Raw genomic sequence first — 57,671 nt, 5'->3', positions numbered from 1 at the left:
TCGCCGGCAGCAACAACACGACCATGAAGGGCGCCAAGTCCTTCGGCCCGACGTCGATCTCGACGGACGACTGGGACGCCGAGCCCTACGGTCGCACCTTGCACTTCGGCATCCGCGAGCACGCGATGGGCGCAATCCTGTCCGGCATCGTGATGCACGGACCCACCCGCGCGTACGGCGGAACGTTCATGCAGTTCAGCGACTACATGCGCGGCGCGGTTCGTCTCGCGTCGTTGATGGACATCGATCCCATCTACGTCTGGACCCACGATTCGGTCGGTCTGGGCGAGGACGGCCCGACGCACCAGCCGGTCGAGCACCTCACCGCGCTGCGCGCCATCCCGAACCTGTCCGTGGTCCGGCCCGCCGACGCCAACGAGACGGCGCACGCATGGCAGGCCGTGCTGGAGCGCTCGTCGAGCAGCGGCCCGGTCGGCCTGGCCTTGACGCGTCAGGGTGTTCCCATCCTCGAGGGGACGTCGTACGAGGGCGTCTCCAAGGGCGGATACATCCTCTCCGACGCCGAGAACGGCGCCCCGGACGTCGTGCTGATCGGCACCGGCTCCGAGGTGCAGTACGCCGTCGACGCGGCGAAGTTGCTGAAGGAACAGGGCATCGCCGCCCGCGTCGTCTCGATGCCGTGCGTCGAATGGTTCGAGAGCCAGGACCAGAGCTACCGGGACCAGATCATTCCGCCCACGGTCAAGGCGCGTGTGTCGGTGGAAGCCGGCATCGCGATGTCGTGGCACAAGCTCGTCGGCGACGCCGGCGAGACCGTCTCCTTGGAGCACTTCGGCGAATCCGCGGACGCCGCAACGCTGTTCAAGGAGTACGGATTCACCGCCGAGGCCGTGGCCGCCGCCGCGCAGCGCTCCATCACCACAGTGAAGGGATAGCACAATGACTCAGAACGAGAACCTCGTCGCACTGTCCGAAGCCGGCGTATCCGTCTGGCTGGACGACCTGTCCCGCGAGCGCATCAAGTCGGGAAACCTGAAGCAGCTCATCGACACGAAGAGCGTCGTCGGAGTGACGACCAACCCGTCGATCTTCCAGGCGGCCCTGAGCAAGGGCGAGGCCTACGACGAGCAGGTCACCAAGCTCGCCGGTGAGGGCGCCGACGTCGAAGCGACCATCCGCACGGTCACCACCGACGACGTACGCGATGCCTGCGACATCTTCGCCCCGGTCTACGAGTCGACTGCAGGCGTCGACGGCCGCGTGTCGATCGAGGTCGATCCCCGACTCGCCCACGACACCGACAAGACGGTGGCTCAGGCGATCGAACTCTGGAAGATCGTCGACCGCCCGAACCTGCTCATCAAGATCCCCGCCACCGAGGCCGGCATTCCGGCCATCGCCAAGGTGATCGGTGAGGGCATCAGCGTCAACGTCACGCTGATCTTCTCGGTCGAGCGGTACGAGCTGGTCATGGGTGCGTACCTTGAGGGCCTGGAGAAGGCCCGCGCGGCCGGTCACGACGTGTCGAACATCCACTCGGTGGCGTCGTTCTTCGTCTCGCGCGTCGACACCGAGATCGACAAGCGTCTCGACGCGATCGGCACGCCCGAGGCCGTCGAGCTCAAAGGCAAAGCCGCACTGGCGAATGCACGTCTCGCGTACGTCGCGTACCAGCAGGTGTTCGAGGTCGGCCCTCGGTTCCACGAACTGGCCGGCAGCGGCGCTCGCCCGCAGCGTCCGCTCTGGGCGTCGACCGGTGTGAAGGATCCGAACCTGCCCGACACGCTCTACGTCACCGAGCTGGTCTCGCCCAACACCGTGAACACGATGCCCGAGAAGACGATGGACGCGGTCGCGGACCACGGCGAGATCACCGGCGACACCGTCACCGGCAAGGGCCCCGAGTCGCAGGAGATCTTCGACAAGATCTCGGCGCTCGGTATCGACCTGACCGACGTGTTCCTCGTCCTCGAGAACGAGGGTGTCGAGAAGTTCGAGGCAGCGTGGAACGAGCTCCTCGAGGCGACCGATGAGCAGCTCAAAGCGTCGAGCAAGAGCTGACCGATGACCACGACGGGTGACGCCACCTGGGTCAATCCGCTTCGTGACAACCGAGACAAACGTCTCCCGAGGATCGCCGGGCCCTGCAGCCTGGTGATCTTCGGTGTCACCGGCGACCTGGCCCGCAAGAAGCTGATGCCGGCCGTGTACGACCTCGCGAATCGCGGCTTGCTTCCACCCGGGTTCGCCCTCATCGGGTTCGCCCGTCGTGACTGGACCGATCAGGATTTCGCGACCGTCGTGCACGACGCCGTGCGCCAGCACGCACGAACACCGTTCAGCGAAAGCGTCTGGGACCGCCTCGCCGAGGGAATTCGCTTCGTACGCGGCACCTTCGACGACGCGGAGGCGTTCGACACGCTCGCCACGACCCTGGCGAGTCTCGACGTCGAACGCGGCACCGGCGGCAATCACGCGTTCTACCTGTCGATTCCGCCCAGTGCGTTTCCCGTTGTGCTGGAACAGTTGTCGACCTCGGGTCTCGCCAGCGGAGACAGCGACGACCAGTGGCGACGAGTGGTCATCGAGAAGCCGTTCGGGCACGACCTGCAGAGCGCCAAGGAGCTCAACGAGGTCGTGAACCGAGTTTTCCCCGAGGACAGGGTCTTTCGTATCGACCACTACCTCGGCAAGGAGACGGTGCAGAACCTGCTGGCGTTGCGATTCGCGAACCAGCTGTTCGACCCGATCTGGAACGCGCACTACGTCGACCACGTTCAGATCACCATGGCCGAAGACATCGGCCTGGCCGGGCGCGCCGGGTATTACGACGGCATCGGCGCCGCGCGTGACGTGATCCAGAACCATCTGCTGCAGCTCCTTGCCATAACGGCGATGGAGGAGCCGGTGAGCTTCAGCCCGTCGGAGCTGCAGACGGAGAAGATCAAGGTCCTCTCCGCCACCAAGCTGGCCGAGCCCTTTGCCGAAACCGCCGCCCGCGGGCAGTACACCTCGGGATGGCAGGGCAGCCAGAAGGTGACGGGGCTCAAGGAGGAGGAGGGGTTCGACACCGCGTCGAACACCGAGACCTACGCCGCCATCACCCTCGAGGTCGACACCCGAAGGTGGGGCGGGGTTCCGTTCTACCTGCGGACCGGAAAGTCGTTGGGGCGCCGCGTGACCGAGATCGCCGTGATCTTCAAGCGGGCACCGCATCTGCCGTTCGACGCCACGATGACCGAAGAACTCGGACAGAACGCACTCGTCATCCGCGTGCAGCCCGACGAGGGCGTCACGCTGCGCTTCGGATCCAAGGTTCCCGGGTCGTCGATGCAGGTGCGCGACGTGTCGATGGACTTCAGCTACGGGCAGGCCTTCACCGAGTCCTCCCCCGAGGCCTACGAACGCCTCATCCTCGACGTTCTGCTGGGCGAGCCCTCGCTGTTCCCCGTCAACGCCGAGGTGGAGTTGTCGTGGAAGATTCTCGATCCGATTCTCGAGTACTGGGCGTCGGGCGGTGAGGCGGACCCGTACGAGGCCGGCTCGTGGGGCCCGGACTCGGCGAACGAGATGATGGAACGCACCGGCCGTGAATGGAGAAGACCGTGATCGTCGATCTGCCGTCCACCACCACCGGCGCCGTGTCGAAGAAGCTCATGGAGCTTCGTGAGACGGGCGGTGCGGTCACCCTCGGGCGCGTATTGACCCTCGTGGTGATGACGCGTGACTCCGCGGGCGCCGAGAGGGCGATCCAGGCCGCGAACGAGGCCAGCCGCGAGCACCCGTGCCGGGTGATCGTGCTGGCGCTGGACAGCCGGGACTCCGAACCAAAGCTCGACGCCCAGATCCGCGTCGGCGGGGACGCCGGCGCGTCGGAGGTCGTGGTTCTGCGCATGTACGGCGAAATGGCCGAGCACGAGGAGAGCGTCCTGATGCCCTTCTTGCTGCCGGACACACCCGTCGTCGCGTGGTGGCCCGACAACGCTCCCCCGGTCCCCTCGAAGGATCCGGTGGGCCGTCTCGCCATCCGGCGCATCACCGACGCCACGAACGCGGCCGATCCGAAGGCAGCGATCGCCAGCCGCCTCGATTCGTACTCCGAGGGCGACAGCGATCTGGCTTGGAGCCGCATCACGTACTGGCGGGCGCTGCTGACCAGCGCTCTCGATCAGCACGCGTTCGATCCTGTCGTGTCCGTCGTCGTGTCGGGCCTGCGCGAGGAGCCGGCACTGGACATTCTGGCCGGGTGGCTCGCCGCGCGATTGAACGTGCCGGTGGTGCGCAAGGTCGGTGACCTGTTCGTCGAGATGACGATGGAGAACAGTTCGGTCTCCATCGCACGACCGCAGACCGGAACGACGGCCACCCTGGTGCGCACCGGTCAGCCCGACAGCCGAGTGACATTGGGACGCCGCGAGACTCGCGACTGCCTGGCGGAGGAACTGCGTCGTCTCGACCGTGACGAAATCTACGAGGAAGCCCTCGCGGGCTTGGCAAAGGTGACATATGAGTGAGCCGACCATCCACCGCTTCCCGGATGCGGCGGCACTGTCGTCCGCGGCGGCGGCGGCGTTCGTCGACGTCGTCGTGGCGGCGCAGAAGGAACGTGGAACCGCATCGGTGGTGCTGACCGGAGGCGGCACGGGCATCGCCACCCTGAAGGCCCTGAAGGCCGACAGCGGTGACATCGACTGGTCGGCGGTTCACGTGTTCTTCGGCGACGAGCGGTTCCTGCCCGAAGGTGACGGTGAACGCAACTACGTGCAGGCGCGTGACGCGCTCCTCGACCACGTGCCGGTCGACGCGGACAACGTGCACGTGATGGCACCGTCCGACGGTCCGCTGGGAGACGACATCGACCTCGCGGCCGCGACCTACCTGCAGACCATCGCGGCGTTCGCGCAGCCGAGCGGCGAACCCACCTTCGACATCCACCTGCTGGGGATGGGCGGGGAGGGACACATCAATTCGCTGTTCCCCCACACCGACGCCGTACGCGAAAGCGAACGACTCGTCATCGCCGTCACCGACTCCCCCAAGCCCCCGCCGCGCCGAATCACGCTGACGTTGCCCGCAGTTCGCCGGGCACGCCAGGTGTGGTTCCTCGTGGCAGGTGAGGAGAAGGCGGAAGCGGCGGCCGCCGCGATCAACGGTGCCTCGGCCGAGGACTACCCGTCGGCCGGCGCGAAGGGCATCGACGAGACCGTGTGGTTCCTGGACGAGAAGGCAGCGGCAGGCCTCGACGCGTCCTGACGGACTCTATGATCGGCGTCCGTCGTCGGGCGGGCCGTCCGTTCGCGTTCCGTGGTCGCCGGCGCGGTGCCTGCATCCAGGCGGACGACTACGCAGGACGGCCCCGCGGTGAGTCCTGGGGACGCCGGATCGCCACGCCGTGCCGGTGTCGTCACATCGCTTCATACCCACTATGACGCACCTGTGTGGCCGGCGGTTCCGTAAGTCGATTACAGCTGGAGTGTGAGCAGCGCTCCGCGCTCGGTTCCCACCGTCAGCCGATCGGTGTCGGGGACGACGGCCACCGACGTGATCGGCTCACCCGAGAACACCGAGCACGTCGCGCCCGTCAGCGGGTCGAGGCGGACGAGCCGACCGAGCGTCGTGCTCACGTACACTTCCGACGCGGTCACGACGGCGAGATCGTCGGGGATCAACGGTACGGCCGTGCCCGCCCACTGCATTCGTCCCACGACGGACGAACGTCCAGGGTCGGCCATGAGCACCCTGAGTACCGTGCCCGACAGGCTTTCGGCGACGGTCACCAACAGCGAATCGCCGTCCACCGCAATGCCGTTCATGCCGAAACCATCCACGCCTCGACCGACGTCGAACGGGTGCGGAGCCGCCTGCGTCCAGGCGTCGTCACGTCCACCGTTCGAGTCCAGCCGGACCAGCCCGAGTCGTGAATCGGCCACGTAGACCGATCCGTCCAGACCGATTGCAATTCCGTTCGGCATGCCCAACCCCTCGGCGAACAGGCGAGGAGTCGGCTCGGGGGCGGCCGGGTCGAATGCGACCACGTACCCCGTGAGCCGAGGTGAGACGAGATTGACCGCGGACGCCCCCGACACCGCGTACATCGTCCCGTCCGGACCCTGACGGACCGATCCCGGCGACGGCAACGAGAAAGCCCCTGTGAGGCGCCCAGCGCTGTCGTAGCGCTCGATCGCACCGGCCAACGTGCGCGACACCCACAGGTTCCCCGCGGTGTCGTACGTCGCGTTCTCCGCCCAGTCGCGCACGGGCACAGCCGGTTCCACCGTGTCCACCACTCGCGCCTGCACGCAACCGGGCACGTCGGCCTGCGCGGAACTCACTCCCACCGAAGTCAGCAGGAGTGATACCGCGGCGGTCGCGAACAGCCGGCGGCCCACTACCCGCTGTTCCTCAGCGCTGTCGCCAGGCCGTTCATTGTCAGCAGAATTCCCCGCTTGACCTGTTCGCGATCGTCACCGGCACGCAACTGCCGAAGTAGTTCCACCTGAAGGTGATTGAGCGGCTCGAGGTACGGGAAGCGGTTGAACACCGACCGCGCCAGAGCCGGGTTGTCGTCGAGCAGACCGTCGTACCCGGTGATCGCGAGGTACATCTTGACCGTCTTCGCGTGCTCGGTGCTGATCATCCCGAACACGTGCTCGCGCAGCGTCTGATCCGGGACGAGTTCGGCGTACCGGGCCGCGAGCCCCAGATCGGACTTCGCCATGACCTGAGCCATGTTGGACAGCACGGTGCGGAAGAACGGCCACTTCTCGTTCAGTTCGGACAGCTTGGCCAACTTGTCCGCGTCGCCGCCGACCCACTCCTCGAATGCGGTTCCGACGCCGTACCACCCCGGCAGCATGACCCGCGACTGACTCCACGACATCACCCACGGGATGGCGCGCAGGTCGTACACCGAATTTGTCGGCTTGCGCGACGCCGGTCGGCTACCGATGTTCAGCTCACCGATTTCCGCCACCGGGGTGGACATGCGGAAGTAGTCGACGAAGCCCGGGGTCTCGTGAACCAGTGCACTGTAGGCGTCGCGGGCGCGAGCGGCGAGATCGTCGAGAATCTCGTATGCGGGCTCGGCGTCGTCTCCGAGGCCCTCGACGTCGAGCAGGGTGCTCTCGATGGTCGCGGCCAACAGGGTTTCGAGGTTGCGTCGAGCCAGGCGCGGTTCCGCATATTTGGCCGCGATGACCTCGCCCTGCTCGGTGATGCGGAGTGATCCGGTGACAGCACCGGTCGGTTGCGCCAGGATGGCGTCGTAGCTCGGGCCGCCGCCGCGACCGACGGTGCCGCCGCGACCGTGGAAGAGCCGCAAGCGAATTCCGGCTTCGCGGGCAGCGTCGATCAGGTCCAGCTCGGCCCGGTAGAGCGCCCAGTTGGCCGCGAGGTAACCGCCGTCCTTGTTGGAGTCGGAGTACCCGAGCATGACCTCCTGGTTCATGCCGCGTGAGCTCACCAGCGCGCGGTAGACGGGCACCTTCATGGTCGCGAGCAGAGTGGACGCGCCGTTCTTCAGGTCGTCGATCGTCTCGAACAGCGGCACCACGCCGACCTCGGACGTGGGTCCGTCGCCGGACCCGGGATCGAGGATGCCTGCTTCCTTGAGCAGCACCGCGGCTTCGAGCATGTCGCTGACCGAGGTGCACATGCTGATGATGTAGTTCGGAATCGCGCCGCCGCCGAAGGTGCGCACCACGTCCGCGGCCGACGTGACGATCGCCAGCTCCTTGGTGGTGAGTTCGCTGAACTCGGCGCGGGCGCTGATCAGCGGTCGGCGCGTCTCCAGCTCGGCGGCCAGAATGGCAACCCGCTCGTCCTCGGGCAGGGACGCGTAGTCCGGATGCACCCCGGCCCACGCCAGAAGCTCGGCGACGACCTGCTCGTGCACCTCGGAGTTCTGACGCAGATCCAGCCCGGACAGGTGGAACCCGAACGTCTCGATGGAGTACCGCAGTGTCGCCAACCGGTCGTCCGCCAACACGTCGTCGGTGATCGCCCGCAGTGAGGCGTCGATCAGATCGAGATCGCTGAGGACTTCCTGGGGCGAGGAGTACGGCTCGAGTGTCGAGTCGAGCCCGTGGTCGGGCACGACGTCGAGCACCTTCTGCGCCGTGGCGGTCAACCGGCCGCGAATGCCGCGCAGCGCCTGCCGATAGGGCTCGTCCGCACGGAAGACGGAGTCGTCGCCGGCGGCGGCCGCAAGGTCGGCGAGCTCGGGGCTCACCGTCACCAGTCGTGCGGACATCGAGAGCTCGTTCTCGAGGTGCACCAGCTGCTCGAGGTAGTGCGCGAACGCGACCTGTGCGGCGCGGTTGCTGGCCTGATGCACCACTTCGCCGGTGACGAACGGGTTGCCGTCGCGGTCGCCGCCGATCCAGGATCCGGGCCGCAGCATCGGCTTCGGCAGCAGGTTCGCACCGGGCCAGCGGCTGCGCAGAGCGTCCCGCAGCTCGGTGTTGACCTTGGGAATGACGTCGAAGAGCGACATCTGGTAGTACCGCAGGCCCACTTCGATCTCGTCCTGAATGCGCAGGCGCGACAGGCGAATCAGGGCGGTCTGCCAGAGCGTCAGGATCTGGCGGTGGATCTTCTTGTCCGTCTCGGCGAGCTCGTCCGGATCGAGTTCGGTCCGCTCGCGGAAACGCATCAGATCGGTGATGCGAGTCTGTGTTTCGAAGATGGTGCGCCGACGGGTCTCGGTGGGGTGGGCCGTGATGACGGGTGAGACGAGGGCGTCACGAAGAAGGTCTTCGACGACGGCTGGATCGAGTTGCGCCGCATCGAGTTTGGCGTAGGTGGACGCCAGCGAGCTGTCCTGCGGCGGCTCGCCCGCCTTGACGTGCACGGCGCGGCGACGCTCGCGGTGAATGTCTTCGGCGAGGTTGGCGAGCAAGGAGAAGTGACTGAAGGCTCTGATGACGGGAATCGCGGTGGCGATGTCGATGCCGTCGAACATCTTGGACAGCTCGGCGCGGTCGATTTCGCTGCGGCGTACGCGGAAGGATTCGACGCGAGCCTTCTCCACCAGAGCGAAGACGTCCTCGCCCTCGTGATCGCGGACGATTTCGCCGAGGATGCCCCCCAGCAGTCGAATGTCTTCACGCAATGGCTCGGTTGCCGGCAAGCCGGGATCAACTGCTGTCATGCGCTCAGTATCGCCGCCCCGGGCGGGCAGCGCAGCCCGAGTAATCTACGGGGTCAAGCGAACTTGATCTCGAGGCCGATTCCGAGGATGGCGATGAGCCAGACGATGGCCGTGAAGACGGTGACACGATCGAGGTTCTTCTCGACGACACTCGATCCGGAGAGGCTGGACTGGACGCCACCGCCGAAGAGGCTGGACAGGCCGCCGCCCTTACCGCGGTGCAGCAGCACGAAGACGAGCAGCGCGACGCTGGTGACGATCAGCAGGATGTCCAGAAATGTATCCACGAGCGTAAATCCTACAGGTACGCCCCGCGCGCAGATCACTCTGCACACGGGGCGTCCTGTGGAACAGACGGGTCAGGGAAGAGGCCCACCGGCGGCGATGGCCGACAGCGTGGCGAACTCGTCCGCCTTCAGCGACGCGCCGCCCACGAGGGCGCCGTCCACGTCGGTCTGACCTACGATCTCGCCGACGTTCTTGGCACTGACCGATCCGCCGTAGAGAACGCGCACCGCGGCGGCCACGTCCACGTTGGACAGCGACACAAGCTCCTGGCGGATGGCGCCACAGACCTCCTGCGCGTCCGATGCACTGGCCACGCGGCCCGTTCCGATGGCCCACACCGGTTCGTAGGCGACGACGACCTTGCCGATGTCCTCCGCCGACAGCCCGGCCAGGGAACCGCGCAGCTGCTCGACGTTGTAGTCGACGTGCGTTCCGGCCTCGCGGATGTCGAGGCCCTCACCGATGCAGACGATCGGAGTCAGCCCGTGTTTCAGCGCAGCCTTCGTCTTCGCCAAGACGGTCTCGTTGTCCTCGCCGTGATTCGTGCGCCGCTCCGAGTGGCCGACGATCACGTAGGTGCACCCCAGCTTGGCGAGAAACGCACCGCTGATCTCACCGGTGTAGGCACCCGAATCATGGACCGACAGATCCTGGCCACCGTAGGTGAGCAGCAGCTTGTCGCCCTCGATCAGAGTCTGGACGCTACGAATGTCGGTGAACGGTGGGATGACGGCGACGTCGACCTTCTCGAAGTACTTCGCCGGCAACGAGAATGCGATCTTCTGCACCAGAGCGATGGCCTCGAGGTGCGTGAGGTTCATCTTCCAGTTGCCCGCGATGAGCGGTTTGCGTGCCACGCGTCAGTCCTCCAATACCGAAAGTCCGGGGAGCTCTTTGCCTTCGAGGTATTCGAGTGAGGCACCGCCGCCGGTCGAGATGTGCGAGAAGCCGTCGTCCGGCAACCCGAGAGCACGCACCGCCGCCGCGGAGTCACCGCCACCGACGACGCTGAACGCGCCTTTGGCCGTGGCGCCCACGATGGCCTCGGCGAGGCCCTTCGTGCCCGCCGCGAACTTCTCGAACTCGAACACGCCCGCCGGGCCGTTCCAGAACACGGTCTTGGCGTTGCCCAGGACGGCGGCGAAACGCTCCACCGACTTCGGGCCGATGTCCAACCCCATCCAGTCGTCCGGGATCTCGGACGCCGGAACGACCTTGGACTCGGCATCGGGGGCGAACTTGTCCGCGATGACGACGTCCACCGGGAGATGGATGACGTCGGCGTACTTGTCCAGCAGTCCCTTGGTGACCTCGATCTGGTCTTCCTGCAGCAAGGACGTGCCGACCGAATAGCCTTGTGCGGCAAGGAACGTGTACGCCATGCCGCCGCCGATCACCAGGGTGTCGACCTTCGGTGCGAGCGCCTCGATGACGCCGATCTTGTCGGAGACCTTCGAGCCGCCCAGCACCACGGCATACGGACGCTTCGGATCCTCGGTCAGCGTGGCCAGCACGTCGACCTCGGTGGCGACCAGCGTGCCCGCGTAGTGCGGGAGCAGCGCGGCGACGTCGTAGACCGACGCCTGCTTGCGATGGACCACACCGAAACCGTCGGAGACGAAGGCCGCGTCCTCGCCCGCGAGGGCGACGAGTTCACGGGCGAGGGCGGCGCGCTCGGCGTCGTCCTTGCTCGTCTCTCGCGGATCGAACCGAATGTTCTCCAGAAGGAGCACGTCGCCGTCGGTCAGGCCTTCGGCTCGCGCCTCGGCGTCCTGACCGACCACATCGCCCGCCAACTGCACGTGACGACCGAGCAACTCACCGAGCTTCGCCGCGACCGGCGCCAGCGAGTACTGCGGATCCGGTGCGCCCTTCGGGCGACCGAGGTGCGCGGTGATGATGACCTTGGCACCGGCGCCCACCAGCGCACTCAGGGTGGGCAAGGACGCCTCGATACGGCCGGGGTCGGTGATCTTGCCGTCTTCGAGCGGAACGTTGAAGTCGGACCGAACGAGGACACCTCGGCCGGAGACTCCTGCGTCGAGAAGCTCTTGAAGGTTCTTCACGCCAGCGCCCTAGAGCGACTTGCCGACGAGATCGATGAGGTCGGCGAGGCGGTTGGAGTAGCCCCACTCGTTGTCGTACCAGGAGACGACCTTGACCTGATCCTCGATGACCTTGGTGAGCGGCGCGTCGAAGATGGACGAGTGCGGGTCGGTGACGATGTCCGAGGACACGATGGGGTCGGTGCTGTACTTCAGGATGCCCTTCAGGGGTCCTTCCGCAGCGGCCTTCATCGCGGCGTTGATCTCGTCCACGGAGCCGGACTTGCGAACGTTGACCGTGAGGTCGGTGACCGAGCCGGTGGGGATCGGCACGCGCAGTGCGTATCCGTCGAGCTTCCCGAGCAGCTGCGGGAGCACCAGGCCGATGGCCTTGGCGGCGCCCGTGCCGGTGGGCACCACGTTCAGAGCGGCGGCGCGGGCGCGACGCAGATCCGAGTGCGGGCCATCCTGCAGGTTCTGGTCCTGGGTGTAGGCGTGGACGGTCGTCATGAGGCCCTTGACGATGCCGAACTCGTCGTCGAGCACCTTGGCGATGGGGCCGAGGCAGTTGGTGGTGCACGAGGCGTTGGAGATGATGTTCTGGCTGCCGTCGTACTTGTCGTCGTTGACGCCCATCACGATCGTGATGTCCTCGCCCTTGGCCGGGGCGGAGATGATGACCTTCTTGGCGCCGGCATCGATGTGCCCCTGCGCCTTTGCCGCGTCGGTGAAGATGCCGGTGGACTCGACAACGACGTCGACACCCAGGTCGCCCCAGGGAAGCGCCGACGGTCCCTCACGGAGCGAGAGTGCCTTGATCTTGGAGTCACCGACGACGATGGTGTCGTCACCCTCGAGGCTGACGTCGTACGGGAGCCTGCCGAGGATGGAGTCGTACTTGAGGAGATGCGCGAGCGTCGCGTTGTCCGTCAGGTCGTTGACCGCGACGATCTCGATGTCGGTGGTTCCGAGCGCCTTCTGCGCATCGACTGCTCTGAAGAAATTGCGCCCGATACGACCGAAGCCGTTCACGCCTACCCGAACCGTCACTGTTCGCTCCCTATGTATGTGGCTGATCTTCTTGCTTTTGCGTGACTCACCCTAGTGCTCCGCGCGTTCCGTCGTGCAGTTGCAGACCGTGGGCGTCACGCCTCGTCCAACAACTCGGCGGTCACGGCGGACTCTGTGTCGGGGATTCCGGTGTCCTTCGCCTTGCGGTCGGCCATCGACAGCAACCGCCGGATACGGCCTGCCACTGCATCTTTGGTCATCGGCGGGTCGGCCAGCTGACCGAGCTCCTCGAGCGAGGCCTGCCGATGCTCGACGCGAAGATGACCTGCGGCCGCGAGATGGTCGGGCACGTCCTCCCCCAGAATCTGCAACGCGCGTTCCACCCGCGCAGCAGCCGCGACGGCGGCACGCGCGGAGCGTCGGAGATTTGCGTCGTCGAAGTTGGCGAGGCGGTTGGCCGTCGCGCGCACTTCGCGGCGCATGCGACGCTCTTCCCAGGTGAGCCGGGTGTCCTGGGCGCCCATCTTCGTCAGCAGAGCGCCGATGGCCTCACCGTCGCGGACGACGACCCGGTCCGCCCCGCGGACCTCGCGGGCCTTGGCGGTGACTCCCAGCCGACGCGCTGCGCCGACGAGGGCGAGCGCGGCTTCCGGACCGGGGCAGCTGATCTCGAGTGCCGACGACCGGCCCGGTTCGGTCAACGATCCGTGCGCGAGGAACGCACCGCGCCACGCGGCTTCGGCGTCGGCGACGGTGCCGCCGACGACCTGGGCCGGTAATCCGCGTACCGGTCGACCACGCACGTCGAGCAGACCGGTCTGGCGTGCCAGGGCTTCACCGTCCTTGGCCACCCGCACCAGGTACCTCGACGTCTTGCGCAGTCCGCCGGCACTGAGCACGTGCACCTCGGCGTTGTAACCGAACAACTCGAAGATCTCCCGTCGCAGTCGACGGGCGATGGACCCCTGATCCACCTCGGCCTCGACGACCACGCGGCCGGCGACGATGTGCAGACCTCCGGCGAAGCGCAGAAGCGCCGACACCTCGGCCTTGCGACAGCTGACCTGAGTGATCGTCAACCGGCTCAATTCGTCCTTGACATCGGCTGTCATGGCCACGAAGAGCGTTCCTTCCTACTGATGTCCATCAAGTGGTCGTCTCGGCTGGGTCGACCCTCGCCGCACAAGCGGCTCAGGACGCGGCCCAGCTTGTCCACGTCGTGAACGTTGGCTCGCGCGCTCGCGACGTCGTCGTACACCACGGCCCCGCCGAACAGGGCGGCCGCACGTGCGACGTGCTCGCGCTCGCTCCCCTCCGGCACCGACGCCGAGTCCACGAGAACGTCGTCGACCTCGAAAGCAGGTGCGTGTTGGGACAGTACGTGCAGATGTCGTTCCGCGGAGAATCCGGTGGTCTCCCCCACCTCCGGCGCCAGGTTGAGCACCAGCACCTTCCGCGCCGCGGTGGTCCGCAACGCATGGAGCAACTCCGGAACCAGGACGTGTGGCAGCACGCTGGAAAACCACGACCCCGGTCCCAGGACCACCATGTCGGCTCGCTCGATCGCGGCGATGGCCTCGGGCCGGGCCGGCGGATCGGCGGGCAGCAGGCGCACCCGGCGCACCTTGCCGGGGGTGGTGGCGACCGCGACCTGCCCACGAATGACCCGGCTCACGCGCGGGTCGGACTCGAGCCCCACAACGTCGGCTTCGATGTCCAGAGCGATGGGCGACATCGGGAGCACGCGGCCCTCGAGCCGCAGCAGATGCGCCACCTCGTCGAGCGCGGACACGGTGTCGCCCAGTACCTCGGTGACACCGGCGAGGAGCAGATTCCCCACCGAATGTCCCGCCAGTGCTCCGTTGCCACCGAAACGGTGTTGGAGCACCTCGGCCCACATCTGGCTGCGCTCGTCCGGTCCGGCCAACGCGGCGAGGGCCATCCTCAGGTCACCGGGAGGGATCATGCCGAGTTCGGTGCGCAGGCGGCCGGAGGAACCACCGTCGTCGGCGACCGTGACCACCGCGGTGACCGAGGAGGTGAACGTCCGGAGCGCACTCAATGTGGCGTAGAGCCCATGACCACCACCCAGCGCTACGACATCCGGGGCTACTACGTTCGGGGCCGCCACGACATCTGCAGGGGTCATTCCCGACCCAGATCTCGGTGCACGACGCGTACCGACACCCCGCTGTCCGCCCCGAGGCGTGCGGCCAGCTCCTCGGTGGTCGCGACACTGCGATGCTTGCCGCCGGTGCATCCGACGGCAATGGTCATGTAGCGCTTGCCCTCCCGCCGATAGCCGGACAGCGTCAGCTGGACGAGCTGGTAGTACAGATCGAGATACTCCTGCGCGCCGGGCTGGGAGAGCACGTAGTCACGCACCGGAGCATCCTGTCCCGTCGACGCGCGCAGTTCCGGTATCCAATGCGGGTTGGGCAGAAAGCGCATGTCGCACACCGCATCCGCGTCGAGCGGAAGTCCGTACTTGAACCCGAACGATTCGACGGTGATGGCGATGGTCTCGGACCGCTCGTTCGCGAAGGCGCTCTCGATCTTGTCGCGCAAACCGTGCACCGACAGGGTGCTCGTGTCGATGACCAGATCTGCTGCCGCCTTGACCGACGACAGCTGCGACCTTTCGTCGGCGATGCCTTCGGTGAGGGTGCCGTCCACTCCGTAGTTCTGGAGCGGGTGACTGCGCCGAACCGATTCGAAGCGCCGAACCAACACGTCGTCGGAGGCGTCGAGGAACAACACGCGTGGGCGGACCCCCGCCCCGGCCAGGTCCTTCAGCAGGGTCGCGACGTCGCCGTTGAAGAGCCGACTGCGGACGTCGACGACCAGCGCGAGCCGATCGATGCCGGGCGTGCTGGTGCGGCCGATCTCGATCATGCGGGTGATCAGTTCCGGCGGCATGTTGTCGGCGACGTACCACCCCAGATCCTCGAGGACCTTGCCCGCGGTCCCGAGCCCGGCACCGGACAGACCGGTGACCAGTGCAACCTCGATCTCGGTGTTCTCGGCGGGGTTCTCGCCGACTCGTTCCTGCTGGTCGTTCACTCGGCCGGTTGTCCTGTTCGTGGAGACGTACTCGCGGTCGGTGGAAGTGCTGACCCATCATCCCCCACACGCGCCGTCGATGCGTCGGCATCGTCCGGTTCGGGCGAATCGGGCTGCTCGACCCCCAGTGCGCTCAGCACCGATCGCGCCGTGGTCTCGCCGATCCCGGGCACTTCGACGATCTCGCCGACCGTCGCCTGCTTCAGTTTGGCCACGGACCCGAAGTGAGCCACCAGCGCGGCTCGACGCGCCTCACCGAGGCCCTTGACGGAGTCCAGCGCCGACGCCGTCATGCGCTTGCTGCGCTTGCTGCGGTGGAACGTGATGGCGAAACGGTGCGCCTCGTCGCGGACCCTCTGCAGCAGAAACAGCGACTCGCTGGTGCGCGGGAGGATCACGGGGTCGGACTCCCCCGGAACCCATACCTCCTCGAGACGTTTGGCGAGTCCGACGACGGCCACGTCCGTGACACCGAGCTCGTCGAGCACCTCCGCGGCGGCGGCAACCTGCGGCGCTCCGCCGTCGACCACGAACAGGTTCGGCGGGTACGCGAACCGCCGCGGTCGCCCGGTCTGCGGATCGAGAGAGGCCTCGGGCGAGAGATCGCCGCCGGAGTCCTTGCCGTGGCGCAGGAAGCGGCGCCGGGTGACCTCCGCGATGCTGGCGACGTCGTCGGAGTGACCGTCGCCCGCTGCCTCCTTGATGGCGTAGTGCCGGTAATCGCTCTTGCGCGGCAAGCCGTCCTCGAACACGACGAGGGATGCCACCACATCGGTGCCCTGGACGTGCGAGATATCGATGCACTCGATACGCAAGGGCGCGGTATCCAGGTCCAGCGCTTCCTGAATGCCTTGCAGCGCAGCCGATCTGGACGTGAAGTCACCGGCGCGCTTGAGCTTGTGCTGCTGCAGCGATTCCATGGCGTTGCGCTGCACGGTTTCCGCGAGGGCACGCTTGTCCCCTCGCTGCGGCACGCGGAGTGCAACCGACGATCCGCGCAGGGTGCTGAGCCACGTCTGCACCTGATCGGCGTTGGGCGGCAGCACCGGCACCAGCACCTCACGCGGAACTGCGTTGGTGGCACCCTCGGCGGTCTGCGCCGACAGCGACGCCTGCTCACCGTAGAACTGAGTCAGGAACTGTTCGACCAGCGCAGGCAGGTCCGACTTGTCGTCGGTTGTCTGGGCGTCGACTGTCTGGGCGTCGACTGTCTGTGCATCGACCACGTCACCGGCCTTCTCGATGACCCATCCTCGTTGCCCGCGCACCCGGCCACCTCGCACGTGGAACACCTGAACAGCGGCTTCGAGCTCGTCGGTCGCGAACGCCACGAGATCGGCGTCGGTACCGTCGCCCAGAACCACGGCCTGCTTCTCCAGCGCCCGCTTGAGCGCGCCGACGTCGTCGCGCATGCGTGCGGCCATCTCGAAGTCGAGGTCCTCCGACGCCTTCTGCATCCGGCTTTCGAGCTGACGGACCAGCTTGTCCGTCTTGCCGGACAGGAAGTCGCAGAAGTCCTCGACGGTCTGCCGGTGTTCCTGCGCGGTGACCCGGCCCACACACGGTGCGGAGCATTTGTCGATGTAGCCCAGAAGGCAGGGACGCCCGATCTGGTTGTGGCGCTTGAACACTCCGGCCGAGCAGGTTCGAGCGGGGAACACGCGCAGCAACAGATCGAGGGTCTCGCGGATCGCCCAGGCGTGCGCGTACGGACCGAAGTAGCGCACACCTTTGCGCCTCGGCCCGCGGTAGACGAACAGCCGCGGGAACTCCTCGTTCATGGTGACCGCGAGCATGGGGTAGCTCTTGTCGTCGCGATACCGGACGTTGAACCGCGGATCGAACTCCTTGATCCAGTTGTACTCGAGCTGAAGAGCCTCGACTTCGGTGGTGACGACGGTCCACTCCACCGAGGCCGCGGTGGTGACCATCTGCCGGGTACGTGGGTGCAGAGACGAGATGTCCGCGAAGTACGAATTGAGCCGACTGCGCAGGCTTTTGGCCTTGCCGACGTAGATCACGCGTCCGTGCGGGTCACGAAATTTGTACACCCCCGGCTCCACCGGAATGCTTCCGGTGGCGGGGCGATACGAGGAAGGATCGGACACCCACCCAGGCTAGTCGTCCGGTGTGACAGCGACGCCGGGTGCCGGTTCGGTGCGGTATCGCCGCAGCTCGCGGCTCTGCCCGAGATGAACGGTTTCGAGCCCCGGATCCGCGGGCGCTCGGTAGCGTTCGCAGTGTGAAACGGACCCTCACCTACGCCGGAGTCGTCCTTCTCCTCGCCGGCTCCGCGGCCTGCTCGTCGAACGAGGTGGACACTTCGAACACTTGCGTCCCCGGCGGCGGCGGGACACCGGTGACCCAGTCGAGCGCACCCGGCGCGGCCGGCGGCGACATCTCCACGAACCCCGAGATCGCCACCGGCTATCGCACCGGCATGACCGCGGTGTCCACCTCGACGTATGCGGTGTCGACCGCCAACCCCGTGTCCACGCAGGCGGCGTGCGAGGTGTTGCGCGACGGCGGAACCGCGGCCGACGCGTTGGTGGCGGCCCAGATGGTGCTCGGTCTCGTCGAACCACAGTCGTCGGGCATCGGCGGCGGCGCCTTCCTGCTCTACTACGACGCGAAGAGCCGCGATGTCCAGGCCTACGACGGGCGCGAGACGGCGCCCGCATCGGCCACCGAGAACTATCTCCGGTACATCGACGACGCGAACCGCACCGCTCCCCTGCCCGCTGCTCGCGCGAGCGGACGATCGATCGGGGTGCCCGGCGTACTGCGCCTGCTCGAAGCAGCCCAGGGCGAGCACGGCAACAAGAAGTGGGACAGCCTCTTCGCGCCCGCTGTCGAACTCGCCGACAACGGGTTCGCGATCAGTCCTCGGATGGCGCAGTCCATTTCGGACTCCGCGGCGGATCTGGCGAAGGATCCGGAGGCGAGCGCCTACTTCCTCGAACCCGACGGCTCCCCCAGAACCGCCGGCACCCAGCTCACCAATCCGGCGATGGCGAAGACCCTCGGCACGATCGCGAGCGACGGCGCCGACGCCTTCTACACCGGCGACATCGCCCGCTCGATCGTCGACGCCACCGCGGACACCACCGGTGGCCGCACGCCCGGACAGATCACGATGGACGACTTGGCGAACTACCAAGCCAAGACGCGCACCGCCGTCTGCACTCCGTACCGTGATCACGACATCTGCGGGATGCCCGGTCCGTCGTCCGGCGGCATCGCCGTCGCGTCCACGATGGGCATACTCTCCAATTTCGACCTCGGGCAATACGCGCCCACCGATCTCGACGCGGACGGCGGGCGCCCCACCGCCGAGGGTGTGCACCTGATCTCCGAGGCCGAACGCCTCGCCTACGCGGACCGCGACAAGTACGTCGCCGACCCCGATTTCGTTCCGCTGCCCGGCGACTCACCCGACCGGCTGCTGGACCCGCAGTACCTGACCGAGCGATCGAAGCTGATCGATCCCGGACGCTCCATGGGAACCGCGCAGCCCGGCGACTTCGGCCCCGTCCCGCTCGGCAGTTACGACGGCCCCGAGCACGGAACGTCGCACATGACGGTGGCCGACAGCTACGGCAACGTCGCCTCGATGACCACGACGGTCGAGTCGGCGTTCGGGTCGTTCCACATGACCGACGGGTTCGTCCTCAACAACCAGCTGACCGACTTCGCGACCGAGCCGGCCGACAAGGACGGAATTCCCGTCGCCAACCGGGTCGCGCCGGGCAAGCGGCCGCGCAGTTCGATGGCCCCCACCTTGGTCTTCGACCGACAGGCCGACGGCTCGCTCGGCGATCTGCGGCTGGCGACCGGCTCGCCCGGCGGGTCGGTGATCATCCAGTTCGTGGTGAAAAACCTCGTGGGCGTGCTCGACTGGGGCCTCGATCCGCAGCAGGCGGTGTCGATGGTGGATTTCGGCGCCGCGAACACGCCCGCGACCAACGTGGGCGGCGAGCACCCGAACATCGACGCCGCCGACGACGGGGCGGCCGATCCCTTGGTCACCGCGCTGCGCGCGATGGGCCACCAGGTGTCCGTCGCCGATCAGTCGAGCGGTTCGTCGATGCTGCTGCGCACGGACACCGGCTGGATCGGCGGCGCCGATCCGCGCCGCGAGGGTGTGGTGATGGGCGACGCCCGCTAGTCGGACGCCGGCTCGTTACTCGGCGACGCTGGATCCGTATTTGCGTTCCAGCGCCCGGAACTTACGGGCGGCTGCCACCGCGTACTCGCGGTCGTTGGCCTGGATCGCCATCACCGGAATGTATTCGTCGTCGGGAATCTCGATACGCGCCCACGAGGCCCCGGGCGGGAACGACAGGCTGTTGACCAGATCCCACTCCACGAACTTCTCGCTCACCAGATTGCGAACGAGGACGCCCTTCGCGCCCACGCGCACTCTCGGCCGGGTCAGCAGCAGCACGCCGCCGCCCAGACCGCAGCCGATGAGGAAGATGGCGAACTGATCGACACGCTGGAAATACACGCCGGTCGAGCCCGTGCGCAACGCGATGCCGAGCGACAGGTGGACCAGGATCAGCAGCGCCGCAACGGCTATCGCGTATCTCGACGACTTACGAGGACGGGCTTCGAGCTCCCACTCGGGTACGTCGGTGGCGTTCTCGGTCATCTGAACGACCCTTCCGTCCACGGCTCGCGCAGGTGCTTGAGTGTGAGTGCGGTGTCGATGGCGGCCGCGCACGCCTGCGCGCCCTTGTCCTCCGTCGACCCCGGCAGACCGGACCGGTCGAGCGCCTGCTGTTCGTCGTTCACGGTCAGCACGCCGTTGGTGACGGGCGTGGACTCGTCGAGGGACACCCGCGTCAGACCTGCGGTGACCGCGTCGCACACGTACTCGAAATGCGGTGTGCCGCCGCGGATCACGACTCCGAGCGCCACGACGGCGTCGTGTGTGCGCGCGAGTTGCTGTGCCACGACCGGCAATTCGATGGCTCCCGCCACCCGCACGACGGTGAGGTCCGTGATGCCGGCTTCGGCCGCCTTGCGCTTGGCGCCCTCGAGGAGTGCGGTGCTGACCTTCTCGTGCCATTGCCCCGCGACGATGGCCAGCGTGAGGTCGGTGGCTCCGGCGAGTTGGAGCTGCGGTTCTCCGGCGCCGCTCATCGCGGCCCACCGGCGTCGAGGGTGGACCCGAACTCGTCGAGACCGACCAGGTCGTGGCCCATGCGATCACGCTTCGTGCGCAGGTACGTCAGGTTTTCCGCGTTGGCGCGCAGCGGCATCGGTACCCGGTCGGTGATGTGTAGGCCGTACCCGTCGAGGCCGACGCGCTTGGCCGGGTTGTTGGTGAGCAGCCGCATCGACGAGATACCCAGGTCCACCAGAATCTGCGCACCGATGCCGTAGTCGCGAGCGTCGGCGGGGAGGCCGAGCTGCAGGTTGGCGTCCACGGTGTCGGATCCGGCGTCCTGCAGCTGGTACGCCTGCAGCTTGTGCAGAAGGCCGATGCCGCGACCTTCGTGACCGCGCATGTAGAGCACCACGCCGCGGTCTTCGCGGGCCACCATGTCCAGCGCCGCGTCGAGCTGCGGTCCGCAGTCGCACCGCAGGGAGCCGAAGACGTCACCGGTCAGGCACTCCGAGTGGACGCGAACGAGGACGTCGCTACCGTCGCCGTCCGGTCCGGGAATGTCGCCGCGCACCAGCGCCACGTGCTCGACCTCGTCGTAAATGCTCTGGTAGCCGACCGCGCGGAAGACGCCGTGCGCGGTGGGGATGCGCGCCTCCGCGATCCGGACGACGTGCTTCTCGTGCTTGCGGCGCCACGCGATCAGGTCGGCGATCGAGACGAGCGCCAGATCGTGCTCGTCGGCGAACACGCGCAGCTCGTCCGCGTGCGCCATCTCGCCTTCGTCCTTCTGGCTGACGATCTCGCAGATCACGCCGGCAGGGCGCAGGTCCGCCATTCGCGCGAGGTCCACCGCCGCTTCGGTGTGACCCGGCCGACGCAGGACGCCGCCTTCCTTGGCGCGGAGCGGGACGACATGGCCGGGCCGGGTGAAGTCGTTGGCCCCGGTGTTCGGGTCGGCGAGCAGACGCATCGTCGCAGCGCGATCCGACGCCGAGATGCCGGTGCCGATTCCGACGCGAGCGTCGACGGTGACCGTGTAGGCGGTGCCGTGCTTGTCCTGGTTCGTGGCGTACATCGGCGGCAGACCGAGGCGATCGCAGTCCTCGCCGGCCAACGGGACACAAAGGTAGCCCGAGGTGTAGCGCACCATGAAGGCGACCAGCTCCGGTGTGGCCTTCTCGGCGGCGAAGATCAGATCGCCCTCGTTCTCGCGATCCTCGTCGTCCACCACGACAACCGCCTTACCGGCGGCGATGTCGGCGATGGCGCGTTCGATCGTGTCCAATCTGGTCACGCGTTGCGCTCCCCACGTTCGCTACTCGCAGAGCCGAGTAGATCGTTTCCTCCAGCGTACGACCTCACGGGCGGGCGTTCTGCAACCGCTCGACGTACTTGGCGATGATGTCGACCTCGAGATTGACCGGCGTCCCGGGCTCGGCGCCGCCCAGAGTCGTGAGGTCGAGAGTCGTCGGGATCAGCGAAATCTCGAAGAATTCGTCACCCGTGGTGCCGCCGAGCGCGGAGACGGTGAGGGACACCCCGTCCACCGTGATCGAGCCCTTCTCCACCACATAGCGAGAGATGCTGTCGGGCAGCGAGATTCGCACGACAGTCCAGTGCTCGGACGGTGTTCGGGAGATCACGTGACCCGTACCGTCCACGTGTCCCTGCACGATGTGCCCGCCGAGTCGGCTGTTGACCGCCGCGGCGCGTTCGAGGTTGACCGCGCTTCCCACCGCAAGGTTCTGCAGGCTCGAGCGGTTCAGCGTTTCCTGCATCACATCTGCCGTGAACGATCCGTCGACCACGTCGACGACGGTCAGGCACACCCCGTTCACCGCGATCGAGTCCCCGTGCGACGCGTCGGACGTCACCAGCGGGCCCTGCACGGTGAACCGTGCGGCGTCGCCCAGCTCTTCCTTGGCCACCACGTGACCGAGTTCTTCGACTATTCCGGTGAACACACTCAGCTCCTCGTCAGCGGTCGGGCGTCAGGCTGATCAGCGTATCCGGACCGAACGTACGCACCGATTCTCGGCGGAACCGCAACGCATCGGCGATCGTTCCCACCCCGGCCTCCGCCGAGACCACAGGGCCAGCGCCGAGAATCACGGGTGCGATGTACGCGGTCACGCGGTCGACGAGGCCGGCGGCCAGAAACGACCCCACCACCGTCGGCCCGCCCTCGAGCACCACGTCGCCGAGATCGCTCAGCGCATCGAGCACCGCGTGCGGGTCGTGGGAGCGGACCATCCTCGTCTCGGCCGACCCGTCGAGAATGCGGGCGGTGGGCGCGATCGCGCGATGCCCGACGACGACGCGGACCGGTTGGCGCGGGGCGAGCGAGCCGTCGGGCAGTCGGGCGGTGAGCCACGGGTCGTCGGCGAAAACCGTGCCGGTTCCCACGATCACGGCGTCGATCTTGGCGCGCTCGGCGTGCACGTGCGCGCGGGCCTCCGGGCCGGTGATCCACCGACTGGTTCCGTCCGCGGCCGCGATCCGTCCGTCCAGCGACGCCGCGTACTTCCAGGTGACATGGGGTCGCCCGGTGCGCTGCCGGTGGAGCCAGGCGCGCAGCGGACCGGCCGACACGAGGTCGGTGTCGACGCCCGCGGTGACCGTGATCCCGGCTGATTCGAGCGCCTGCGCCCCGCCGGACGCGACGGGGTTCGGGTCGGTGACGGCGAACACCACGGAGGACACGCCGGCCTCGATCAGCGCTCGCGTGCAGGGGCCGGTGCGGCCCGTGTGATTGCACGGCTCCAACGTGACCACGGCCGTGCCGCCGCGTGCGAAGTCTCCCGCCGCGCGCAGCGCGTTGACCTCGGCGTGCGGGCCCCCGGCCGGTGACGTGTGCCCGACGCCGACGACGTCTCCGACCGCGTTCAGAATCACCGCTCCCACGGGTGGGTTGGGTGTGGAACTGCCGCGTGCGTTCTCCGACGCCTCGACGGCCAGCCGCATCGCTGCCGCGACATCGAGCGCCATGTGGGCTCAGGCCAGGGTGAGGTGCGGGGAGGCCGCGGCGGCCGCGGCACGCAGCGACGCCACCGCGGCGGCCGGGTCCTCGGTGTTGTAGACGGCCGACCCGGCTACGAAACAGTCGACGCCGGCCTCGGCTGCGGCGGTGATCGTGTCGGCGTTGATGCCGCCGTCGATCTCGACGAGCAGGTTCAGCTCACCCGAGTCCACCAACCGACGGACCGCACGCGCCTTGCTCAGCACGGCCTCGATGAAGCTCTGCCCGCCGAAGCCCGGCTCGACGCTCATCACCAGAAGAGTGTCGAAGTTCTTCAGAATCTCGAGATATGGCTCGATCGGGGTGTCCGGCTTGATGGACAGTCCCGCGCGAGCCCCGGCCGCACGAATGTCCTTCGCCACGGCGACGGGATCGTCGGTGGCCTCGGCGTGGAACGTGACGTTGTGGGCGCCCGCTTCGGCGTACGGCGGGGCCCAGCGGCCCGGATCGTCGATCATCAGATGGCAGTCGAGCGGGATGTCCGTCGCGGTCAGAAGCGACTGCACGACGGGCAGCCCCAGGGTCAGATTGGGAACGAAGTGCGCGTCCATGACGTCGACGTGCAGCCATTCGGACCCGTGCACGGCCGCCGCTTCGTCGGCGAGGCGGGAGAAGTCAGCGGACAGTATCGAGGGGGCGATCATCGGTTGGGCCACGAGCGGTCAGCCTAGTAGGTCCTGGTCCACCCCTCCGAGAGCGTCCGAGATGTCGTCGGCGAGTTGGGCCTGTCCGAGGTCGGTGGGGTGGTCGCCGTCCTCCTGGATCAGCGCCGGGTCTGCGAGCCAGTGCAGCGGCAGAGGGTCGACGTAGCTCAGCTTCGCCGCCTCCGCAGCGGATTTCACCGCGTCGCCCACCGCGGTGAGTTCGGGCGGCGGGTCGCCGACGCTCCAGATGGGGCCGATGACCACCACGCGCGCGGACGGAGCTTCGAGCTCGAGCCGGCGGTAGAGATCCGACGCGGCGACGCCCACATCGCCGGGGTCCGCGTCGACGTCGTTCTCGCTTCCGACGACGAGCACGACGTCCACGGGGTGCGCGACCACTGCGTCCACCTGGTCGGCGAAAGTTCCCAGGATGCCCTCACCGGCGACGTAGCCGGCTCCGCCCTGGCTGGCGTTCTCGAGATCCCATCCGTAACGATCGGCCAGCACCTCGGGCCAGATCACGTCGTTGTCGGAGCCGGAGGAGAACGAGTCCCCGATGACCGCGACCGCGGTCTGAGCGGGCGGCGACACCACGTTCACCGGAGCGGTGGACGGCGGCGGGTCAGTGGAACAGGCGGACAAAGTGACGACGAGGAGGCAGCACGCCGCCGCCCGCCTGATGTCCATCAGTCAGTTGTACCTGCCGTCGCCGGCACTCGCAGCGCCGCCATGAACATGGCGTCGGTGCCCTGGCGGTGCGGCCACAGCTGTACGTGCGGGCCCGGACCGAGATCGGGAACGCCCGGCACCAGCTCTCGGGTGTCGAGTGGTTCGACGCCGTGGCGGCGAACGGCGTCGGCCACCACCCCCACGGTCTCGGACAGGTGCGGCGAGCACGTCGAATACAGGACCACACCACCCGGGCGCACCAGACTCACTGCGGCAGCGAGCAATTCGCGCTGCAGCTTCACGAGCGCAGCCACGTCCGACGGCTGTCTGCGCCACCGCGCTTCGGGTCGCCGGCGCAGCGCTCCCAGGCCGGTGCATGGAGCGTCGATCAGAATTCGGTCGTAGCCGGGCGTGAGGCCCGACTCGCGGCCGTCGACGACGTGGACGTCCACGGGCAGATCGCGTGCGGTTTTGCGGACCAGTTCCGCTCGATGCTCGGCAGGTTCCACCGCGTCCACTCGGAAGCCGTCGATGGCCGCCAGCGCTCCGAGCAGGGCGGCTTTCCCGCCGGGTCCGGCGCAGAGGTCGAGCCACCGCCCACCGTCCGGGCCGTCGAGAGGAGCCGCCGTCAGCGCGCGCGCCACCAGTTGGCTGCCCTCGTCCTGCACGGCGGCGAGACCGTCGCGGACGGCGTCCAGACGGCCGGGATCGCCTCCGTCGAGGTACACCGCGTAGGGCGAGAACCGGCCCACCTCTCCCCCGGTGACCAGAGCCAGTTCTTCCGCCGAGATCTCTCCCGGCCGCGCCACCAGATGGACGGCGGGCCGGGCGTCGTCGGCGATCAGCGCGTCCTCGAGTTCGGCGGCGTGCGCACCGAGGGAATCGGAGAACGCCTGAGCGATCCACGCCGGATGTGCGTGCGCGAACGCCAGGTGCCCCACCGGGTCCTTCTCGGCGGGTGGGGCGAGCATGGCGGTCCACTCGTCGGCACTGCGTTCGGAGACGCGCCGAAGCACCGCGTTGACGAAACCCGCCTGACCCGGCCCGAATTCACTGCGCACCAGATCGACGGAGGTGGCGACGGCGGCGTGCGGGGCGACCCTGGTTCGGAGCAACTGGTAGGCCCCGAGACGCAACACGTCCAGCAGCGGTCCGTCGATCTCGGACGTGTCGCGGCCGGCGGCATGGGCGATCACCGGGTCGAGCACACCGCGTGCGCGTGAGGTCCCGTAGGCGAGCTCGGTGGCCAACGCGCTGTCGCGGGCGTCGAGTCGACGCTCCCGCAGCAGGCCCGGCAGGACCAGGTTCGCGTACGCCTCTCGCTCGCGCACCGCCCGCAGGACGTCCCGCGCGGCCAGTCGCGCCGGATCCAGAGCCGCCTCGGACGGATTGGGCCGCGACGGCTGCTTCGGGCGAGTGTTGCCGCGCGTGTTCGGGCGGCCCCCGCCTCGACGTCCGGGCGAACTGCCCGCCTTCTTCTCGCTCATCGCGCCACCACCGATCCTTCGAGCCGTGCACCGCGGGCCCAGTCGTTTGCCGCCATCGGCTTCTTTCCGGGAGGTTGGACCGTACCGAGTTCGACTGCGCTGCTTGCCGTTCCGATCAGAACGGACTTGCGACGAACCTCGACCGCCCCCGCGGGGAGAACCTCGTCCGTGACCGTCACCGGACCGAGTTTGATGCGGACGTCACCGATCTCCGTCCACGCGCCAGGTGCCGGGGTGACGGAGCGAATCAGCCGGTCGATGGCGACGGCGGGAGCCGACCAGTCCACGTGTGCCGACTCGGTGGTGACCTTCGGCGCCATCGACACGCCGTCGGTGCTCTGCGGAACTGCGGTGACCGTTCCGTCCTCGATGGCGTCGAGAGTCGATACGAGAAGCCTCGCTCCCCCCTCGGCGAGGCGGCCGAGCAGCGAACCGGCGGTGTCGTCGGACCGCACTCGCTCCGTCATCACGCCGAACACAGGACCGGTGTCCATCCCGTCGTCGAGCAGGAAGGTCGACGCGCCGGTCACCTCGTCTCCCGCGGCGATCGCCGCCTGCACGGGCGCGGCCCCGCGCCACGCCGGCAACAACGAGAAGTGCAGATTGACCCACCCGAACCGGGGAACGTCGAGAACCGATCGGCGCAGCAGCGAGCCGTACGCCACGACCGGGCAGCAGTCGGGCGCCAGATCGGTGAGCTCGGTCAGGAATGCGGGGTCCGACGCCTTGGCGGGCGCCAGAACCGGAATCGCGTGTTCGTCCGCCAGCTCGGCCACGGGCGAGCGGGTCGCCTTGCGGCCACGGCCGGATACGGTGTCGGGCCGGCTCACCACGGCGACCACGTCGTGCCGCGGTGATGCGATCAACGCGGCGAGAGACGGCAGAGCGGGTTCCGGCGTGCCGGCGAACACGATGCGCACGAAAGCAAATCCTCCGATGGGGTCGGGAGCGGACGGTTCAGCCTATGCGGACAGGGTCGATCTGCACGCGCAGCGCTGCGGTGGACTTCTTGGCACCGAGGAGCGCACGCGCTTCGGCGAGCGCGCGTGCCAGGGCCCCACCCGACATCCGCGGAACCCGCACCAGCATGCGTTCCACGGGTCCGGTGTCCGCGCCGGGCATGGACTCCCCGTCCGGCAGGTCCACCGGGCCCAGCACCTCCGCCGAGTCCGGCAGGTCGGCTTGCTCGAGCAGCTGCGCGAGCGCCTCGGACGACCCGTCGATCGCGGCCAGATGCACGGCCGGGGGAAGCAGCACTTCGGCGCGTTCGGCAAGTTCGGCCTGCGCGCGGCCCACCGGGTCCCACCGAACCAAACCCTGCACCGTGGGAAGCGACGAATCGGCCACCACCACCACTTCGCCGCCGTCGGCGTGTGATGTGACCAGAGTCGCGGCGTTCATCCACCGGCGCAACGTCTCCTCCGTTGCTCGCAGGTCGGCTCGTCCGAGCAGTGCCCATCCGTCGAGCAGCAGCGCGGCCCCGTACCCACCGGGCATCACCGGTTCCGCGCCGACGGTGGCGACGACGAGGGCAGGCCCCGCGGGCACCTCGTCGAGGACCGACGCACCGCCGGACATGCGGACGGTGACGCCGGCGAACGCCCGCCCGAGTTCTTCGGCCGTTCTGCCCGCTCCGACCACGACGGCGCGCAGTGCGCGCGAGCCGCACGTGGGGCAGCGGAACATCGAGTCCGCGATGCCGCACCACTTGCAGGTCGGAGTTCCCGAACCTTCCGGTCCCACCGCGGACGGCAGCGCGAGGGGCCCGTGGCACCGTCGGCATCGTGCGGGCGTGCGGCACTTGCCGCACGCCAGGGAGGGAACGTACCCGCCGCGCGGAACCTGCACGAGGACACCGCGTCCCGCGGCGAGAGCAGACCTCGCGGCCGCGAACGCGATGCCGGGCAGCCGGGCCGCGCGGGCTCCGGGGTCGCGCGCGAGCGCGTGGTCGCTGTCGGCCAGTGCCGTGATCTTCGGCGCGTGGCGGCGAACGGTGTCCCGCGTCGCCACGAGGTCGTGAGCCCAGCCGGTGTCGGCCAGTGCCTGCGCTTCGGCGGTGCGGGCGAACGCACCGACCACCGCGGCGCATCCGGTGCCGTGGGCTCGCAGCAGCGCCACTTCACGTGCATGCGGATAGGGCGCGCGCGGTTCGGAATGACTGTCGTCGCCGTCGTCCCAGATTGCGACGAGGCCGAGGTCGGCGAGCGGTGCGAAGACGGCACTGCGCGTGCCGACGACGATGCGCGCAGTCCCGCGCAGTACGGCGAGCCACCGACGGTATCGCGCCGCCGGTCCCAGTCCCGCCGCGAGCGCTACCACGGACTCGGCGCCCGCCAACTCCACACAGTGCGCCGCGACGCGGTCGAGATCGCGCTGGTCCGGCACGACGATCAGCGACGTCCTCCCGGTGGCCGCCGTGACGGCCGCGAGTTCGGCGAGCCGCCGAGCCCAGTCCTCACCGGGGTGGGCCTGCCACACCGCGCGGGGCCCGCGACCGTCGCGCACCGCGGCGACGAACTCGGCGCCGTGGTCGTAGTCGCTCCACGCGTCCGCGTCGATCACCGGATCGGTGACGACGGGCGGCTGGGCGGGGGTCTCCGCCTCCACGCGCGCGTGGCGCGGCGGGATGGCGAGTCGAAGAACATCCGAGCGGGTCCCGGCGTAGCGGGCCGCGACCACGCCTACCAGGGCCGCGATGTCCGGGGTCAAGACTCGCTCGGGCGAGACGACCTTCTCGACCTTGCCGAGTTTGCCGGGGTGATCGCTCGCCGCGATCCGGTCGAGGACGAACCCGTCGACCAGGCGGCCGGCGAAGCGCACCCGCACGCGAACCCCCGGCTGTGCCTGCTCGTCGAGTTCGGCCGGAACCAGATAGTCGAACTCGCGATCCAGATGCGCCAGGGAGAGCATGGGCAACACCCTGGCGATCGGCAGTGCCGACCCGTCTGTCTCGGGCAAGCGGCTCTAGGCGCCCACGGCCGCGCGCAATTTGTCTGCGCGGTCTGTGTTCTCCCACGGAAGGTCGATGTCGGTGCGGCCGAAGTGGCCGTACGCGGCGGTCGGCGCGTAGATCGGACGAAGTAGGTCCAGGTCGCGAATGATCGCGCCCGGTCGCAGGTCGAACACTTCGGTGATGGCCTTCTGGATCCGCGCCGGATCGGCCGTCTCGGTACCGAAGGTCTCGACGAACAGCCCGACGGGAGCCGCCTTGCCGATGGCGTAGGCAACCTGCACCTCGACGCGTTCCGCGAGGTCGGCAGCCACGACGTTCTTGGCAACCCAGCGCATGGCGTACGCGGCACTGCGGTCGACCTTCGACGGGTCCTTGCCCGAGAAGGCTCCGCCGCCGTGCCGAGCCCAGCCGCCGTAGGTGTCGACGATGATCTTGCGTCCGGTCAGTCCCGCGTCGCCCATCGGACCACCGAGAACGAACTTGCCCGTCGGGTTCACCAGAAGGCGCACATCGGAGGTGTCGAGCGAGTCGTGGCCGAGCTCGGCGAGTACGGCGTCGACGACGTGCTGACGGATGTCGGGGGTGAGCATCTTCTCGAGATCGATGTCCGCGGCGTGCTGCGTGGACACCACGACCGTGTCGAGGCGCACCGCCTTGTTGCCCTCGTATTCGATGGTGACCTGGGTCTTGCCGTCGGGCCGCAGGTACGGAAGCACCTCGGTCTTGCGCACCTCGGTCAGACGACGGGCGAGCCGGTGTGCCAACGCGATCGGAAGCGGCATCAGCTCGGGCGTGTCCTTGATGGCGTAACCGAACATCAGTCCCTGGTCGCCGGCGCCCTGACGATCGATCTCGTCGTCGGTGAGACCCTCGACCCGCGACTCGTAGGCGTTGTCGACGCCCTGCGCGATCTCGGGCGACTGTGCGCCGATGGCCACGTTGACGCCGCACGAGTTGCCGTCGAAGCCCTTGGCCGACGAGTCGTACCCTATCTCGAGCACCTTCTCGCGCACGATGTGCGGGATGTCGGCGTACGCGGTGGTGTTGACCTCACCGGCGACGTGAACCTGGCCGGTGGTCACCAGCGTCTCCACGGCGACACGCGCCCGCGGGTCCTCGGTGAGCAGGGCGTCCAGGATGGAGTCACTGATCGCGTCACAGATCTTGTCCGGGTGACCCTCGGTCACGGACTCGCTGGTGAATAGTCGACTGCCGGCCTTGCTCAACGGAACTCCCTATCGCTGCTGATGGCTGGAACTGGTCTGGCTGATACTGATCTGGAACGTGTGCGGCACAAACCCTCGAGAAACCCTAGACGTGACCACTGACAGTCGACAGACCCGGGATCACGCTGCACATATCTCTGCTACCCCGTCCGGGATTCGAGCAACCCACCCACGGCGTCGAGAACCCGCGAGGACAGCAGGGCCTTCGACCCGTGTTCGAGTGCGGACTCCGACCCGTCGGCGGAGAGCATCCACCCGTCGTTGTCCTCCATCTCGAACGCTTTGCCCTCGCCGACGGCGTTCACCACGAGCAGGTCGCATCCCTTGCGCGCGAGCTTGGCCCGCGCGTGCGTCAGGACGTCGCCGTGCTGATCGCCGGTCTCGGCGGCGAAACCGACGATGACGAGTTCGGCGGGCAACGTTCCGTCGGCGCGCGAGGTGACCAGTCCGGCGAGGATGTCGTCGTTGCGCGTCAGCGGGATGGTGTCGGGCTCGTCCGCACCCTTCTTGATCTTGCTGGCCGCCACGGTGCTCGGACGGAAGTCCGCGACCGCGGCTGCCATGATCACGGCGTCGGCGCCGGCTGCACAGCTGTCGACCGCGGCACGCATGTCCGCTGCGGTACGCACGTGCACGACGTCGACGGCTGCGGGCGGCTCGAGGTCCGCGGTGAAGCCGGACACCAGAGTGACGTCCGCTCCGCGCTGCGCGGCGACGCGGGCGAGCGCGTAACCCTGCTTGCCGGAGCTCCGGTTGCCGAGGAACCGGACGGGGTCGAGGGGTTCACGTGTGCCGCCGGCCGACACCACGATCTTGCGGCCGACGAGGTCGCGAGTCAGTGCGTCGCGCCGCTCGACGATCAATCGCGCGATCGCGACGATCTCGTCGGTGTCGGGCAGCCGGCCCGCGCCGGTGTCGCTGCCGGTCAAGCGACCGGAGGCAGGCTCGATGACGACAGCGCCGCGGCTGCGCAGCGTCTCGACGTTCGCGGCCGTGGCGGGGTGCTCCCACATCTCGGTGTGCATGGCGGGCGCGAAGACCACCGGGCACCGTGCGGTGAGCAAGGTCGCCGTCAACAGGTCGTCGGCACGGCCCGTCGCCGCGCGAGAAAGCAGGTCGGCCGTCGCGGGCGCGATCACCACAAGGTCGGCCTCCTGCCCGAGACGGACGTGAGGCACCTCGGGCACGTCGGCGAAAACGCCGGTGTGCACCGGGTTGCCCGACAGGGCCTCGAACGTGGCGCGACCGACGAAGTTCAGTGCCGACTCGGTCGGGATGACCCGGACGCTGTCACCGGCTTCGCTGAACGCGCGGATCAGAGAGCACGCCTTGTAGGCCGCGATGCCTCCCCCGACACCGACGACGACGTGACGCCTACCGGCGTTCACGGAGTGAGAGCTCACTCGCCTTCGACGTGCTCGAGAAGATCGGCGTGGATCTCGCGCAGCGCGATGGACAGCGGCTTCTCCTGCAGACCCGGCTCGACGAGCGGGCCGACGTACTCGAGGATGCCGTCACCGAGCTGGTTGTAGTAGTCGTTGATCTGGCGTGCGCGCTTGGCCGCGTAGATCACCAAGGCGTACTTCGACGACGTGCGATCGAGGAGCTCGTCGATCGGCGGATTGGTGATACCGAGCGGGGTGTCGTACGCCGGCACCTCGGAACGGGACACCGAATCGGACACGTTCGCTACGGGACTGCTCACTGAATATGCTCCTAAAACCTCGTCAAAATCATGCGTCTAGCTGGGCCGGAGCATCGAAACGAGCGCACTCAGCGCGCCTGCGATCGACCACCGACCAACAAGGATACCAACTCGTCGCTCGCACTCTCGACATCGTGGTTCACGATGGTGGTGTCGAACTCCGTCTGCGCGGCCAGTTCGACCTGCGCGGTCGCCAGTCGACGCTCGATCACGTCGGCCGGTTCCGTGCCCCTGCCGGTAAGCCGTGAGACCAGCGTCTCCCAGTCCGGCGGAGCGAGAAAAACCAGCAGAGCGTCGGGCGCCACCTGACGTACGGAACGGGCTCCGGCCAGGTCCACCTCCAGCAGCACCGGATCGCCCGCGTCCAGTGCGGCTCGGACGGGCGCCGCCGGTGTGCCGCTGCGCTGGAGCCCGCCGTGAATTTCGGCCCATTCGAGCAGTTCACCGTCGGCGATCATGCGGTCGAACTCGTCGTTGCTCACGAACCAGTAGTCGCGCCCGTCGACTTCGCCGGGGCGCGGTGCCCGCGTGGTGGCGGACACACTGAAGTGCAGATCGGGAAGTCGACGGCGTATCTGCTCGACGACGCTGGACTTACCGACGGCGGACGGACCGGCCAGAACGACAAGTCGACCCTTCTCTTTCCCGCTGTCGGTCACCTCGCCGTTGGTCACGTCAGGGTCAGGCTTCGAAGTCGAACCTGGCGAGCAGCGCCTTGCGCTGACGGTCGCCGAGGCCGCGCAAACGACGGGTCGGCGCGATCTCGAGCTCGGTCATGATCTCCTGAGCCTTGACCTTGCCTACCTTCGGCAGCGCTTCGAGCAGCGCGGACACCTTCATCTTGCCGAGGATCTCGTCGTCCTCCGCGTCCTTCAGAACCTGCTTCAGGTCCGTCCCGCCTCGCTTGAGGCGGTCCTTGAGCTCGGCCCTGGCACGACGCGCAGCAGCCGCCTTCTGCAGAGCAGCAGCGCGCTGCTCGTCGGTCAGTACGGGAAGGGCCACGGGTTCCTCCATGTCTTTGGTTCTGTCTTCTCGAGCGATTGCGACCGTACCGATTCCTACGTGCCCTGGCGAACTCGACCCCGCCGAGTTTCGGGCCTCTCGGGTCGGCTAGAGCAGCGCATCTTCGACGTCGTCGCGCACGCGCCGAGCAGCGTCTCGCAGATCCGCGGGCACCGGCCCGCGACGAAGGATGTCACGAGAAGAGCTGGGCAGCAACAGTTCTCGTGAGTCTGGAAAGATCTCTCGCAGATCGGCCGCGGTGGCTCCCTGCGCGCCCAGCCCGGGCGCCAGGATCGGACCGCCGAACGACGTCAGGTCGAGTCCGTGCCCTCGGGTCGCACCGACGACCAGTCCGACGGTCTCGTCGCCGACTGTGCCGTTCCATCCGACGGCCTCGTCGACGACGTGCTGTGCCACCGACACCCCGCTCGAATCGGCGGCCGTCTGTATGGGCGCGCCCTCCGCATTCGACGTTCGAGCGAGGACGAAGACGCCGCACTCCCGGGCCGCCGCCAGCTCGATCGCCGGGGCCAGCGCGCCCACACCGAGGTACGGCGACAGCGTCACTGCGTCCGAGCTCAGCGGGGACTTCGACGAGAGCCACGCGGAGGCGTACGCGTCGAGGGTGGTGCCGATGTCGCCCCTCTTCGCATCCGAGAGAACCAGAGTTCCCGCCGCACGCAGATCGCGAACGACCGACTCCAGCACTGCCATCCCGGCGGAGCCGAACCGCTCGAAGAACGCGACCTGAGGCTTGACCACACCCACCTCGCCGGCGAACGCCTCGACACACGCGTCGGAGAACGACCGGAGGCCGTCCACGGTGTCGCCGCACCCCCACGAGTCGAGCAGACCGGGGTGTGGGTCGATCCCGACGCACAGGCGGCCGTGTTCGGCGATCGCCGAACGCAGACGCTGCACCCAGGTCATACGGCCGGGGTGGAGATCGAACTGTGCAGGTCCTGCAACGAGCGCACGCCGATGTTGCCGCGCATCGACGCTTCGATTCCCTGCACCGCCGCCGCGGCGCCCTGCACCGTGGTGATGCAGGGGATGTTGCGGGCCACCGCGGCACTGCGGATCTCGTAGCCGTCGACTCGGGGGCCGGAGTTGCCGAACGGTGTGTTGAACACCATGTCCACCTCGCCGGCCCGAATCAGGTCGACGATGGTCCGCTCGCCCTCGTCGATCGAATCCGAGTGCTTGTGCACCACTTCGCTGGCAATGCCGTTGCGTCGCAGCATTTCTGCCGTGCCGATGGTGGCCAGGATGCGGAAACCGAGGTCGGCCAGGCGCTTGACCGGGAACACCATCGAACGCTTGTCGCGGTTGGCGATGGAGACGAAGATCGATCCGGTCGTGGGGAGCGACCCGTATGCGGCGGTCTGCGACTTGGCGAAGGCCGTGCCGAAGTCGGCGTCGATGCCCATCACCTCGCCGGTGGACTTCATCTCCGGCGACAGCAGAGAGTCGATGCCGCTTCCGTCCGAGCGGCGGAACCGGTTGAAGGGCAGCACTGCCTCCTTGACCGCCACCGGTGCGTCGAACAGGGCATGTCCGCCGTCGCCCTCGGCCGGCAGCACACCCGACGCCCGCAGGTCCGCGATGGTCTCGCCCAGCATGATGCGCGCCGCCGCCTTGGCGAGCGGAACTGCAGTCGCCTTGGAGACGAACGGAACCGTGCGCGACGCGCGCGGGTTGGCTTCGAGCACATACAGCACGTCGTCCTTCAGGGCGTACTGCACGTTGAGCAGTCCTCGCACCCCGATTCCGTGCGCCAGCGCCTCGGTGGAGCGACGGACCGCGTCGATATCGGTGCGGCCCAACGTGATCGGGGGCAGTGCGCACGCCGAGTCGCCGGAGTGGATGCCCGCCTCCTCGATGTGCTCCATCACGCCGCCGATGTAGACGTCGGTGCCGTCGCAGAGCGCGTCGACGTCGATCTCGATCGCGTCCTCGAGGAATCTGTCGACGAGCACGGGGTGCTCCGGGGTCAGTTCGGTGGCGCGCGAAATGTAGTCGTCGAGCGACGCCTCGTCGTAGACGATTTCCATTCCGCGTCCGCCCAGCACGTACGACGGCCGCACCAGCACCGGATAGCCGATCTCGGCGGCGATGCGCTTGGCGCCGTCGAAGGTGATCGCGGTGCCGAACTTGGCGGCGGGCAGCCCGGCGGCGGCGAGCACCTCACCGAACTCGGCGCGGTCCTCCGCCAGGTCGATCGCTTCCGGAGAGGTGCCGACGATGGGCACCCCGGCTTCGGCGAGGCGCTGCGCGAGGCCGAGAGGCGTCTGACCACCCAGTTGGACGATGACGCCGACGACGCCGGGTCCGCCCTGACCGGATTCCGCTTCGGCCATGTAGACCTCGAGGACATCCTCGAAGGTCAGCGGCTCGAAGTACAGCCGGTCGGCCGTGTCGTAGTCGGTCGACACCGTTTCCGGGTTGCAGTTGACCATGACGGTCTCGTAGCCGGCCTGTGACAGCGTCGTTGCGGCGTGCACGCACGAGTAGTCGAACTCGATGCCCTGACCGATGCGGTTGGGGCCCGATCCCAGGATCAGCACCTTGCCGCGCTCGGTCTGCGGGGCCACTTCGGACTCGGCCGACGGGTCGAGTTCGTACGTCGAGTAGTGGTACGGAGTCTTGGCCTCGAACTCTGCGGCGCAGGTGTCGACCGTCTTGTAGACCGGCCGCACGCCGAGTCGGTGCCGCAGCGAGCGCACTCCGTCCTCCCCGGCGAGCTCGGGCCGCAACGCGGCGATCTGACGATCCGACAGCCCGGCGTTCTTCGCGCGTCGGAGCAGTGCCTCGTCGACGACGGGCGATTCGATCAGTTCCTGGCGCAATTCGACGAGGCCGAGCACGACGTCGACGAACCACGGGTCGATGCCGGACGCCGCGGCGACCTGCTCGACCGTGCCGCCGAGCCGCAACGCGAGTTCGACGTCGTAGATCCGGCCCTCGGTGGGCACCTTCAGGTCGGCGAGCACTGCGTCCAGGTCGGTCGCCCGCTCCCCCGCCAACGCGGTGTCGGACAGTGTCCAGAAGCCGGCGCCCTTGGTTTCGAGCGACCGCAGTACCTTGCCCAGCGCCTCGGAGAAGTTGCGGCCCAACGACATTGCTTCGCCGACGGACTTCATCGTGGTGGTGAGGGTGCCGTCGGCGCCGGGGAACTTCTCGAACGCGAAGCGGGGCGCCTTGACCACCACGTAGTCCAGCGTCGGCTCGAAGCAGGCCGGGGTCGCACCGGTGATGTCGTTGACGATCTCGTCGAGCGAGTAGCCGACGGCCAGCTTCGCGGCAATCTTCGCGATGGGGAATCCCGTCGCCTTGGAGGCCAGTGCGCTCGAGCGCGACACACGCGGGTTCATCTCGATGACGATCAGGCGACCGTCCTCCGGGTTGATCGCGAACTGGATGTTGCAGCCGCCCGTGTCCACGCCGACCTCGCGCAGGATCGCGATGCCGAGGTCGCGCATCGTCTGGTACTCGCGGTCGGTCAGCGTCATCGCGGGTGCGACGGTCATCGAGTCGCCGGTGTGCACGCCCATCGGATCGACGTTCTCGATGGAACAGACGATGACGACGTTGTCGCGGTTGTCGCGCATCAACTCGAGTTCGTACTCCTTCCATCCGTAGATGGACTCCTCGATGAGTACGTTCGCGGACGGCGACGCCGCGAGACCGCCGCCGGCCAGACGCTCGAGGTCCTCCGTGGTGTACGCCATTCCCGAGCCGAGACCGCCCATGGTGAAGCTGGGCCGGATGACGACGGGCAGGCCGAGCTCGGCGACGGTGTCGTGGACCTCGTCCATCGTGTAGCAGACCCGTGACCGCGCGCTCTCGCCGCCGACCTTGGCGACGATGTCCTTGAACTTCTGCCGGTCCTCGCCGCGCTGGATGGCCTCGAAGTCGGCGCCGATCAGCTCGACACCGTACTTCTCGAGGATCCCCTGCTCGTGCAGTGCGACGGCACAGTTCAGTGCCGTCTGCCCACCGAGGGTCGCCAGGACGGCGTCGATGGGATGACCCTCCTCGGCTTCCTTGCGGATGACCTTCTCGACGAACTCGGCGTTGATCGGCTCGACGTAGGTGGCGTCGGCGAACTCGGGGTCCGTCATGATCGTGGCCGGATTGGAGTTGACGAGACTGACCCGCAACCCCTCCGCGCGCAGGACGCGGCACGCCTGGGTGCCCGAGTAGTCGAACTCGCAGGCCTGACCGATCACGATCGGCCCGGAGCCGATCACGAGGATGTGCTGGAGGTCTGTGCGCCGTGGCATTACTGCGCGCCTTTCGTGCTGTCGAGGAGACCGAAGAAGCGGTCGAAGAGGTACTCCGCATCGTGCGGACCGGCTGCGGCCTCCGGGTGGTACTGCACCGAGAAGGCCGAATCGTTCAGCAGACGAACACCTTCGACGGTGCCGTCGTTCGCGCAGACGTGGCTGACCATCGCCCGGCCGAACGGCGTGTCGAACTCCTCACCCGCCTCGCCTTCCAGCGCGAACCCGTGGTTCTGCGACGTGATGGCGACGCGACCGGTGCTGTGCTCGATCACCGGAATGTTCATGCCGCGGTGCCCGAACTTCATCTTGTACGTTCCCAATCCCAGCGCGCGGCCGAGGATTTGGTTGCCGAAGCAGATTCCGAACAGCGGGAGACCGTCGCCGAGAACCTCCTCGGTGAGCCGCACGACCGGGTCGGCCGTGGCCGGGTCACCCGGGCCGTTGGAGAGGAAGACACCGTCGGGCTTCAACTCGCGGACCTGATCGATCGTCGTCGCCGCGGGCACGACGTGGACGCGAATGCCGCGCTGCGCGAACATCCGCGGGGTGTTCGTCTTGATGCCGAGGTCGAGAGCAACGACGGTGAACCGAGGGTCACCGACCGGCTCGACGACGTATCCGGATCCGGTGGTGGACACCTCTCCCGCCAGATCGGCGCCCAGCATGCTGGGCTGGGACCGCACCCGGTCGATCAACGTGTCGTCGTCCGCAAGCTCCGCACCCGAGAAGATTCCGGCGGCCATGGACCCGCGGGTGCGCAAATGGCGCACCACCGCGCGGGTGTCGATACCGGCGATACCCACCACGCCCTGCCGAACGAGCTCGGCGTCGAGCGTGCCGCTCGCCCGCCAGTTGGAGCTGCGACGGCTCGGGTTTCGAACTGCGTATCCGGCGACCCAGATCTTCGAATCCTCCTGCGAGCCATCCGGTCCCACGGATTCGTTGTCCTCGCCGTTCCACCCCGTGTTGCCGATCTGCGGTGCGGTGGCGACGACGATCTGACGGTGGTAGCTCGGGTCGGTGAGCGTCTCCTGGTATCCGGTCATCCCGGTGCAGAACACTGCTTCGCCGAGCGTCGATCCTTCGGCGCCGAATTGCGTCCCGCGAAACACCCGCCCATCCTCGAGCACCAATACGGCGGCCTGCCCGCTCAACCCCGACCGGCCTCCGGCCTGCCCGCTGCTCACGCTGTCTCCTTCTTGTCGTCTGTCGTCTCGGGCGCAGGTGGGAATGCCTCCACCCACGTCGGATACACGTCCTTGTCGTCGGCGCGGAATCCCGTGTCGATCTCGGTTCCCGTCGGAAGCTCCCACCGGATGACCAGCAGTCCGTCCTTCGTCATCACCTTGCCGGCCAGTCCGCGCTCGGTGCGCACGGCGCGAATCGACCGCTGCGGCACCCAGATCGGCGATTCCCCGGTGCGGTCCAGCAGGATGCCGTTGCCGAATCGGGTGAGGGTGCCGGTTGCACGGTGACCGATGTCGCCCACCGCGATCCGGTCCTGCCAGCTCGGCGCGATCGTGCTGCCGACGTACAAACCGGTTGCCGGAGCGATCAATTCGTCGCCCACCTCACTGGGCACGGGCGGAAGATCGCCGACGGCCTCGACCTGACGCTTCTGCCGTCCGCGCCATCCCCACAGAATCAGCCCGATCAGGGCCGCCCAGAACACCAGGAATCCGATGACGAGCCACACTCTGTCCATGGTCAGACGACTCCTTCTTCGCGGCTGTGGGTGATGCGCCCGCGCAGGAACGTTGCGGTCACGCGCGCCGGCAGCGTCAGCGCATCGAACGGGGTGTTGCGCGACAGGCTGGCCAGGCGATCCCGCTCGACCGTCCACGACGCGGTCGGATCGACGAGAACGAGGCTTGCGGGTTCGCCGACCTCGATGGGGCGGCCCTGATCGTCGAGGCCGACGATCTCGGCCGGGCGCTCGCTCATCACGCGGGCAACACCGCGCCAGTCGAGCAGACCGGGCTCGACCATGGTCTTCACCACGATCGACAGCGCCGTCTCGAGCCCCAGCATTCCGGGCCGCGCGACGCTGAACTCACAGCACTTGTCCTGCTCGGCGTGTGGCGCGTGATCGGTTGCGACACAGTCGATCACACCGTCGGCAAGACCTGCGCGCAGCGCTTCGACGTCACTGACCTCGCGCAGCGGCGGGTTCACCTTGTTCACCGCGTCGTACGTCTCGAGCCGGGAGTCGTCGAGCAGGAGATGGTGTGGTGTGACTTCGGCGGTGATCGAGATGTTCTGACCTTTGGCCCACGCGAGAAGTTGGACCGTGCCCTCGGTGGACGCGTGGCAGATGTGAACGCGCGCACCGGCGTCGCGGGCGAGCAGTGCATCGCGCGCGACGATCGATTCCTCCGCAGCGCGGGGCCACCCGGCCAGTCCGAGCCGCGCGGCGGTCGCCCCTTCGTGTGCGACGGCACCCTTGGTCAGGCGAGGCTCCTCGGCGTGCTGCGCGACGAGAACGCCCAGCCCCGCGGAGTATTCGAGTGCGCGACGCATGAGCAGCGGGTCGTCCACGCAGTGGCCGTCGTCGGAGAAGAGCCGAACGCCGCCGACTCCCGCCGCCATCGTGCCCATCTCGGCGAGTTGCTTGCCTTCGAGGCCCACGGTCACGGCCCCGACGGGGTGGACGTCGACCAGACCGACTTCCTGACCTCGGCGCCAGACGTGGTCGGTGACCACGACCGAGTCGGCGACGGGGTTGGTGTTGGCCATCGCGAAGATCGCGGTGTAGCCGCCGCGAGCGGCTGCGAGAGAACCGGTTTCGATGGTTTCGGTGTCTTCGCGGCCGGGCTCGCGGACGTGGGTGTGCATGTCCACGAATCCCGGCAACAGGATCTGGCCGCGGGCGTCGACGACCTCGTCGGCCTCGGTGTCGAGGTCGGTGCCGATGTCGAGGATGACGCCGTCGCCCAGCAGGACGTCGACCGGATCGCCCTCCCCGTACGGACGAACACCCTTCAGCAGAACGGTCATGATCGAGAACCCTCCTCGGATCCGATGAGAGCCCGGAACAACACGGCCATGCGGACGTGCACACCGTTGGTGACCTGTTGCAGCACAGCCGTTTCGGGTGCGTCCGCAACCGAGAACGCGATCTCCATTCCGCGCAGCATCGGTCCCGGATGGAGAACCACCGCGTGCTCGGGCAGCATCTCGAATCGCTTCTGCGACAGCCCGAAGTTCACCGAGTACTCGCGGGCCGAGGGGAAGAAACCGCCGTTCATGCGCTCGGCCTGCACACGCAGCATCATCACGGCGTCGAGAGCGGGCAGTTCCGCGTCGAACGAGTCGGCGACGGCGACCGGCCATGTCTCGACCCCGGCCGGAAGCAGCGTGCGCGGCGCCACGAGGACGACCTCGGCGCCGAGCGTCGCGAGCAGGAACGCGTTGGACCTGGCGACGCGGCTGTGCAGGATGTCGCCGACGATCGCGATGCGCCGGCCCTCGATGTCGCCGAGCCGCTGCCGCAACGTCAACGCGTCGAGAAGAGCCTGCGTCGGGTGCTCGTGCGTGCCGTCACCGGCGTTGATGACCGCCGGCCCCTTGCCCGTGCCGGGATCGGTTGTCCAGGCCGCGATCTGGTGCGCCGCACCGGACGCCGGGTGCCGTACCACCAGGGCGTCGGCCCCGGCGGCTCGCAGCGTCATGGCGGTGTCGCGCAACGATTCGCCTTTGGACGCGGACGACGTGCTGCCGCTGACGTTGATCACGTCGGCGCTCATCCACTTGCCGGCCACCTCGAACGACACCCGAGTGCGGGTGGAGTTCTCGTAGAACACGGTCATCACGGTCTTGCCGCGCAGCGTCGGAAGTTTGTGGACGTCTCGGCCGAGCAGTGCCTGCTCGAATCGCACGGCCTCGTCGAGAATGTCGACCGCTGCCTCACGGGTGAGCCCGGATGCGGTCAGCAGGTGGCGCGTCATGCCCCGGCCCCGCTGGAACCCTGTCCGCTGGTGAGTTCGACGCCGTCGCGGCCGTCGTGTTCGACGAGCAGCACGGCCACGTCCTCGTCGCGCGCGGTCGGGACGTTCTTGCCCACGTAGTCGGCGCGCAGCGGGAGCTCGCGGTGCCCGCGGTCCACCAGAACGGCGAGTTGAACCGCACGGGGACGACCGAGGTCACGTAGGGCGTCGAGTGCAGCGCGCACCGAACGGCCGGAGAAGAGAACGTCGTCCACCAGGACGACCAGAGCGCCGTCGACGCCGACGTCGGGAACCGAGGTCCGCTCGAGGGCGCGGTGCGGTTTGCTGCGGAGATCGTCGCGATAGAGCGTGATGTCCAGCGATCCGACGGGAGGGCGGAAGCCGGAGAATTCCTCGATGCGTTCGGCGAGGCGGGTGGCCAGCGTGGATCCGCGGGTGGGGATTCCGATGAGCATGACCGGCGGCGCGTCGGGCGCGTCCAGTGCGGTCTTCTCGATGATCTGATGCGCCATGCGGGCGATCGTGCGACCGACGTCGGCCGACGACAACAACTCGCGGGCGGACTCGGAAGAGGGCGGCGTCACACCATGACCTCCTTCTCCGCCTCACTGGACGGATCGTTAAAGGATGTCGAACGGAAGAACTATAGCAAGTGCGCTACTCGGCGTCGGGCGCACTCTCGCGCACCACGGGAGTAGCCGCCGCCGCCGCGCGTACCTGCGGCGCGACCAACACGATCTGCCCGAGAATGCCGTTGACGAACGACGGAGAATCGTCGGTGGACAGTTGCTTGGCCAACTCGACCGCCTCGTCCACCGCGACAACCGGCGGCACGTCCGTGGCGTGAAGAAGCTCCCACACCGCGACGCGCAGGATGGCTCGATCGACGGCGGGCAGCCGGTCCAGAGTCCAGTCGTGGAGGTGATCGCCGATCACACTGTCGACCCGGTCGAGGTTCTCGGCGACACCCGTCACCAGCGTGAGGGTGTACGCACTGACCGGAGCAACCTGATCGTCCGTGGCCGCCAACTCGCTGCGTTCGTCGGCGAGGGCGACGGGATCGAGGTCGCGCGCCTCGGCTTCGAACAGGAAGTCGACCGCTCGTTTACGGGCCTTGTGCCTGGCTCCGAGCTTCTTCGGGCTCTTCTGGGGACTGCTCACTCTAGGAGTTCACACGCCCGAGGTAGTTGCCGTCGCGCGAGTCGATCTTGAGCTTGTCACCGGTGTTGATGAAGAGCGGAACAGAGATCTCGGCGCCCGTCTCGAGGGTTGCCGGCTTGGTTCCACCGGTGGAACGGTCGCCCTGCAGACCGGGATCGGTGTGCTGCACCGTGAGCTCGACCGTCACCGGGAGCTCGACGTAGAGCGGAACACCCTCGTGCATCGCGACCTGCACCTGCAGGTTCTCGAGCAGGAAGCGGTGGCCGTCGCCGACGGTCGCTTCGTTGATCGACAGCTGGTCGAAGGTGTCGCCGTCCATGAAGACGTAGTCCGAACCGTCGTGGTAGAGGTAGGTCATGTCGCGGCGGTCGACGTTGGCCGTCTCGACCTTCACGCCGGCGTTGAACGTCTTGTCGACGACCTTGCCCGACAGGACGTTCTTGAGCTTGGTCCGCACGAACGCGGGGCCCTTGCCCGGCTTGACGTGCTGGAACTCGATGATCGACCACAGATTGTCGTCGATGTTCAGAACGAGCCCGTTCTTGAAATCACTGGTCGAAGCCACTTGCTTGAACTCTCCTCTTTCGTAATCAAACCGAACATGTGGGCGCCGACACACAGGTTGCGGACCAGTGGCTAGTCTATCGACCATGAACGCCTGGTTGGTACGTGGCCTCGGAATGGCCCTTGTTCACTTCGTCGCACGCACTCTGCTGGCCCTGGCCATCGCGGCGTGGCCGACCCAAGGCTCCATCCTCAGAATCGTCACGATGGTCGGCGTGATTCTCGCGGCCGTCGTGTGGGGCGGAATCGACGGCATCAACGATCGCCGCGCCAACCCCGATCCGGACAAGTCCGCCGATCTGACGATGCTGTGGCTCAAGGCGTCGGTTGTCGCCGGCCTGCTCTCGGGCGTGGTGACGTGGATCGTCTCCGCCGTCTCCCCGATCGCCATCACGTCCAACTCGTTCTTCTTCGAGATCACCTCGGGTGCAGCGTTCACCATCCTGCTGGTCTTCGTACCGGCGATCCTCGCGGTGGGCCTCGGCCGGCTGCTCGCCGGTCGCGACGCCAAGACGAACGACGACGATCCTCGCCCGAACAAGAAGGACCGGAAGAAGGCAGACAAGAACGCCGACGACCGCGAACTGGTCGGAGCCGGCGCGCAGTCGGAGTACAGCCGGCCCACCGGCCAGTCCTCCGATGCCGAGCAGTCCGAGGCCGACACCGAGCAGTTCGAACAGGTCAAGCTCCAGAAGGACGACGAGCGGTCGTCCACCTGGAAGGAACCGAAGAAGTAGGTTCGCCCGTCTACAGCAGGATCGGCCCGGCCGCCGTCGGCTCTTCCCGTGCGATGGCCGAGTAGGCCGCCGCCAGCAGGGACGGGTCCGGACCCTCCAGCCGGCCGGGCTTGGCCAGATCGTCGAGCACGACGAAGCGCAACATGCCGTTGCGGTTCTTCTTGTCGGTCTGCATCCCCTTCAGCAGATGGCCGAAGGCATCGGCGTCGTAGGACACGGGCAGGCCGACGCTGCTCAGAATGGTGCGATGCCGATCCGCCACCGCGTCGGACAACCGCCCGGCGAGTCGTCCGAGCTCGGCCGCGAACATCAGCCCGACGGAGACGGCGGCGCCGTGCCGCCACTTGTACTTCTCACGGCGCTCGATGGCGTGCCCCAGTGTGTGACCGTAGTTGAGGATCTCGCGCAGATCGGCCTCGCGCAGATCGGCGGCGACGACCTTGGCCTTCACCTCGATGGACCGCCTGATCAGTTCGGGCAGAACGGAACCGGTGGGGTCGAGGGCAGCTTCGGGGTCGGCTTCGATCAGGTCCAGGATGACCGGGTCGGCGATGAATCCGGTCTTGATGATCTCCGCCATTCCGGAGACGATTTCGTGGCGGGGCACCGTCTCGAGCGTCGCGAGGTCCACCAGCACCGCCGACGGCTCGTGGAAGGCGCCCACCAAGTTCTTGCCCGCCTCGGTGTTGATGCCGGTCTTACCGCCCACGGCGGCGTCGACCATGGCCAGCAGAGTGGTGGGCACGTGCACCACACGCACACCGCGCATCCAGGTTGCCGCGACGAAGCCCGCGAGGTCGGTGGCCGCTCCCCCGCCGAGGCCGACGACGGCGTCGCTGCGCGTCAAACCGATGCGCCCCAACACTTCCCAGCAGAAGCCCGCCACTGCGAGTTCCTTGCCGTCCTCGGCGTCGGGGATCTCGACGCGGTGCGCATCGATGCCCGTCTCGGCCAGGGCCGCGCGCACCGCCTCGGCCGTGTCGGCGAGCGGCGGCTGATGAAAGATCGCGACGGTGCGAGTGCCGGCGAGCGTCTCGACGAGGTCGGTGAGCAGGCCCCGACCGATGATCACGGGGTAGGGCTTGGCCGTGCGGACCTCGACGCGTACCGGTTCGGTCACTTGCTTCGCTCCTGATGTAGATCGGATGGTTTCGGAATGCCCTTGCGCCGCAGTGGTATCGGCGATGGACGAGGCGTTCGGGCCGGAGCGGGAACGGGCTCAGGCGGCTCGACGCCGAGCTTGGTGAGGATCTGCGCGACGACCCGCGCGGGGCTGCGGCCGTCCGTGCGAACACGAACGGTGGCCACGCCGCGGTAGAGCGGACGACGGCGACGCATCAGTTCGCGGTACTTCGCTCGGGGGTCGCCGCCGGCGAGCAGCGGCCGGCCGGTGTGCGTCCCGGTGCGCCGAAGGCCCTCTCCCACACTGATTTCGAGGTAGACCACCGTCTGACCGGCCAGCGCGGACCGCGTACGTTGCGAGAGGATCGCGCCGCCGCCGAGCGAGACGATCCCGGTTCGGGTGGCCAGCGCCTCGAGAACGATCTTCTCTTCGATCGCGCGAAAGGCGGGCTCGCCGTCGGTCGCGAAGATATCGGGAATCGTGCGCCCGGTCTCGCGCTCGATCGCAGCGTCGGTGTCGAACACCTCGGTGCCGAGCGCATTGGCCAGACGCCGCCCGATCGTCGACTTTCCGGCGCCGGGCGGACCGACGAGGACGGCGCGAGGTCTACTCATCGGACTGCGGCGTCATCGCGGAGGGCGGGCTGAGGCGCCCTTCACGTATCCGGTGATGTTTCCGACGGTTTCGGCGAGCGAATCGCCACCGAACTTCTCCAGGGCGGCCTGCGCCAGGACGAGGGCGACCATCGTTTCGGCGACGACACCGGCCGCGGGAACCGCGCACACGTCACTGCGCTGGTGGATGGCGACGGCTTCTTCGCCGGTGCTCATGTCGACCGTGGCCAACGCGCGAGGCACCGTCGAGATGGGCTTCATGGCGGCGCGCACCCGCAGCGGCGCACCGTTCGTCATTCCGCCTTCGATTCCGCCGGCACGATTGGTACTGCGCTCGACGCCGTCGGGACCGGGAGTCATCTCGTCGTGTGCCTGGCTGCCGCGCCGACGCGCCGTTTCGAAGCCGTCACCGACCTCGACACCCTTGATGGCCTGAATTCCCATGAGCGCGGCGGCGAGTCGCGAGTCGAGCTTGCGCTCGCCGCTGACGAACGAGCCCAGTCCGACGGGAAGTCCGTGCACCACGACTTCCACGATGCCGCCGAGGGTGTCGCCGTCCTTCTTGGCCGCCTCGATCTCCGCGATCATCGATGCCTCGGCCGCCGACCCGAAGGCGCGCACGGGGCTCTCGTCGATGGCGTCGGAGTCGGCCGGACCGGGCACTGGCCCGGTGTAGGGATCGGAGGCCCCGATGGAGATGACGTGCGAGACCACCTCGACGTCGAACGCCTGCTTCAGGAACGCTCGCGCAATGGTTCCTGCCGCCACGCGCGCCGCAGTTTCGCGCGCGCTGGCGCGCTCGAGGACGGGGCGGGCGTCGTCGAAGCCGTATTTGAGCATGCCGGAGTAGTCGGCGTGGCCGGGCCGAGGCCGTGTCAGCGGGGTATTGCGAGCGAGCTCCGCCAGCTTCGCCGGATCCACCGGCTCCGCGGACATCACTTCTTCCCACTTGGGCCACTCGGTGTTGGCGATCTCCACGGCGATCGGGCCGCCCATGGTGACGCCGTGGCGCACACCGCCGATGACCGTCACCTGGTCCTTCTCGAACTTCATGCGTGCTCCGCGGCCGTACCCGAGGCGACGACGTGCGAGCTGCGCCGCAATGTCGTCCTTCGTCACCTCGACACCGGCCACCATGCCCTCGACGATGGTGACCAGGGCAGGTCCGTGTGATTCTCCGGCAGTAGTCCAACGCAACACGGGTGTCATCTTTTCACGCTCCGAAGCTCACCCACGCCACCAGGGTCGCCGCGCACATCGACGGGCCGTGCGGCACGACGGTGCGGTGCAGGCCGGTGCGGGGCACACCCTTGTGCGGAAGGGCGAGCGCGAGTGCGAGCACCGCGGTTGCGAGCGGCGCGAGGAGCGCGGCCGCAACCCACGCGGCACCTCCGTTCGTCGCCGCCAGCGCGCCGAGCGGAACCGCGAGCTTGACGTCGCCGGCGCCGATTCCGCGGGTGGCGAGGTGCGACCCGGCGTAGAGCAGCCCCAGCAGCAAGCCGCCGAGCAGGGCAGCAACGACGCAGCCGTCCCACGCCGCGGCGACCACAACGGCCGCGGCTCCGGGAAGCGTCAGAACGTTCGGAAGGCGCCGGCACGAGAAGTCCACGACGGACAGACAAAGCGACCACAGAGCGACGGCCGCGAACGCCTCGCCCGATTCGAGTGTGGTCGCGGCGGCGAACAGAATTGCGCATGCGATCGCGCACGCTGTGCGCACGAACGTCTGCGGAGTGATCCAGTACGCGACCACCGAGGGCACGCACCAACCGGCGGCGAGACCGAGTACCCCGGCACACAGTGCGTCCATCGTGCGACTGTGACACGCCGCGCGCTCGTCACCGGGTCTCCGAGCGGCCTCCTGTGGATAACTTCTTACATCGAGTAGCGGCCTTCGGCCCACGCTCGATCGGCCGGCTCGCGAACGGCGTCGACGATCCGTCCGTCCTGGTAGTACGCGGTATGGAGGATCGATCCTTCGTCGACAGCCTCCTGCCAGGCCTGCGTGGGGCCTTCCCCGTACCAGAGCCACGGCATGATGTCGTCCATCACCACCACGGTGTCCGGTCGCGCAAGGGCACGCAGGTCGGCCAGGTCTGCGCGGGCGCCGTCGACGGAATGATCTCCGTCGACGAAGACGACGTCGAATCGCACCTCGGGATGTGCGGTCGCGAACGCAGTGACGGTCTCGTGAGAATTACCCGTGATCAGGGTGTGACGCCCGGGGAACGACTCGTCGACATGGGCTTTGGCGGCGGAGCTGTAGGCGTAGTCGGCAAGATCGAACGAGTGCACGGTCACGGTCGGTGATGCGCTGAGGAAGGCCCAACTCGAGAAGCCCGCGTTGAAGCCGACCTCGCAGATCGAGCGCGTACCCGGCCGGGCCGCGAGCGAAGCCAGGTACCTCAGCTCGGCCTCGTCCGCTCCACCCTCGAAGGGCTCTCCGGCGGTACGGGTCTCGCGCAACAAGGCCTCCAGATAAGGCAGCGGCACATCTCTCCAATCGGGTCGGGTCGAGCAGGTGACACAAGCAGGTGACACAAACGACTCCCCCGATTTCCCTGTCACGAAACACAACTCGCGCTACCATCGCTCGAACGGTCGAATCGGGGCCGCAGAACGCAGTTCAGCGACTGCGCACTCGGACCGATCACATCGTGCCTCGGCTGGTGCAAGGTCGCCGATCCAGGAGGCGCGCACCATGATTCTCAGTTCCCTTCGCGACGATCCCGCTGTCGGTGTCGCCGAGGAATTCACACTGCACATCGACGAACTCGGCGCAGGTCCCGTGGTCATTCGGATCGGTGGTGTGGTGGATCGTCGTACGACCGCCGTGCTGTGCCAGTGTGTCGACGAAGTACTCGTGTCCGGGCGGTCGCTCGTCTTCGACCTGCACGCCGTGGAAGGGATGCCGGACGTGCTGTCGCCGGTCGTCCACGCCACCGTCCTACGAGTGTCGAGGACCCGCGCCCGCGTGAGCGTTGCCTGCTCCGATGCTGTCGCCGTGCGGCTCCAGCAGCAGGTACCGGGTCTACAGTGCTATTCGAGCATGGCCGAGGCGGTCGCCGCCGTGAGCAGCGAGATCGTTCCGGAGACGACGGTGGCTCCGACTGCTCCCATCAGCCACCCGAGTGCAGTGTGGATCGACACCACCGAGGCACTTCAGGGCCGCTACCTCTGAGCGGTCGACTCCGATCAGAGGGTGAGCCGGGTGAGCGCATCTGCCATGGCCTGCCGGGGTGCCGGCAGGCCCGTGAACTGTTCGACCTGCCCGTACGCCTGATTGAGCAGCATCGACAGACCGCCGATCACCACTCCCCCGGCCCGTGACACGGCAGCGGCGACTGGAGTGGGCCACGGGTCGTAGATGGCGTCGAAGAACACCGGTGTGGGGGCCAGCGCGTCCGCAAGCGGTGCGGCGGCGTCGGCGGGAACGGTGGAAACTACTGCGGCACAACCGGACACGACCTCGGAGATGGCCTGCGCGTCGAAACCGGTCCACGTGACGTTCAGCCCGACGGCCTGCCCGCACGTGATCGCTCCCTGCGCCCGATCGACGTTGCGTGCCACGACCGACACCGATCGCGCGCCCAGCGACGCCAGTGCCACCAGCGACGGCCGCGCGGTACCGCCGGCGCCCACCAGCACCACCGATTCTCCGTCGAGGCGGGAGATTCCGGCGTCGGCGAAGGCCCCGGTCACCCCGTCGACGTCGGTGCAGTCTGCGCGCCACCCGTCCCCGGTCCGCACCAACGTGTTGGCCGATCCGACCACCTCGGCGCGCGGAGTGCGCTCGGTTGCGAAAGTCAGGGCCGCAATCTTGTTGGGCATCGTCACCGACAGTCCCACCCACTCGGGTCCGAGACCGTCGACCAAGGCCGGAAGCTGATCACCCGTGCACTCGATCCGTTCGTACGTCCACCCGGTCAACCCGAGGGCCTCATAAGCGGCCGTGTGCAGAGCAGGCGACTTCGAATGGGCGATCGGTGACCCCAGCACCGCCGCCTTTCTGGCGCCGGTCACCGGCCGCTGGCCAGGAAGCCCGGCTCGACCTTCTGAATATTGGCCAGGTGCTGCTCGTAGTTGTCGGTGAACAGCGTGTCGCCGGCCGCGTTGATCGTGACGAAGTACAGCCAATTACCCGGCTCGGGGTTCTCCGCCGCCTGGACCGCCCCGACGCTCGGTGAGCAGATCGGCGTGGCCGGCAATCCCGTCATGGCGTAGGTGTTCCAGGGCGTGACGGTGGCTCGATCGACGTCTGTCGTGGCCACCTCGGTGGTGTCGAGTGCGTAGTTCACGGTGGAATCGAACTCGAGTTTCTGGCCGATGGCCAAACGGTTGAGGATCACCCGTGCGACCTTGGCGAAGTCGTTGGGCAGAGCCTCCCGCTCGATCAGCGACGACGCGACCAGGGTTTGGTACGGGTCCAACCCGGACTGGGCTCCGGCGTTCAGCAACCCCGTGTTCTCGTAGATCGCGGCGCTCTCGCTCACCAACTGCTTCAGGATGTCCGCGGCCGACGCACTGGGGTCGAAGTTGAAGCTCCCGGCGGCGATCAGGCCCTCGAGCTGCCTGTCTCGGTCCGGCACCCGCGCCACCGCGTCCGTCGCCCACTCCGGCACGCCGAGCGCGGCCGGATCGCCCGCGCCGGCGGTGTTGAGGTCGTCGTAGCTGACGCACGGAACACCCTGTCCGACAGCGCAACTGGACTCCGAAATCAGGGTGTAGATACCCTTCTTGACCGCTCCGGTGTTCACGTCGGCGGAGTCGTGCAACTGCCGACCCTCGGCGATCACGATCTGACCGACACGCGAATCGGGGCTCACCAGCGTCGCCACCGCGTCGGTGGCCTTCATCTGTGACTTCATGCGGTAGAAACCGGGCTGGACCGAACTCATCGCCGGATTCTGTACGGCGGCGTTGTAGAACGCCGCGCCGCTGGCGGTGACGTCATTGTCGACCATCTCCGTGGCGATCTGATCGGCCGTGTCACCGCTGCGAACCTCGATGACCACCGCGTTGCCGCCGGGGCCGGCGTAGTCCGCAGGTGCATCCTCGCCGCCGAACAATTTCATTCCTCCGTAGGCTCCGCCCGCGATCACGACGACGAGGACGAACACGCCGAACAGGATGCCCAGCGCCCGCCCGCGCCGCTTACGGCCGGCGGCACCCTCCTCGCGCCTGCGGCTCGCCCGTGACTGGCCGACCCGATCGGGCTGCGCGCGAGTCACGTCGATCTCGTCGGTGGGGAACTCGTCCTCGTGGTAACCACGGCGTCGGTCGTTCACCGATCGAGCTCCGAACGTTGCTGCTCACCTTCGGGCACCGTTGCCCCTCCCTGAAGTACCGACCGGCGTTCGTCGAGCCACCCCTGCAAGATCGCGACTGCCGCCATCTGATCGATCATCGACCGCTGATTCTTGGCACGGACCCCGCTTTCGCGCAACCCGCGTGCTGCCGTAACGGTAGTCAACCGCTCGTCCGCCATTCGAACCGGTACTGACGGGATCGACCGCGCGAGTACTCGGGCAAAGCGGACAGCGAGCTTGGCTGCCTTGCCCTGCTCGCCGCGGAGCGTGCGCGGCAACCCGACTACGATCTCGACCGCCTCGTACTCGTCGGCCAGCGCGACGATGCGCTGCACGTCCGACGCCTGGGGATGCGTCTTGTCCGCGCGGGCCACCGTTTCGACAGGTGTGGCGAGAACTCCGTCGGGATCACTGGAGGCCACCCCGATGCGGACGCTGCCCACGTCGATCCCGAGGCGACGACCCCGGCCGGGATCGTCGACGCCGGGGCGGTCCGGGGTGTTCGCGCTCGGAGTCGGAACCGTCACCGTCAGGATCCGGCGATCTCCGCGACCCGCGCACGCAGTGCGTCGATCGCGGCCGGAATGCCGGCGGCGTCGGAGCCCGCGCCCTGCGCAGTGTCCGCCTTGCCGCCGCCGCGTCCGCCGATCTTCGGTCCGAAGGCCGCGACGAGCTCGCCTGCCTTGACCCCGGCCTCCTGAGCGGCCTTCGTCGCGGACACGACGAACGGGACCTTGCCGTCCGCGTCGCCGAACAGGGCCACGACGGCTGCCTGCGACCCGAATCGGCCGCGCACGTCCGCCACCAGGGTGCGTAGGTCGCCGGCGCCGACACCGGCCGGTGCGGGTTCGGCCACCAGAAGCACGCTTCCGATGCGCTGGGCCTTGTCCACGAAGGACGACGCGGACGAGAGCACGGCAGCCGCGCGTGCCGCCTCGAGCTCTTTCTCGGCGACCTTGAGCCGCTCCACGAGGTTCTCCACGCGCGCCGGGACCTCGTTGCTGGGCACCTTGAGCGACGACGCGATTCCGGCGAGCAGCGCGCGTTCCTTCGCCAGGTACTTGTACGAGTCGAGGCCGACGAACGCCTCCACCCGGCGCACGCCGGACCCGACCGAGGACTCCCCGAGGATGGTGACCGGCCCGATCTGCGACGAGTGCTCGACGTGGGTGCCGCCGCACAGCTCCATGGAGAAGGGGCCACCGATCTCCACGACGCGCACCTCGTCGCCGTAGTTCTCGCCGAACAGCGCCTGCGCGCCCATCGCCTTGGCCTTGTCGAGCTCGGTCACGAACGTGTTGACCTCGAAGTCCGCGGCCACCGCGTCGTTGGTGACGGCCTCGATGTCGGTGCGCTGCGACTCGCTGAGCCCGCCCTGGTAGGTGAAGTCGAAGCGAAGGTAGCCGGGCTTGTTCAGCGACCCGGCCTGCACCGCGTTCGGGCCGAGAATCTGCCGCAGCGCCCCGCCCACCATGTGCGTGCCGGAGTGCCCTTGGGTCGCGCCGCGTCGCCACGCCGGATCGACCTGCGCGAGAACGACATCACCCTGGGTCAGCTGACCTTCGGTGATGGTGGACTTGTGCACCCACAGGGTCTTGGCGATCTTCTGGACGTCGTTGACCGTCACCCGCAGCCCGGGCGCGGTCAGGACGCCGATGTCGGCCAGCTGGCCGCCCGCTTCGGCGTAGAGGGGGCTGCGGTCGAGCACGATCTCCACGTCCTGCCCGGCGGTTGCGGTCGGGATGCGGACCCCGCCCGCGATGAGCGCGAGAACCGTTGCGTCCGAATTCAGTTCGTCGAAACCGGTGAACTCGGTGGGCCCCCGGTCGACCAGATCGCGGTAGACGGTCAGGTCGGTGTGCGCGTGCTTGCGCGCCTGAGCGTCGGCCTTGGCTCGCTGGCGCTGTTCGGTCATCAGCGACCGGAAGCCGTCCTCGTCGACCGTGAGACCGGCCTCCGAGGCCATCTCCAGGGTGAGATCGATGGGGAAACCGTAGGTGTCGTGGAGCACGAACGCCTCGTTGCCGGCGATGACTGCGCCGCCCGATGACTTGACCGCATCGGCGGCCTGCTCGAACAGGCGAGATCCGGAGGTCAGCGTCGCGAGGAACGCCGTCTCCTCGGCCACGGCGACGGAGTGGATACGGTCGAATTCGCTGACCAGCTCGGGGTACGACTCGGCCATCGTGTCCCGGACCACGGTGACGAACGCAGACATGGACGGGTCCGTCGCGCCGAGGAGGCGCGCGCTGCGCACGATCCGTCGGAGCAACCGGCGCAGCACGTAGCCGCGGCCGTCGTTGCCGGGCGTCACGCCGTCTCCGATGAGCATGACGGCGGTGCGTGCGTGATCGGCGATGACGCGGAACCGGACGTCGGCCTCGTGGTCGGCACCGTAGCGACGGCCGGAGAGTTCCTCCGCCTTGGAGATCACCGGGCGCACGAGATCGGTCTCGTAGACGTTGTCCACATCCTGGAGCAGGAAGGCAACGCGCTCGACGCCCATTCCGGTGTCGATGTTCTTCTTCGGCAACGGGCCCAGGATCTCGAAATCGTCCTTCGAGGTGCCCTGGCCGCGCTCGTTCTGCATGAAGACGAGATTCCAGATCTCGATGTAGCGATCTTCGTCGGCCTCGGGGCCGCCGTCCACGCCGTACTCGGGCCCGCGGTCGTAGTAGATCTCCGAGCACGGCCCACACGGGCCCGGAATGCCCATCGACCAGTAGTTGTCGGCCATGCCGCGCCGCTGAATTCGCTCGTCGGGCAGTCCGGCGATCTCCTTCCACAGCGCGATCGCCTCGTCGTCGTCGAGATAGGCGGTGGCCCAGATCCGTTCCGGATCGAACCCGTACCCACCGTCGGCGACGCTCGACGTCAACAGCGACCACGCGAACGTGATGGCCTCGCGCTTGAAGTAGTCGCCGAACGAGAAGTTTCCGGCCATCTGGAAGAACGTGTTGTGCCGTGTGGTGATGCCGACGTTCTCGATGTCTCCGGTACGCACACACTTCTGGACGCTGGTCGCCCGCGAGAACGACGGCGTCTGCTGACCCAGGAAATACGGAACGAACTGGACCATTCCGGCATTGATGAACAGGAGATTGGGGTCATCGAGGATCAACGAGGCGCTGGACACCGGAGTGTGCCCCGCCTTCTCGAAGTGGTCCAGGAAACGCCGTCGAATCTCGTGAGTTTGCACCCGTACAGGCTACTTGCCGGGGAAGCCGCCTCGAACGATGCGGCGGAGCTTGCCCAACCGCGTCTTGATCTCGCGCTCGGCGCCGTGGTCCGTCGGCGCGTAGTAGTCGACCCCCACCAGTTCGTCCGGCGGATACTGCTGTTGCAGGACACCGCCGGGATCGTCATGAGGAAAGCGGTAGCCGACGGCGTTGCCGAGTTTCTGCGCCCCGCTGTAGTGACCGTCCCGCAGATGCGTGGGTACCGAGCCGGCCTTCCCCGCGGTGATGTCGCTCATCGCAGCCCCCAACGCCGAGGTGACGGACCCCGACTTGGGAGCGGTGGCGAGATGAATCGTGGCCTGCGCCAACGCGAGCCGCGCTTCGGGCATGCCGATGAGCTGCACCGCCTGCGCCGCGGCGGTGGCGGTCTGCAGAGCCGTCGGGTCGGCCATCCCGATGTCCTCGGACGCGTGGACCATCAGTCGCCGCGCGATGAACCGCGGGTCCTCGCCCGCCGTGATCATCCGCGCCAGATAGTGCAGCGCCGCATCGACATCCGATCCCCGGATCGACTTGATGAAGGCGCTGATCACGTCGTAGTGCTGATCGCCGTCGCGGTCGTAACGCACTGCCGCCTTGTCCACGCTGGCCTCGACGGTCGGCAGATCGACCGTGCCGCCGGGACCCGCCGTGTCCGATGCCGCCTCGAGCGCGGTCAGACCACGTCGTGCGTCTCCTGCGGCCAGCGACACCAGGTGATCCATGGCGTCGTCCGTCACCGTGACGGACCCGTCGAGGCCGCGCGCATCGGCGACGGCGCGCGTGAGCACCACGCGAATGTCGTCGCGGGTCAGCGGCTGAAGTTGGAGAACCAACGACCGAGACAGAAGGGGCGACACCACGGAGAACGACGGGTTCTCCGTGGTCGCGGCCACCAGCAGAACGATGCGATTCTCGACGGCGGCGAGCAGAGCGTCCTGCTGGGTCTTGGAGAAACGGTGCACCTCGTCGATGAACAGGACGGTCTGCTCACCGTTCAGAAGCCGCCGACGGGCCAGCTCGATGACCCCGCGCACGTCCTTGACTCCCGCGGACAGCGCGGACAGAGCCTCGAAACGTCGGCCGGTGGCGCCCGAGATCAACGACGCCAGGGTGGTCTTGCCGGTACCGGGAGGCCCGTACAGCATCACCGACGCGGCCCCGGACCCGTCGACCAAACGGCGGAGCGGCGCGCCCGCGGTGAGCAGGTGGCTCTGGCCGACAACCTCGTCCAACGATTGCGGGCGCATGCGAACGGCCAGCGGTGCATCCGAGCGCACCGAGGACGTCGTGGGAAGCGCAGCCGGGTCGTCGAGGGGTTCTTCCGCGCGCGGCGCGTCGAACAGGCCGTCCGGGTCCGAGTCCATCACCGGACGAGGCTACGTGAGCGGAGCGTCGAACCGCGTCCGCAGACCGTCGACGACGGAGCGAGCGAAGTCCGCGGTGACGGCGTCACCGATCCGGTCCGCGAAGTTCGCCATGATCGTCCACCGCACGATGAGTGCCTGGGATCGCGGTACGGACAGGTGATGCTCACGCAGTGCCGCGTTGCGGGTGTCGTCCTCGGGGAGGAACCAGTACGTGGTCAACCACAGCCAGATCAGTTGCGCGTCGAAGAGTTTGGCGTTCAGCACCTCGTCACTCGCGAGTTGCGGCCAGATACCGACGACCTCGGCGCGCCAGGCGTCCACCATGGCACTCGCCCGCTCGTGCGTGAGCTCGAGGCGGCACAGGCACCCCGGGTAGGACAGCAAGTTGTACGCGACGTCGAGGGTGGCGTCGCGGTATCCGCCCCACTCGTAGTCCATGAACCGGACGCCCTCGTCGTTGACGGTGACGTTGTCCGGGCACAGGTCCGACGGGCTGAACGCGCGCATACCGCCGGGGCCGAACAGTCTCGCGGAACGAGCGACGGCGCCGGCCACCGAGCCGGGAACCGTCACCCCGAGCTCGGTCGAGAGCAGGTTCGGCACGACAGCAATGGCGTCCGCGACCTGGGCGGACAACCCGTCGACGGTGCCACCGACGCCGACACGGGAGAGAAGCGCCCCGAAATCGTCCTCACGCCCCACCGTCGCGGCGTGCATCCGACCGAGTGCCTGCGCCATGGCCATCAACGAGTTGGTGACGGAGGAGGAATCCGGGTGGGCCAGAAGCGATGTGAACGGGGCAGCGTCGCCGAGGTCGCTGAGAACGAGCAGTCGTTCGGCGAGGTCGTATGCGATGAGCGCGGGCCCCGGTCGGCTGTCGGTCGCCAGCGCGGTCGAGAACTGGTACGACACGGCCTCGCGAAGGAACGCGGTGTCGTCGCCGGCACCCAGTCCGGTGCGGGTGGTCAATTCACGCGCAGACTCCCGGACCTGCTTGATGACGAGGGTGCGCGGCAGCTGAAACGGGTTCTCGCCCACCCGAACTCGCAGTACGACCGTCCGGCCGCTCCCACCGAGGTCGACGGGGTCGATCAACGTGACCGGTGCGCCCGTGCGCCTGGTGAGCAGGTCGCGGGCCGCAGACACGGCTTCGGCCACTGGATCCGCCAACATTGCAGTCATCTCTGTCGAACCTACCCGCAGCGGGGTGGGCGTCCCTCCGAATCAAGTCTCGTATCGGTCGCAGCTCGTGGTCCGAACAGGCTTCGCCGATGTGGTTCGTGGCCCATCGTGCTGAGCCGGGGTTCCCCAACGGGCGACCACTCTAAACCGACCAGCTGCGCCGTTCACAATCGCCGAGGTCCACGATCATCGGACCGGCGCGGTGGACAGAGGCTCGACGTCGACCGACACCGCGATGGTGCTCTTGTCGGCGTCGGTGTAGATGATTCCGCGCAGCGGCGGCACGTCCTGGTAGTCCCGGCCCCACGCCACCGTGGTGTATCTCTCGTCGACCAGTTGGTCGTTGGTCGGGTCGAACGCCAGCCACGTGTCCCCCGGCAACCACACCGCTGCCCAGGCGTGCGTCGCATCGACTCCGATCATGCGTTCCTTGCCGGGAGGCGGCTGTGTCGCAAGATAACCCGACACATAGCGGCCGGCCAGCCCCACCGACCGGAGGCAGGCGAGGGCGAGCCTGGCGAAGTCCTGACACACCCCCGACCGGGCCTGAAGAACCTCGGCGACCTTGGTGGACACCGTGGTGGACCCGGACTTGTAGGTGAAGTCGGTGAAGATCCGATGAGTGAGGTCGACGACGGCATCGACGAGGGGGCGACCGGGCGTGAACGAGACCGACGCGTATTCACGCACGCTGTCGGTGATCTCCGGCGGAACCAGGTCGAGCTCGAACTCGACGGCCATCGCGCGGCCGACGTCCTGCATCGAACTCCACGCCCGCGGGCGCGCGTTCTCCCAGGGGCCGGTGGCGTTCCACCCG

At 67.9% G+C, this 57,671-nt stretch carries 54 protein-coding genes (2 of these 54 running past the window's edge); 8 read left to right on the top strand and 46 right to left on the bottom strand.

What is annotated here, in order from left to right; all coding sequences use genetic code 11:
* The 5 genes in view from tkt to pgl are tightly spaced (at most 4 nt apart) and all read left to right on the top strand, a layout consistent with a single transcriptional unit that may run on beyond the window.
* Positions 1–896 carry the final stretch of a transketolase gene (gene tkt / locus AC59JP_RS05540; protein WP_497324609.1) on the top strand. The gene continues 1,204 nt to the left of window position 1, outside the view, so 896 of the gene's 2,100 nt are visible here — the last part of the coding sequence; its start codon lies off the left edge, out of view; its stop codon occupies positions 894–896.
* A gap of 4 nt (positions 897–900) precedes the next feature.
* Entirely contained in the window at positions 901–2,022 is a 1,122-nt protein-coding gene (gene tal / locus AC59JP_RS05535) for a transaldolase (protein WP_497324608.1), read from the top strand.
* Positions 2,023–2,025: 3 nt separating this feature from the next.
* Positions 2,026–3,570, top strand: a complete 1,545-nt coding sequence (zwf, locus tag AC59JP_RS05530; RefSeq protein WP_497324607.1) for a glucose-6-phosphate dehydrogenase — start codon at positions 2,026–2,028, stop codon at positions 3,568–3,570.
* A complete protein-coding gene (opcA, locus tag AC59JP_RS05525; protein WP_497324606.1) occupies positions 3,567–4,475 on the top strand; it encodes a glucose-6-phosphate dehydrogenase assembly protein OpcA in 909 nt (302 codons plus the stop codon). The genes zwf and opcA overlap by 4 nt, the downstream gene beginning before the upstream one ends.
* A complete protein-coding gene (pgl, locus tag AC59JP_RS05520) occupies positions 4,468–5,214 on the top strand; it encodes a 6-phosphogluconolactonase (protein ID WP_497324605.1) in 747 nt (248 codons plus the stop codon). Before opcA ends, pgl begins: the two co-directional genes overlap by 8 nt.
* A 209-nt stretch (positions 5,215–5,423) precedes the next feature.
* On the opposite strand, the gene AC59JP_RS05515 is transcribed toward pgl, so the two are convergent.
* The 10 genes from AC59JP_RS05515 to uvrC form a co-directional block, all read right to left on the bottom strand.
* Positions 5,424–6,293: an SMP-30/gluconolactonase/LRE family protein gene (locus tag AC59JP_RS05515; RefSeq protein ID WP_497324604.1), complete on the bottom strand. Its 870-nt coding sequence runs from the start codon at positions 6,291–6,293 to the stop codon at positions 5,424–5,426.
* Between the two features lie 56 nt (positions 6,294–6,349).
* Positions 6,350–9,112, bottom strand: coding sequence for a phosphoenolpyruvate carboxylase (gene ppc, locus AC59JP_RS05510; RefSeq protein WP_497324603.1), 2,763 nt, complete (start codon positions 9,110–9,112; stop codon positions 6,350–6,352).
* Positions 9,113–9,165: 53 nt separating this feature from the next.
* On the bottom strand, positions 9,166–9,399 hold the full coding sequence (gene secG, locus AC59JP_RS05505) for a preprotein translocase subunit SecG (protein WP_497324602.1): 234 nt from the start codon (positions 9,397–9,399) through the stop codon (positions 9,166–9,168).
* A 72-nt stretch (positions 9,400–9,471) separates the two neighbouring features.
* Complete coding sequence (tpiA, locus tag AC59JP_RS05500; protein WP_497324601.1) at positions 9,472–10,257, bottom strand: triose-phosphate isomerase; 786 nt, start codon at positions 10,255–10,257, stop codon at positions 9,472–9,474.
* Between the two features lie 3 nt (positions 10,258–10,260).
* Positions 10,261–11,466 (bottom strand): phosphoglycerate kinase, encoded by a 1,206-nt coding sequence (locus AC59JP_RS05495; protein WP_497324600.1) that lies wholly within the window; start codon positions 11,464–11,466, stop codon positions 10,261–10,263.
* A gap of 9 nt (positions 11,467–11,475) precedes the next feature.
* Positions 11,476–12,495: a type I glyceraldehyde-3-phosphate dehydrogenase gene (gap, locus tag AC59JP_RS05490; RefSeq protein WP_497324599.1), complete on the bottom strand. Its 1,020-nt coding sequence runs from the start codon at positions 12,493–12,495 to the stop codon at positions 11,476–11,478.
* Between the two features lie 95 nt (positions 12,496–12,590).
* The gene (gene whiA / locus AC59JP_RS05485; RefSeq protein ID WP_497324598.1) at positions 12,591–13,568 is read right to left on the bottom strand and encodes a DNA-binding protein WhiA; all 978 of its coding nucleotides are present in this window, start codon (positions 13,566–13,568) and stop codon (positions 12,591–12,593) included.
* Entirely contained in the window at positions 13,565–14,605 is a 1,041-nt protein-coding gene (locus tag AC59JP_RS05480) for a gluconeogenesis factor YvcK family protein (RefSeq protein WP_497324597.1), read from the bottom strand. Before AC59JP_RS05480 ends, whiA begins: the two co-directional genes overlap by 4 nt.
* Complete coding sequence (rapZ, locus tag AC59JP_RS05475) at positions 14,602–15,519, bottom strand: RNase adapter RapZ (RefSeq protein ID WP_497324596.1); 918 nt, start codon at positions 15,517–15,519, stop codon at positions 14,602–14,604. The genes AC59JP_RS05480 and rapZ overlap by 4 nt, the downstream gene beginning before the upstream one ends.
* On the bottom strand, positions 15,516–17,627 hold the full coding sequence (gene uvrC, locus AC59JP_RS05470) for an excinuclease ABC subunit UvrC (RefSeq protein WP_497324595.1): 2,112 nt from the start codon (positions 17,625–17,627) through the stop codon (positions 15,516–15,518). Before uvrC ends, rapZ begins: the two co-directional genes overlap by 4 nt.
* Positions 17,628–17,761: 134 nt before the next feature.
* Here uvrC and AC59JP_RS05465 point away from each other — a divergent pair, with 134 nt between their 5' ends.
* A complete protein-coding gene (locus tag AC59JP_RS05465; protein ID WP_497324594.1) occupies positions 17,762–19,687 on the top strand; it encodes a gamma-glutamyltransferase family protein in 1,926 nt (641 codons plus the stop codon).
* Between the two features lie 15 nt (positions 19,688–19,702).
* Here AC59JP_RS05465 and AC59JP_RS05460 read toward each other — a convergent pair whose 3' ends face one another.
* The 24 genes from AC59JP_RS05460 to efp all read right to left on the bottom strand — a co-directional run bounded on the left by AC59JP_RS05460 (position 19,703) and on the right by efp (position 43,302).
* A complete protein-coding gene (locus tag AC59JP_RS05460; RefSeq protein WP_497324593.1) occupies positions 19,703–20,173 on the bottom strand; it encodes a PH domain-containing protein in 471 nt (156 codons plus the stop codon).
* A complete protein-coding gene (gene ribH, locus AC59JP_RS05455; RefSeq protein ID WP_497324592.1) occupies positions 20,170–20,667 on the bottom strand; it encodes a 6,7-dimethyl-8-ribityllumazine synthase in 498 nt (165 codons plus the stop codon). Before ribH ends, AC59JP_RS05460 begins: the two co-directional genes overlap by 4 nt.
* Positions 20,664–21,929, bottom strand: a complete 1,266-nt coding sequence (locus AC59JP_RS05450) for a bifunctional 3,4-dihydroxy-2-butanone-4-phosphate synthase/GTP cyclohydrolase II (RefSeq protein ID WP_497324591.1) — start codon at positions 21,927–21,929, stop codon at positions 20,664–20,666. The genes ribH and AC59JP_RS05450 overlap by 4 nt, the downstream gene beginning before the upstream one ends.
* Positions 21,930–21,993: 64 nt before the next feature.
* On the bottom strand, positions 21,994–22,599 hold the full coding sequence (locus AC59JP_RS05445) for a riboflavin synthase (protein WP_497324590.1): 606 nt from the start codon (positions 22,597–22,599) through the stop codon (positions 21,994–21,996).
* A 13-nt stretch (positions 22,600–22,612) separates the two neighbouring features.
* Positions 22,613–23,623, bottom strand: coding sequence for a bifunctional diaminohydroxyphosphoribosylaminopyrimidine deaminase/5-amino-6-(5-phosphoribosylamino)uracil reductase RibD (gene ribD, locus AC59JP_RS05440; RefSeq protein WP_497324589.1), 1,011 nt, complete (start codon positions 23,621–23,623; stop codon positions 22,613–22,615).
* A 6-nt stretch (positions 23,624–23,629) separates the two neighbouring features.
* Entirely contained in the window at positions 23,630–24,310 is a 681-nt protein-coding gene (rpe, locus tag AC59JP_RS05435; RefSeq protein ID WP_497324588.1) for a ribulose-phosphate 3-epimerase, read from the bottom strand.
* A 6-nt stretch (positions 24,311–24,316) separates the two neighbouring features.
* On the bottom strand, positions 24,317–24,985 hold the full coding sequence (locus AC59JP_RS05430) for an SGNH/GDSL hydrolase family protein (RefSeq protein WP_497324587.1): 669 nt from the start codon (positions 24,983–24,985) through the stop codon (positions 24,317–24,319).
* The gene (locus AC59JP_RS05425) at positions 24,985–26,454 is read right to left on the bottom strand and encodes an RsmB/NOP family class I SAM-dependent RNA methyltransferase (RefSeq protein WP_497324586.1); all 1,470 of its coding nucleotides are present in this window, start codon (positions 26,452–26,454) and stop codon (positions 24,985–24,987) included. The genes AC59JP_RS05430 and AC59JP_RS05425 overlap by 1 nt, the downstream gene beginning before the upstream one ends.
* The gene (gene fmt / locus AC59JP_RS05420) at positions 26,451–27,374 is read right to left on the bottom strand and encodes a methionyl-tRNA formyltransferase (RefSeq protein ID WP_497324585.1); all 924 of its coding nucleotides are present in this window, start codon (positions 27,372–27,374) and stop codon (positions 26,451–26,453) included. The genes AC59JP_RS05425 and fmt overlap by 4 nt, the downstream gene beginning before the upstream one ends.
* A 37-nt stretch (positions 27,375–27,411) precedes the next feature.
* Positions 27,412–29,364: a primosomal protein N' gene (locus AC59JP_RS05415; protein ID WP_497324584.1), complete on the bottom strand. Its 1,953-nt coding sequence runs from the start codon at positions 29,362–29,364 to the stop codon at positions 27,412–27,414.
* A gap of 54 nt (positions 29,365–29,418) precedes the next feature.
* Positions 29,419–30,633 carry a methionine adenosyltransferase gene (gene metK, locus AC59JP_RS05410; RefSeq protein WP_497324583.1) on the bottom strand — a complete coding sequence of 405 codons (1,215 nt, stop codon included), beginning with the start codon at positions 30,631–30,633 and terminating at the stop codon, positions 29,419–29,421.
* A gap of 140 nt (positions 30,634–30,773) precedes the next feature.
* The gene (gene coaBC, locus AC59JP_RS05405; RefSeq protein ID WP_497324582.1) at positions 30,774–32,036 is read right to left on the bottom strand and encodes a bifunctional phosphopantothenoylcysteine decarboxylase/phosphopantothenate--cysteine ligase CoaBC; all 1,263 of its coding nucleotides are present in this window, start codon (positions 32,034–32,036) and stop codon (positions 30,774–30,776) included.
* Positions 32,033–32,338, bottom strand: coding sequence for a DNA-directed RNA polymerase subunit omega (gene rpoZ, locus AC59JP_RS05400; RefSeq protein ID WP_497324581.1), 306 nt, complete (start codon positions 32,336–32,338; stop codon positions 32,033–32,035). Before rpoZ ends, coaBC begins: the two co-directional genes overlap by 4 nt.
* A gap of 68 nt (positions 32,339–32,406) precedes the next feature.
* A complete protein-coding gene (gene gmk / locus AC59JP_RS05395; protein WP_497324580.1) occupies positions 32,407–33,012 on the bottom strand; it encodes a guanylate kinase in 606 nt (201 codons plus the stop codon).
* A gap of 7 nt (positions 33,013–33,019) precedes the next feature.
* Positions 33,020–33,340, bottom strand: coding sequence for an integration host factor, actinobacterial type (gene mihF, locus AC59JP_RS05390; RefSeq protein WP_188545011.1), 321 nt, complete (start codon positions 33,338–33,340; stop codon positions 33,020–33,022).
* Positions 33,341–33,448: 108 nt separating this feature from the next.
* Positions 33,449–34,270: an orotidine-5'-phosphate decarboxylase gene (gene pyrF, locus AC59JP_RS05385; protein ID WP_497324579.1), complete on the bottom strand. Its 822-nt coding sequence runs from the start codon at positions 34,268–34,270 to the stop codon at positions 33,449–33,451.
* Positions 34,267–37,626 (bottom strand): carbamoyl-phosphate synthase large subunit, encoded by a 3,360-nt coding sequence (gene carB / locus AC59JP_RS05380; protein ID WP_497324578.1) that lies wholly within the window; start codon positions 37,624–37,626, stop codon positions 34,267–34,269. The genes pyrF and carB overlap by 4 nt, the downstream gene beginning before the upstream one ends.
* Positions 37,626–38,816 carry a glutamine-hydrolyzing carbamoyl-phosphate synthase small subunit gene (gene carA / locus AC59JP_RS05375; protein WP_497324577.1) on the bottom strand — a complete coding sequence of 397 codons (1,191 nt, stop codon included), beginning with the start codon at positions 38,814–38,816 and terminating at the stop codon, positions 37,626–37,628. The genes carB and carA overlap by 1 nt, the downstream gene beginning before the upstream one ends.
* Positions 38,813–39,334 (bottom strand): PH-like domain-containing protein, encoded by a 522-nt coding sequence (locus AC59JP_RS05370; RefSeq protein ID WP_497324576.1) that lies wholly within the window; start codon positions 39,332–39,334, stop codon positions 38,813–38,815. Before AC59JP_RS05370 ends, carA begins: the two co-directional genes overlap by 4 nt.
* Before the next feature lie 2 nt (positions 39,335–39,336).
* Positions 39,337–40,626: a dihydroorotase gene (locus AC59JP_RS05365; protein ID WP_497324575.1), complete on the bottom strand. Its 1,290-nt coding sequence runs from the start codon at positions 40,624–40,626 to the stop codon at positions 39,337–39,339.
* Entirely contained in the window at positions 40,623–41,576 is a 954-nt protein-coding gene (locus tag AC59JP_RS05360) for an aspartate carbamoyltransferase catalytic subunit (RefSeq protein ID WP_497324574.1), read from the bottom strand. The genes AC59JP_RS05365 and AC59JP_RS05360 overlap by 4 nt, the downstream gene beginning before the upstream one ends.
* Positions 41,573–42,160 carry a bifunctional pyr operon transcriptional regulator/uracil phosphoribosyltransferase PyrR gene (pyrR, locus tag AC59JP_RS05355; RefSeq protein ID WP_497324573.1) on the bottom strand — a complete coding sequence of 196 codons (588 nt, stop codon included), beginning with the start codon at positions 42,158–42,160 and terminating at the stop codon, positions 41,573–41,575. The genes AC59JP_RS05360 and pyrR overlap by 4 nt, the downstream gene beginning before the upstream one ends.
* Positions 42,161–42,233: 73 nt before the next feature.
* Positions 42,234–42,737, bottom strand: coding sequence for a transcription antitermination factor NusB (nusB, locus tag AC59JP_RS05350; RefSeq protein WP_497324572.1), 504 nt, complete (start codon positions 42,735–42,737; stop codon positions 42,234–42,236).
* A gap of 1 nt (position 42,738) precedes the next feature.
* The gene (gene efp / locus AC59JP_RS05345; RefSeq protein ID WP_497324571.1) at positions 42,739–43,302 is read right to left on the bottom strand and encodes an elongation factor P; all 564 of its coding nucleotides are present in this window, start codon (positions 43,300–43,302) and stop codon (positions 42,739–42,741) included.
* 85 nt (positions 43,303–43,387) lie between these two features.
* Between efp and AC59JP_RS05340 the strand changes: the two genes are divergently transcribed.
* Entirely contained in the window at positions 43,388–44,038 is a 651-nt protein-coding gene (locus AC59JP_RS05340; protein ID WP_497324570.1) for a B-4DMT family transporter, read from the top strand.
* Between the two features lie 10 nt (positions 44,039–44,048).
* Here AC59JP_RS05340 and aroB read toward each other — a convergent pair whose 3' ends face one another.
* The 5 genes from aroB to AC59JP_RS05315 all read right to left on the bottom strand — a co-directional run bounded on the left by aroB (position 44,049) and on the right by AC59JP_RS05315 (position 48,268).
* Positions 44,049–45,158, bottom strand: a complete 1,110-nt coding sequence (aroB, locus tag AC59JP_RS05335) for a 3-dehydroquinate synthase (RefSeq protein WP_497324569.1) — start codon at positions 45,156–45,158, stop codon at positions 44,049–44,051.
* Positions 45,155–45,775, bottom strand: a complete 621-nt coding sequence (locus AC59JP_RS05330) for a shikimate kinase (RefSeq protein WP_497324568.1) — start codon at positions 45,773–45,775, stop codon at positions 45,155–45,157. The genes aroB and AC59JP_RS05330 overlap by 4 nt, the downstream gene beginning before the upstream one ends.
* Positions 45,776–45,787: 12 nt before the next feature.
* The gene (aroC, locus tag AC59JP_RS05325; protein ID WP_497324886.1) at positions 45,788–46,975 is read right to left on the bottom strand and encodes a chorismate synthase; all 1,188 of its coding nucleotides are present in this window, start codon (positions 46,973–46,975) and stop codon (positions 45,788–45,790) included.
* A gap of 13 nt (positions 46,976–46,988) precedes the next feature.
* Entirely contained in the window at positions 46,989–47,585 is a 597-nt protein-coding gene (locus AC59JP_RS05320) for a prepilin peptidase (protein WP_497324567.1), read from the bottom strand.
* 65 nt (positions 47,586–47,650) lie between these two features.
* Positions 47,651–48,268 carry a class I SAM-dependent methyltransferase gene (locus AC59JP_RS05315; RefSeq protein ID WP_497324566.1) on the bottom strand — a complete coding sequence of 206 codons (618 nt, stop codon included), beginning with the start codon at positions 48,266–48,268 and terminating at the stop codon, positions 47,651–47,653.
* A gap of 208 nt (positions 48,269–48,476) precedes the next feature.
* Between AC59JP_RS05315 and AC59JP_RS05310 the strand changes: the two genes are divergently transcribed.
* Entirely contained in the window at positions 48,477–48,956 is a 480-nt protein-coding gene (locus AC59JP_RS05310) for a hypothetical protein (protein ID WP_497324565.1), read from the top strand.
* A 14-nt stretch (positions 48,957–48,970) separates the two neighbouring features.
* On the opposite strand, the gene AC59JP_RS05305 is transcribed toward AC59JP_RS05310, so the two are convergent.
* From AC59JP_RS05305 to AC59JP_RS05275, 7 genes are all read right to left on the bottom strand, one after another.
* A complete protein-coding gene (locus AC59JP_RS05305; protein WP_497324564.1) occupies positions 48,971–49,798 on the bottom strand; it encodes a shikimate dehydrogenase in 828 nt (275 codons plus the stop codon).
* Positions 49,795–51,063: an endolytic transglycosylase MltG gene (locus AC59JP_RS05300; RefSeq protein WP_497324563.1), complete on the bottom strand. Its 1,269-nt coding sequence runs from the start codon at positions 51,061–51,063 to the stop codon at positions 49,795–49,797. Before AC59JP_RS05300 ends, AC59JP_RS05305 begins: the two co-directional genes overlap by 4 nt.
* Positions 51,060–51,611, bottom strand: coding sequence for a Holliday junction resolvase RuvX (gene ruvX, locus AC59JP_RS05295; protein ID WP_497324562.1), 552 nt, complete (start codon positions 51,609–51,611; stop codon positions 51,060–51,062). Before ruvX ends, AC59JP_RS05300 begins: the two co-directional genes overlap by 4 nt.
* Before the next feature lie 2 nt (positions 51,612–51,613).
* Positions 51,614–54,283, bottom strand: coding sequence for an alanine--tRNA ligase (alaS, locus tag AC59JP_RS05290; RefSeq protein WP_497324561.1), 2,670 nt, complete (start codon positions 54,281–54,283; stop codon positions 51,614–51,616).
* Between the two features lie 9 nt (positions 54,284–54,292).
* Entirely contained in the window at positions 54,293–55,669 is a 1,377-nt protein-coding gene (locus AC59JP_RS05285) for a replication-associated recombination protein A (protein ID WP_497324885.1), read from the bottom strand.
* A 12-nt stretch (positions 55,670–55,681) separates the two neighbouring features.
* On the bottom strand, positions 55,682–56,854 hold the full coding sequence (locus AC59JP_RS05280; protein ID WP_497324559.1) for a phosphotransferase family protein: 1,173 nt from the start codon (positions 56,852–56,854) through the stop codon (positions 55,682–55,684).
* Between the two features lie 186 nt (positions 56,855–57,040).
* On the bottom strand, positions 57,041–57,671 hold the 3' portion of the coding sequence (locus AC59JP_RS05275; protein WP_497324558.1) for a transglutaminase family protein. It continues 227 nt past the right edge of the window; the window shows 631 of its 858 coding nt (coding positions 228–858); its start codon lies beyond the right edge, outside the window; it ends in the stop codon at positions 57,041–57,043.

It is taken from the genome of Rhodococcus sp. 320_ES, from assembly GCF_059691855.1.
The sequence above is the reverse complement of the archived record's forward strand: the minus strand, read 5'-3'. Positions and strand labels throughout refer to the sequence as shown.

Coding starts and splice junctions, on each gene's coding strand:
- tal (WP_497324608.1), top strand. CDS start 901: ATGACTCAGAACGAGAACCTCGTCGCACTGTCCGAAGCCGGCGTATCC.
- zwf (WP_497324607.1), top strand. CDS start 2,026: ATGACCACGACGGGTGACGCCACCTGGGTCAATCCGCTTCGTGACAAC.
- pgl (WP_497324605.1), top strand. CDS start 4,468: ATGAGTGAGCCGACCATCCACCGCTTCCCGGATGCGGCGGCACTGTCG.
- ppc (WP_497324603.1), bottom strand. CDS start 9,112: ATGACAGCAGTTGATCCCGGCTTGCCGGCAACCGAGCCATTGCGTGAA.
- whiA (WP_497324598.1), bottom strand. CDS start 13,568: ATGACAGCCGATGTCAAGGACGAATTGAGCCGGTTGACGATCACTCAG.
- AC59JP_RS05480 (WP_497324597.1), bottom strand. CDS start 14,605: ATGACCCCTGCAGATGTCGTGGCGGCCCCGAACGTAGTAGCCCCGGAT.
- AC59JP_RS05460 (WP_497324593.1), bottom strand. CDS start 20,173: ATGACCGAGAACGCCACCGACGTACCCGAGTGGGAGCTCGAAGCCCGT.
- ribH (WP_497324592.1), bottom strand. CDS start 20,667: ATGAGCGGCGCCGGAGAACCGCAGCTCCAACTCGCCGGAGCCACCGAC.
- ribD (WP_497324589.1), bottom strand. CDS start 23,623: ATGGCGCTCGATGTCGCGGCAGCGATGCGGCTGGCCGTCGAGGCGTCG.
- AC59JP_RS05430 (WP_497324587.1), bottom strand. CDS start 24,985: ATGGACATCAGGCGGGCGGCGGCGTGCTGCCTCCTCGTCGTCACTTTG.
- AC59JP_RS05425 (WP_497324586.1), bottom strand. CDS start 26,454: ATGAGCGAGAAGAAGGCGGGCAGTTCGCCCGGACGTCGAGGCGGGGGC.
- AC59JP_RS05415 (WP_497324584.1), bottom strand. CDS start 29,364: ATGCTCTCCCTGGCGCATCTGGATCGCGAGTTCGACTATCTGGTTCCG.
- pyrF (WP_497324579.1), bottom strand. CDS start 34,270: ATGACCTGGGTGCAGCGTCTGCGTTCGGCGATCGCCGAACACGGCCGC.
- carB (WP_497324578.1), bottom strand. CDS start 37,626: ATGCCACGGCGCACAGACCTCCAGCACATCCTCGTGATCGGCTCCGGG.
- AC59JP_RS05370 (WP_497324576.1), bottom strand. CDS start 39,334: ATGGACAGAGTGTGGCTCGTCATCGGATTCCTGGTGTTCTGGGCGGCC.
- AC59JP_RS05365 (WP_497324575.1), bottom strand. CDS start 40,626: ATGACCGTTCTGCTGAAGGGTGTTCGTCCGTACGGGGAGGGCGATCCG.
- AC59JP_RS05360 (WP_497324574.1), bottom strand. CDS start 41,576: ATGACGCGCCACCTGCTGACCGCATCCGGGCTCACCCGTGAGGCAGCG.
- AC59JP_RS05340 (WP_497324570.1), top strand. CDS start 43,388: ATGAACGCCTGGTTGGTACGTGGCCTCGGAATGGCCCTTGTTCACTTC.
- AC59JP_RS05330 (WP_497324568.1), bottom strand. CDS start 45,775: ATGAGTAGACCTCGCGCCGTCCTCGTCGGTCCGCCCGGCGCCGGAAAG.
- AC59JP_RS05320 (WP_497324567.1), bottom strand. CDS start 47,585: ATGGACGCACTGTGTGCCGGGGTACTCGGTCTCGCCGCCGGTTGGTGC.
- AC59JP_RS05310 (WP_497324565.1), top strand. CDS start 48,477: ATGATTCTCAGTTCCCTTCGCGACGATCCCGCTGTCGGTGTCGCCGAG.
- AC59JP_RS05285 (WP_497324885.1), bottom strand. CDS start 55,669: ATGGACTCGGACCCGGACGGCCTGTTCGACGCGCCGCGCGCGGAAGAA.
- AC59JP_RS05280 (WP_497324559.1), bottom strand. CDS start 56,854: ATGACTGCAATGTTGGCGGATCCAGTGGCCGAAGCCGTGTCTGCGGCC.